The sequence below is a fragment of the Serratia montpellierensis genome (assembly GCF_020858655.1).
GTDB classification, from domain to species: Bacteria; Pseudomonadota; Gammaproteobacteria; order Enterobacterales; family Enterobacteriaceae; genus Serratia; species Serratia montpellierensis.
Genome location: NZ_VOSN01000002.1, coordinates 73,051 through 128,520 on the forward strand (window position 1 = coordinate 73,051; position 55,470 = coordinate 128,520).

Genomic DNA, 55,470 nt, shown 5'->3' on the forward strand with positions numbered 1-55,470 from the left:
TTTTCTCTTCGTTTCAAATTCAAATCCAACGCCTTATCCGGCGGGGATTTTTGTCCCGTTTTACATACCTGGTAAAAACGTTGTGAACAGAGTTATCCACAGCCTCTGTACATAAACCCGCCTGCCTGAAAAATCAACGTCATACAAATTAAATATTTATCTATTTGATTTATAAGTTTATTTATTTATCCCAAAACGTTATGCCGATCACTTGCTCTTTTTGTTGCAGTTGAAAGACAACGTGTTTTTATTTTTATGCACAAATCCACAGAGTGAGGCATCCGCTGAGATGGCTGCGCGGCGCACGCCGTCAGGCGTCCCTCGGCAAACCTTTTTCCACAGCCCGTATCAGCCGTTTTTTCTGCGCCGTCTGCACCTCGATGCCCTGCGCTTCGCGGCGGGCGAGCTGTTGCGCCAGCGCCCAGTGGATATGTTCGTCCAGCATGGCGTCCTGGCCCAATCGCGCGCGCAGCGCGAGCACAATGCCGTCCCCATAGGGCGCATTGCCCAGCGCCACGGCGATATTGCGCAGCCAGCGCAGGTGGCCGATGCGGCGTATTGCCGAGCCTTCGGTGATGCGCAGAAATTTTTCTTCCGTCCAGTTGAACAGATCGAGCAGCTGCGGCGCATGCAGCGCGGCGCGGGGGCTGAAATCGTCTTCGTCGGTGAGCTGCGAAAAGCGGTTCCACGGGCAGATCAGCTGGCAGTCGTCGCAGCCGTAGATGCGGTTGCCGAGCAGCGGCCGGAATTCCTCCGGGATCGCGCCTTCCAACTCGATGGTCAGGTAGGAGATGCAGCGCCGGGCGTCGACGGTATAGGGGGCGACGATGGCGCCGGTCGGGCAGGTGGTGATGCAGGCGACGCAGCGGCCGCACTGCTCTTCCTGCGGCTGATCCACCGGCAGCGGCAAATCGATCAGTAACTCGCCGAGGAAAAACCACGACCCGGCCTCACGGTTGAGAATTAGTGAGTGTTTACCAACCCAGCCGATGCCCGCCTTGGCGGCCAGCGCGCGTTCCATCACCGGTGCAGAATCGACAAAAGGGCGGAAATTCAGTTCGCCGCAGTATTCCTGGATCTGATCGCCCAGCTTTTTCAGGCGCTGGCGCAACAGTTTGTGGTAGTCGCGCCCCAGCGCGTAGCGGCTGACGTAACCCAGCTGCGGATTTTGCAAGGTACTGGCAAAGGCCGCCTTGGCCGGCAGGTAGTTCATGCGCACGCTGATCACCCGCAGCGTGCCCGGCAACAGTTCGTGAGGGCGTGCGCGCAGCATGCCGTGGCGCGCCATCCATTCCATCTCGCCGTGGTACTGTTTATCGAGCCAGGCCTGCAGTTTCGGCTCTTCGAGACTCAGGTCGGTATCGCAGATGCCAACCTGTTGGAATCCTAGCGATTGCCCCCATTGCTTGATATGTTGGGCGAGTTGATGGAGATCGAGGGGGTGCGTCATGACGGGCCACAGTGAAAAAGCATACGCTGACAGTTTACCACACTCTGTTTGGCCTGCGGATTGGATCCGTCGTTCGGAACCCGCGGCGGCGGCCTCGCTCGGTCTTTCTCTTTACGATTTGATGCAGCGCGCTGGTCAGGCGGCCTACGCATTGGCGCGCAACGCGTACCCGTCCCGCGACCATTGGCTGGTGCTGTGCGGCCATGGCAACAACGGCGGCGACGGCTATGTGGTGGCGCGCCTGGCGAAGGCGGCGGGCCTGCAGGTGACGCTGATCGCCTGCGAAGGCGCACGGCCTTTGCCGCCGGAAGCCGCAGCTGCCCGCGAGGCCTGGCTGGCCGCCGGCGGTGATATTCTGCCGGCGAACAGCCGCTGGCCGGCCTCTGTCTCTCTGATTATCGACGGCCTGTTAGGCACTGGCCTGGGCAGCGCGCCGCGTGCGCCTTATGACGCGCTGATCGAGGCCGCCAACCGCCATTCGGCGCCGGTGGTCGCGCTCGATATCCCGTCCGGCCTGCTGGCGGAAAGCGGCGCGGTGCCGGGCGCGGCCATGCGCGCTGCGCACACCGTCACGTTCATCGGCCTCAAACCGGGATTGCTGACCGGCCAGGCGCGCGACTGGGTCGGGCAACTTCATCAGAATGCGCTAGGCTTATCGGGGTGGCTGGCGAAGCAACCGGAGCAGATTCAGCGGCTTACCGCCGAGGCGTTGCCGCGCTGGCTGCATCCGCGCCGCCCCTGCGCCCATAAGGGCGAGCATGGCCGCCTGCTGTTGGTGGGTGGCGACCGCGGATTCGGTGGCGCCATTCGCATGGCGGCGGAAGCGGCGCTGCGCAGCGGGGCGGGATTGGTGCGAGTGCTTACTCACATTGAGCATGTCGCACCGCTGCTGGCGGCCCGGCCGGAGCTGATGGCGCAGGCGCTGGACGAGGCGACGCTGCGGCAGGCGATGCAGTGGGCGGATGTGCTGGTGATTGGCCCGGGGCTGGGCCAGGCTGAGTGGGGCAAAAACGCCTTGAACGTGCTGCAAACCAGCGATAAACCGGCCTTGTGGGACGCCGATGCGCTGAACTTGCTGGCATTAAATCCCGAGAAACGGCAGAATCGCGTGATGACTCCGCATCCTGGAGAGGCGGCGCGGCTGTTGAGCTGCAGCACTGCTGACATCGAGAGTGATCGCTTACTTGCCGTGCGCAAGCTGACGGCGCGCTACGGTGGCGTGGCGGTGCTGAAAGGCGCCGGTACGCTGATCGCCGATGAGCAGGGGCAGATGGCGATCGCCGACGTCGGCAACGCTGGCATGGCCTCCGGCGGCATGGGCGATGTGCTGTCGGGTATCATCGGCGGTTTGCTGGCGCAAAAGCTCCCGCTGTATGATGCCGCCTGTGCGGGCTGCGTCGTACACGGCGCGGCCGGCGATCGCGTAGCGGAAAGACAAGGAACAAGAGGCATGTTGGCGACCGATTTACTGCCGGACATCCTTCATTTCGTTAACCCTGAGTGGGCAAAATAGACTTTATCGAATGAAAGAACTCGTTTTACCTCTGCCGGACGAGGCAGCGACTGTCGCTTTGGGCACCACTTTGGCCAAGGCCTGCGATCGCGCCAGCGTCATCTATCTCTACGGCGACCTGGGCGCCGGTAAAACCACCTTCAGCCGTGGCTTCCTGCAGGCGTTGGGGCATCAGGGCAACGTCAAAAGCCCGACCTACACGCTGGTGGAGCCCTATGCCTTGCAGCCGCTGGCGGTGTATCACTTCGATCTGTATCGCCTGGCCGATCCGGAAGAGCTTGAATTCATGGGCATTCGCGATTATTTCGCGCAAGACGCCATCTGCCTGGTCGAATGGCCGCAGCAGGGTACCGGCGTGCTGCGGCCCGGAGCCGGATCTGGCGCTGCATCTTCGCTATCAGGGCGAGGGGCGAGAGGCGAAGATCGAGGCGATTTCCGCTTACGGCAGCCAGCTGTTAGACCGCATTCATGGATCACAGGGATGATGCTGCAATGACGCACGTGTTGAAAAAATTTGCGGTCATCATGCTGATCGCCGTGCTGGGGCCGCTCGGCGCGCTGAACGCGCTGGCGGCGTCTTCGCTGTCCGATATCAAAGTGTCCAACGCCCAGCGTGAAGCGACGGTGTCGGTGAGCTTCAATGGCCCGCCGGACTACGCGTTTTTCCCGCTGCACGGCCCGGATCGCGTGGTGCTGGACGTTAACCAGAAGGGCAAGGTCGGCGGTCTGCCGCTCAATTTCAGCGGCCAAAACCTGGTGAAAAGCATTCGCTCCAGCGCGCCGAAAGACGCTCAGAGCGTGCGCCTGGTGTTTGATCTGACCCAGCGCGCCAAAACCCGCGTCTCCACCCGCCAGAACGGCAGCGTGCATACCGTGGTGTTCACCATTACGGCCGAAGGCAGTGCCAATACGGTGGCGCGCAAGGCACCGGTGCAAACGCCTGCGCCGGTTGCGGTCAACCCACCGCCGCGTCAGGCGCCGGTCGCGGTGCGTGAAGCGCCGGAGCCGCCGCTGCGCAAAGCGCCGACGGGATCGAATCCCTTTACCAATAAACAGACCGTCGTCGCAGGCACCGCCACCGAAGTCACGCCGCGCAGCAGCCGCGTTTCCGCCGGTTCCGGCGATCGGGTGGTGGTGGCGATCGACGCCGGCCACGGCGGCCAGGATCCGGGCGCCATTGGCCCGAGCGGGCTGAAAGAAAAGAATGTCACCATCGCCATTGCGCGCCGCCTGCAGGCGATGCTGGACGCCGATCCGCAGTTCAAACCGGTGCTGACGCGTACCGGCGACTACTTCATCTCGGTGATGGGGCGCTCCGACGTTGCGCGCAAACAGGGCGCCAACGTGCTGGTCTCCATCCACGCCGATGCCGCGCCAAACCGCAGCGCCAGCGGGGCTTCCGTCTGGGTGCTGTCTAACCGCCGCGCCAACAGCGAAATGGCCGGCTGGCTGGAACAGCATGAGAAGCAGTCCGAGCTGCTCGGCGGTGCCGGCGATCTGCTGGCCAACAGCCAGGCCGATCCTTATCTGAGCCAGGCGGTGCTGGATCTGCAGTTCGGCCACTCGCAACGCGTCGGGTACGATGTGGCGGTGAAGGTGCTGCAGCAGCTGCAGAGCGTCGGATCGTTGCATAAACGCCGGCCTGAACACGCCAGTCTGGGCGTGCTGCGCTCGCCGGATATCCCCTCGCTGCTGGTGGAAACCGGATTTATCAGTAATAGCACGGAGGAGCGGCTGCTGGGCAGTAGCGCGTATCAGGAGAAGATTGCCAAGGCCATTCATAACGGCCTGCGCAGCTACTTCCTGGCGCATCCGCTGCAAGCCGACCCAAAGGTGGAAAACCGACCGCTGGACGTCGCAGCGGCGGTTAACACCTCAACACCAGACGTGCGCCAGCCGGAGCCTATCGTGAGCTCGGCCGGCGCGAGCCGCAGCGTAAGCGGCAAGACTCAGATCCACGTGGTGAAACGGGCGGAGACGCTGTCCGGCATCGCCGACAGCTACGGCACGACCATGGCGGCGCTGCGGGATCTGAACAAACTGAAAAAAGACGGCGTGTGGGTCGGGCAACGTCTGAAGGTGCCGGCGGGGAAAACCGCCGCCGTCACCGCCGTCGCCAAGGTGAAAATGCCGGCGAAGAAGCCGTCTAAACATAAAGTGGCCCGTGGGGACACGCTGTCCTCCATCGCTTCCCGCTATGGGGTTAGCGTCGGCGATCTGAAACGGGTCAATAATCTGAAGTCGGACGTCGCGCCGCTGGATCGGACGCTGACCATTCCGCAGGCCTAGCGCCACCGCTACAGGAGTCAGCATGCCTATCCAGGTGTTACCGCCACAGCTCGCCAACCAGATCGCCGCCGGAGAGGTGGTTGAACGCCCCGCGTCGGTCGTCAAAGAGCTGGTGGAAAACAGTCTGGACGCCGGCGCGACGCGCATCGATATCGACATTGAACGCGGCGGCGCCAAGCTGATTCGCATTCGCGACAACGGCTGCGGCATCGGCAAGGACGATTTGGCGCTGGCGCTGGCGCGGCACGCCACCAGTAAAATCAGCACGCTCGATGACCTGGAAGCGATCGTCAGCCTCGGTTTTCGCGGCGAAGCGCTGGCCAGTATCAGCTCGGTTTCCCGTTTGACCCTGACGTCGCGCACCGCCGAGCAAAGCGAGGCGTGGCAAGCCTATGCCGAAGGGCGCGAGCAGGCGGTGACGGTCAAACCCGCCGCGCATCCGGTCGGCAGCACGCTGGAAGTGCTGGATCTGTTTTACAACACCCCGGCGCGCCGCAAGTTCATGCGCACTGAGAAAACCGAATTTGGCCATATCGATGAAGTGGTACGGCGCATCGCGCTGGCGCGTTTCGATGTGGCGATCAACCTCAGCCACAACGGCAAACTGATCCGCCAGTACCGGGCGGCGAAAGAAGAGAGCCAGCACGAGCGCCGTTTGGGCAGCATCTGCGGCCCGGCGTTTTTGCAGCATGCGCTGAATATCGACTGGCAACACGGCGATCTGAGCATCCGCGGCTGGGTGGCGGATCCGGCCGGGGCACGCCAGCTGGGTGAAATGCAGTACTGCTACGTCAACTGTCGCATGATGCGCGATCGCTTGATCAATCACGCCATTCGTCAGGCCTATCAGGATCAGCTGAAGGACGATCAGCAGCCCGCTTACGTGCTGTATCTGGAGGTCGATCCGCACCAGGTGGACGTCAACGTTCATCCCGCCAAGCACGAGGTGCGTTTCCATCAGGCGCGGCTGGTGCACGATTTTATCTACCAGGCGGTAACCACCGTGCTGCAACAGGCCGGCCAGACGCCGGCGTTGCCGCTGGCGGAAACGCCTGACGAAGCGCCGGCGCCGGTCTGGCAGCCGGAAAACCGCGTCGCCGCCGGCGGCAACCATTTTTCTCAGCCTGCGCCGCGTCGCGAAACGCCGCCACCGGCCGGCGTCGCCCGCGAGCGCGCACCCCAGCAGGGCTGGCAAGCGGCGGGCGGTTATCAGAAACGCGAAGGCGAGCTGTACGGGAAACTGATGCGGCCCGCCGCCGAGCCGCAGGAAGAGGCCGCGCCGGAAGTGTCGAGCAAGCCACCGCTGTTCCCGCCGGCGAAAGCCGCAGCGGAAACGCCGTTGGCGAGCGGCCAGCACAGTTTTGGCCGGGTGCTGATGATTCATCCGCCGTGCTACGCATTGCTTGAACAGCGCCAGCAGCCGGCGTTGCTCAACCTGACGGTGGCGGAACGCTGGCTGCGCCAGGCGCAGCTCAATCCGCCGGCGGAAGGGCTGCGGCCGCAGCCGCTGCTGATTCCGATCAAGCTGACGTTGGATAAGCGTGAAGCAGCGGCCATCGCGCGGCATCAGACGCTGTTGGCGGCGATGGGGCTGGATCTGCAGACGGATCACGGCCGTGTGACGCTGCGCGCAGTGCCTTTACCATTACGCCAACAAAATTTACAAAAACTGATACCTGAACTGTTAGGCTATCTGGCCGAACATCAGGAGATGTCGCCCGCGGTGTTGGCCACCTGGCTCGCTCGTCGTCTTGGCAGCGAACATGAACAGTGGAACACCTCGCAAGCGATACAATTGCTGACCGACGTTGAACGACTTTGCCCGCAGCTGGTCAAATCGCCACCGAGCGGACTTTTACAACCCGTTGATTTACAGGCCGCACTGGCGGCCCTCAAGCATGACTGAAACTGAAATGACATCACGTCCCCCGGCTATTTTCATTATGGGGCCGACCGCCTCGGGCAAGACCGCGCTGGCGATCGCGCTGCGCGAACGCCTGCCGGTGGAACTGATCAGCGTCGATTCCGCGCTGATTTATCGCGGCATGGATATCGGCACCGCCAAGCCAAGCGCCGAAGAATTGGCGCAGGCGCCGCATCGGCTGATCGATATCCGCGATCCCGCCGAAGCCTACTCGGCAGCGGAGTTTCGCGCTGACGCGCTGAAAGAGATGGCCGACATCACCGCCGCCGGCCGTATTCCGCTGTTGGTGGGCGGCACCATGTTGTATTTTAAGGCGTTGTTGGAAGGATTGTCGCCGCTGCCGTCCGCCGATCCCGCAGTGCGCGAGCGCATTGAACGGCAAGCGGCGGAGCAGGGTTGGGAGGCGTTGCACCGTCAGTTACAGGCGATCGATCCGGTCGCGGCAGTGAGAATTCATCCGAATGATCCGCAGAGACTGTCCAGAGCACTGGAAGTTTTTTTTATTTCGGGTAAAACTTTAACGGAACTGACTCAAATTTCGGGTGAATCGTTACCGTATCAAGTTCACCAATTTGCGATAGCGCCGACCAGCCGTGAGTTGATCCATCAACGCATCGAGCTGCGGTACCATCAAATGTTGGCGGCGGGTTTTGAGACGGAAGCGCGTGCACTTTTCGCACGGGGTGATTTGCATACGGACTTGCCCTCCATTCGCTGTGTCGGTTACCGCCAGATGTGGTCATATTTGTCTGGTGAAATTAGTTACGATGAGATGGTTTATCGTGGTATTTGCGCAACACGTCAGTTGGCTAAACGTCAGATGACCTGGTTACGGGGTTGGGAGTCGGTCCATTGGTTGGACAGTGAAAAGCCGGGAGAGGCTTTGGACTCGGTGACACAGGTTGTTAGTGCATAGGTTGGGTGATTGTGTACAATTGCTGAGTATTCAGCGCGCAAATTTTTTACGTCGTTTATTTTAGAGCCGACAGGTTCTTAGTTACAAACAACAAGCAAATAAGGAAAAGATAGAATGGCTAAGGGGCAATCTTTGCAAGATCCGTTCCTGAACGCATTGCGTCGTGAACGTGTTCCGGTTTCTATTTATTTGGTGAATGGTATTAAGCTGCAAGGCCAGATTGAGTCTTTTGACCAGTTTGTCATCCTGTTGAAGAACACGGTTAGCCAGATGGTGTACAAGCACGCTATCTCTACCGTTGTCCCGTCACGCCCGGTTTCGCATCACAGCAACAACCCGAGCGGCGGTTCAAGCAACTATCACCATGGTAGCAATCCGTCTGCGCAGCAACAGCCGCAGCAGGAAAGCGATGACGCTGAATAAAGCGCGTTGCAAGTCAACCATGACGGGGAGCATAAGCAGCCGCGGGCTGTTTATGTCCCCCAAACTCACGGTGAGTGTCCGTTTGAGAGGTTGCACGCTTGTTTGACCGTTATGAAGCCGGTGAGCAGGCCGTACTGGTTCATATCTATTTCTCGCAAGACAAAGATACGGAAGACCTCAACGAGTTCGAATCGTTGGTCTCCTCAGCCGGTGTCGAAGCTTTGCAAGTGGTGACTGGTAGCCGCAAAGCCCCGCATCCGAAGTACTTTGTCGGCGAAGGAAAGGCCGAAGAAATTGCAGATGCGGTGAAAGCCAGCGGCGCGTCTGTTGTCCTGTTTGATCATTCCCTTTCCCCGGCGCAGGAAAGAAACCTCGAGCGCCTGTGCGAATGCCGGGTGATCGATCGCACCGGGCTGATTTTAGACATCTTCGCCCAGCGTGCCCGCACCCATGAAGGTAAGCTGCAGGTGGAGCTGGCGCAGCTGCGTCACATCGCCACGCGTCTGGTACGCGGCTGGACGCACCTGGAGCGGCAAAAAGGGGGGATTGGCCTGCGTGGGCCGGGGGAAACCCAGCTTGAGACCGACCGTCGCCTGTTACGCGATCGCATCAGCTTGATTCTGCGCCGCCTGGAGCGGGTAGAAAAGCAGCGTGAACAAGGCAGACGCGCGCGGACCCGCGCCGATGTGCCGACCGTATCGCTGGTGGGCTACACCAACGCCGGCAAATCCACCCTGTTTAACCGAATAACGTCTGCCGAGGTGTATGCGGCGGACCAGCTATTTGCCACCTTGGATCCTACGTTGCGGCGCATTGACGTGCCGGACGTGGGGGATACCGTGTTGGCGGATACCGTAGGCTTTATCCGGCACCTGCCGCACGATCTGGTGGCCGCCTTCAAGGCGACGCTGCAGGAAACGCGCCAGGCATCTCTGCTGCTGCACGTCATCGATGCCGCAGATCCGCGCGTCGATGAGAACATCGAAGCGGTGAACACCGTGCTGGCGGAGATAGACTCGGATGAAATCCCTACACTGTTAGTGATGAACAAAATAGATATGCTGGACGATTTTGTGCCGCGTATCGACCGCAACGACGAAAACCTGCCGATCCGGGTGTGGCTGTCCGCCGCCAGCGGAGAGGGTATTCCGTTGCTGTATCAGGCGTTGACGGAGCGCTTATCGGGGGAGATCGCGCATTACGAATTGCGCTTACCGCCACGGGCAGGCCGTCTTCGCAGCCGTTTTTACCAGCTTCAGGCGATTGAAAAAGAGTGGAACGAAGAGGACGGCAGCATTGGCGTGGTGGTGCGAATGCCGATCGTCGAATGGCGTCGTCTCTGCAAGCAAGAACAGGACCTGATTGACTTTATCGTATGATCATATCCTGTTACATTTATGCTTCGCGAAAGCCTGAAGTACCCAATCACAGAATATGGAGCTAAAACATGGCGTGGAATCAGCCCGGTAATAACGGACAGGACCGCGACCCGTGGGGGAGCAGCAATAACAATGGCGGCAACTCTGGCGGTAACAACAAAGGCGGTCGTGATCAAGGGCCACCTGATTTGGACGATATCTTCCGCAAACTGAGCAAGAAATTGAGCGGTTTCGGCGGGGGCAAGGGCTCCAACAGCAATAGCGGCGGCACCGGCACCTCTGGTCCGGGCTTTAGCGGCCGCATTATCGGTATCGCGGCGGTTGCCGTGGTGGTGATCTGGGCCGCCAGCGGCTTCTACACCATCAAGGAAGCCGAGCGCGGCGTCGTGACACGCTTCGGCAAGTTCAGCCACCTGGTGCAGCCGGGCCTGAACTGGAAGCCGACCTTCATCGACGACGTGCGTCCGGTGAACGTGGAATCCGTGCGTGAGCTGGCGGCGTCCGGCGTGATGCTGACCTCCGATGAGAACGTGGTGCGCGTAGAAATGAACGTGCAGTACCGCGTGACCAACCCGGAAGCGTACCTGTTCAGCGTCGTCAATGCCGACGACAGCCTGAGCCAGGCGACCGACAGCGCCCTGCGCGGCGTGATCGGCAAATACTCGATGGACCGCATCCTGACCGAAGGCCGTACCGTGGTGCGTAACGATACGCAGCGCATGCTGGAAGAGACCATTCGTCCTTACAACATGGGTATCACGCTGCTGGACGTCAACTTCCAGGCGGCGCGTCCACCGGAAGAGGTGAAGGCGTCGTTCGACGATGCGATCGCCGCGCGTGAGAACGAGCAGCAATACATCCGTGAAGCGGAAGCTTACGCCAACGAAGTTCAGCCGCGTGCGAACGGCCAGGCGCAGCGTCTGCTGGAAGACTCCAAGGCTTATAAAGACCGTACCGTCCTGGAAGCTCAGGGTGAGGTGGCGCGCTTTGCCAAGCTGTTGCCGGAATACAAGTCTGCACCGCAGATCACCCGCGAGCGTCTGTATATCGAAACCATGGAAAAAGTGCTGGGCCATACCCGTAAGGTGTTGGTTAGCGACAAAGGCAACAACCTGATGGTGCTGCCGCTGGATCAGATGCTGCGCGGTCAAGGCGCGGCGCCGGAGAGCGGCAACAAGGATACCAGCCTGATTCGCCTCAATCCGAATCCTGCGCCGGCTGCCAACAGCAGCGCTCCGCGTACCAGCGGCGGTTCGATTATGGATCAGCGCCGGGCGAATGCGCAGCGTGACGACACCACTCGCGTAGGGAGAGAGTAATCAATGCGTAAGTCTTTTGTAGTTATTGTCCTCGCGGTGCTGGTGGTGCTGTACGCTTCGCTGTTCGTGGTGCAGGAAGGCCAGCGCGGCATCGTGCTGCGCTTCGGCAAGGTTCTGCGCGACGGCGAAAACAAGCCGCTGGTGTATGCGCCGGGTCTGCATCTCAAGATCCCGTTCATCGAGACCGTGAAGAACCTGGATGCGCGTATTCAGACCATGGATAACCAGGCCGATCGCTTCGTGACCAGCGAGAAGAAAGACCTGATCGTCGATTCCTATCTGAAGTGGCGTATCAGCGACTTCAGCCGTTACTATCTGGCGACCGGCGGCGGCGACGTCTCCCAGGCCGAAGTGCTGCTGAAACGCAAGTTCAGCGACCGTCTGCGTTCCGAAATCGGCCGCCTGGACGTGAAAGACATCGTGACCGACTCGCGCGGCAAGCTGATGTCTGACGTGCGTGACGCGCTGAACACCGGCACCGTGGGTGACGGCGAAGAAGTGGCGACCACCGAAGCCGATGACGCTATCGCTTCTGCAGCGGCGCGCGTTGAGCGGGAAACCACCGGCAAACAGCCACAGGTGAACCCGAACAGCATGGCGGCGTTGGGCATCGAAGTGATCGACGTGCGTATCAAGCAGATCAACCTGCCGGCCGAAGTCTCCGACGCCATCTACCAGCGTATGCGCGCCGAGCGTGAAGCGGTAGCCCGTCGTCTGCGCTCGCAGGGCCAGGAAGAAGCCGAGAAGCTGCGCGCCAGCGCGGACTACGAAGTGACTCGTACCCTGGCGGAAGCCGAGCGTCAGGCGCGTATCACCCGCGGTGAAGGCGATGCCGAAGCGGCTAAACTGTTCGCCAACGCGTTCAGCCAGGATCCGGACTTCTATGCCTTTATCCGCAGCCTGCGTGCCTATGAAGCCAGCTTCAAGGACAACCAGGACGTGCTGGTACTGAGCCCGGACAGCGATTTCTTCCGCTACATGAAGTCGCCTGATACCCTGCGCAAATAAGCGGCAGGCAATCTGACCGAGGGCCCGTTTACGCGGGCCCTTTCTCGTTTTTGGGGGATGCATGAACTCAACGATTTGGCTGGCGCTCGGGCTGGTTCTGGTACTGGAAGGATTAGGGCCGATGCTGTTTCCGCAGGCCTGGCGCAAAATGATTGTGGCGATGTCGCAGTTGCCGGACGCGACGCTGCGGCGATTTGGCGGTGGAATAGTGGTTGCGGGCTGCGTGATCTACTACATGTTGAGCGGCCGCACGGGTCTTTAAAGTCTAGCCCAAAATTTATGCAATCGTATGCTAAAAGTGCTGAAAATCGAAAATTACGGTGGTAGAATCCATTTTTAAGCAATCGGTGATTTTGAAAAATGGGTAAGAACGTCGTCGTACTGGGCACCCAATGGGGTGACGAAGGTAAAGGCAAGGTTGTAGACCTGCTGACTGAACGGGCTCAATATGTTGTGCGCTACCAAGGTGGCCATAACGCTGGCCACACTCTGGTAATCAACGGTGAAAAAACCGTCCTTCATTTAATTCCTTCAGGTATTCTGCGTGAAAACGTCACCAGCATCATCGGCAACGGTGTTGTTCTGGCGCCGGACGCATTGATGAAAGAAATGGGTGAACTCGAAGCGCGTGGCATCCCGGTACGCGAACGTCTGTTACTCTCTGAAGCTTGCCCGCTGATCCTGCCTTACCACGTTGCGTTGGATAACGCGCGTGAGAAAGCGCGCGGCGCGAAAGCGATCGGCACCACCGGTCGCGGCATCGGCCCGGCTTACGAAGATAAAGTGGCTCGTCGCGGCCTGCGCGTTGGCGACCTGTTCAACAAAGAAACCTTCGCCGTTAAGCTGAAAGAGATCGTCGATTACCACAACTTCCAGCTGGTCAACTACTACAAAGTTGAAGCCGTCGATTATCAGGCGACGCTGGACTACGTACTGTCTATCGCCGACATCCTGACCGCCATGGTGGTTGACGTTTCCGAACTTCTGGACGGCGCGCGCAAGCGTGGCGACCTGATCATGTTCGAAGGCGCTCAGGGCACCCTGCTGGATATCGATCACGGTACTTACCCGTACGTGACCTCTTCCAACACCACCGCCGGCGGCGTGGCTACCGGTTCCGGCATCGGCCCGCGTTATGTGGACTACGTGCTGGGCATCGTGAAAGCCTACTCCACTCGCGTGGGTGCAGGCCCGTTCCCAACCGAACTGTTCGATGAAACCGGCGAGTACCTGTGCAAGCAGGGTAACGAGTTCGGCGCCACCACCGGCCGTCGTCGTCGTACCGGCTGGCTGGACGCGGTAGCGGTGCGTCGTGCCGTGCAGATCAACTCCCTGTCCGGCTTCTGCCTGACCAAACTGGACGTCCTGGATGGCCTGAAAGAAGTGAAGATCTGCGTGGGCTACCGCATGCCGGACGGCCGCGAAGTGGACACTACTCCGCTGGCGGCTGAAGGCTGGGAAGGCATTGAGCCTATCTACGAAACCATGCCGGGCTGGAGCGAAACCACCTTTGGCGTGAAAGAGCACAGCAAGCTGCCTCAGGCTGCGCTGAACTACATCAAGCGCATCGAAGAAGTGACCGGCGTACCGGTAGACATCATCTCTACTGGCCCGGACCGCAGCGAAACCATGATCCTGCGCGACCCGTTCGACGCATAATCAGGCTTTGCGGCAGTAAACAAACCGGGCGCGTCCCGGTTTGTTTTTATCCTGACTCCCTCCGATTGCGGTTTCACGTCAAAAAATCCTTTCATAAACCCGCCTTAGGGCGCGGGATTCGCTAAATAATTAGCGACGAACTCTCCGGCTGGTTTATTATCCAATGAGTAATCTTTTGAATAGCGCCGAAAAGCGGCGTATCAGACGGGTAAAGTGATACCCAGAGGTAAGATGTGCAGTTAACAAGTTTTACTGATTATGGCCTGCGGGCGTTGATCTATATGGCCTCGTTGCCGCAGGACAAAATGACCAGTATCTCGGAAGTGACCGAGGTTTATGGCGTGTCTCGTAACCATATGGTGAAGATCATCAATCAGTTGAGCCGGGTAGGTTTTGTCACGGCGGTGCGCGGCAAGCATGGCGGCATCCGTTTGGGCAAACCGGCCGAGAGCATTCGCCTCGGCGACGTGGTGCGGGCGCTGGAGCCGCTTGCGCTGGTTAACTGCAGCAGCGATTTTTGCCACATCACCCCTGCCTGCCGACTGAAGCAGGTGCTCCAACAGGGCGTACAGAATTTCCTTGAAGAGCTGGATAAGCATACGTTGGCCGATATGGTCGAAGACAATCCGCCGCTCTACAAGCTATTGCTTGTCGAATAAAACGACGTTGAGAAGACAAGGCTCAACGTCATCCTGCTGATGACAACGGAGGAACCGCAATGTCACAAGATCCATTCCTGGAACGAGAAGCAGAAAAATACGAATCCCCTATCCCCAGCCGTGAATATATCCTGGCCCATTTGGCAAAACGAGAAACGCCGGCCAGCCGCGAAGAACTGGGCAACGAACTGGGCCTCAGCGGTGAAGAGCAGCTGGAAGCGCTGCGCCGCCGCCTGCGCGCTATGGAGCGCGATGGCCAGTTAGTGTTTACCCGCCGCCAGTGCTACGCGCTGCCGGAACGTTTGGATCTGCTGCGCGGCACGGTGATCGGCCACCGCGACGGCTACGGCTTCCTGCGCGTTGAAGGCAGCAAAGACGATCTGTACCTGTCTGCCGAACAGATGAAAATGGCGATCCACGGTGACGTGGTGCTGGCGCAGGCCTTGGGCGCGGACCGCAAAGGGCGCCGCGAAGCGCGCATCGTGCGCGTGTTGGTGCCGAAAACCAGCCAGATTGTCGGCCGCTTCTTCATGGACGCCGGTACCGGCTTCGTGGTGCCGGACGACAGCCGTCTGAGCTTCGATATTCTGATCCCGGCGGACAGCGTCAGCGGCGCGCGCATGGGCTTTATGGTGGTGGTGGAGCTGACTCAGCGTCCGACCCGCCGCACCAAGGCGGTCGGCAAGATCGTCGAGATCCTCGGCGACAAGATGGGCACCAGCATGGCGGTGGATATCGCGCTGCGCACCCATGAGATCCCGCATACCTGGCCGCCGCAGGTGGAAAAGCAGGTGGCCGATCTCAGCGAGCAGGTGCCGGAAGCGGCCAAGAAGGGCCGCGTCGATCTGCGCAAGCTGCCGTTGGTCACCATCGACGGTGAAGACGCACGCGACTTCGATGATGCCGTGTACTGCGAGAAAAAACGCGGCGGCGGCTGGCGCCTGTGGGTCGCGATCGCCGACGTCAGTTACTACGTGCGCCCGCGCACCGCGCTGGACGACGAAGCGCGCAGCCGCGGCAACTCGGTGTACTTCCCGTCGCAGGTGATCCCGATGCTGCCGGAAGTGCTGTCCAACGGGCTGTGCTCGCTGAACCCACAGGTCGATCGCCTGTGCATGGTATGCGAGATGACCATCTCCGCCCAGGGGCGCCTGTCCACGGCCAAGTTCTACGAGGCGGTGATGAGCTCTCACGCCCGCCTGACCTACAACAAGGTGTGGCACATTCTGCAGGGCGATCAGGAGCTGCGCGAGCACTACCATCCGCTGGTCAAGCACCTGGAAGAGCTGCACGCCATGTACAAGGTGCTGGATAAGGCGCGCGCCGAGCGCGGCGGCATCGCGTTTGAAACCGAAGAAGCCAAGTTCATCTTCAACGCCGAACGCCGCATCGAGCGCGTGGAGCCGACGGTGCGCAACGACGCCCACAAGCTGATCGAAGAGTGCATGATCATGGCCAACGTGGCGGCCGCGCGCTTCGTCGAGAAACGCAACGAGCCGGCGCTGTACCGCGTGCACGATCGTCCGAGCGACGACCACATCTCCGCGCTGCGCAGCGTGCTGAGCGAGCTGGGGCTGACGCTGGGCGGCGGCAACAAGCCGCAGCCGAAAGACTATGCGGTGCTGATGGATGAAGTGTCCGAGCGCCCTGACCACGAAATGCTGCAAACCATGCTGCTGCGTTCGATGAAGCAGGCGATTTACGATCCGGAAAACCGCGGCCACTTCGGCCTGGCGCTGGCGTCTTACGGCCACTTCACCTCGCCGATCCGCCGTTATCCGGATCTGGCGCTGCACCGTGCGATCAAATACCAGCTGGCTAAAGAACACGGCGAGCCGAAAGAGCGCTGGACGCCGACCGGCGGCTGGCACAGCGAATTCGAAGAGATGCTGCAGCTGGGCGAGCACTGTTCGATGACCGAGCGCCGCGCGGACGAAGCGACGCGCAACGTCGCCGACTGGCTGAAGTGCGACTTCATGCAGGATCACGTCGGTGAAGTGTTCAGCGGCATCATCTCCAGCGTGACTGGCTTCGGCTTCTTCGTGCGCCTGAACGACCTGTTTATCGACGGGCTGGTGCACGTATCAACGCTGGATAATGATTACTATCGCTACGATAATATCGGCCAGCGCCTGATCGGCGAGTCTTCCGGCACGGTCTATCGCCTGGGGGATACGGTGGAGATCCGCGTGGATGCGGTGCATATGGACGAGCGCAAGATCGACTTCGCGCTGGTATCCAGCACCCGCAAAGCGCGCGGTGAAGGCAAAACCGAGCGCGATCGCGCCAAGAAGGGCGGCCAGCGCACGCTGCGCGACAGTGGCAACGCGGGGCGCGGCAAGCGCCGTGGCGGTAAACCGCCGGCTAACTTCGAACCGGACAGCGCCTTCCGCAAGCAGGATGACGCCAAGCCCGCGGACAACGTGAAGAAGGCGAAGAAGAAAGCCAAGAAAGCGTCCGACAAAACGCGGAAAATCGCGGCGGCGACCAAAGCCAAACGCGCAGCCAAGAAGAAAGGTGCCGAGCAGGCTTAACCTGCCGCACATCGTTACCATCGGCCGGTTATCGCCGGCCGCACGAATTTAAAAGAGCATCATGAGCGAAATTATTTACGGCATCCACGCCGTCAAAGCCCTGTTAGAGCGCGACCCGCAACGCTTCCTGGAAGTGTTTATCCTGAAAGGCCGCGAAGATCGCCGCCTGCAACCGCTGATCGCCGAGCTGGAAGCGACCGGCATCGTTATTCAGGTGGCGAACCGCCAATGGCTGGATGACAAGGTTGAAGGCGCGGTGCACCAGGGGATCATCGCCCGGGTGCGCGAAGGGCGTCAGTATCAGGAGAACGATCTGCCGAGCCTGCTGGAAAGCGTGGCGACCCCGTTCCTGCTGGTGCTGGACGGCGTGACCGACCCGCATAACCTCGGTGCCTGCCTGCGCAGCGCCGACGCTGCCGGCGTGCACGCGGTGATCGTGCCGCGCGACCGTTCAGCCCAACTGAACGCCACCGCCAAGAAAGTGGCCTGCGGCGCCGCCGAAAACGTGCCGTTGATCCGCGTGACCAACCTGGCGCGCACGCTGCGTCTGCTGCAAGAGATGAATGTCTGGGTGGTGGGCACCGCCGGCGAAGCCGACCATACGCTGTATCAGAGCAAAATGACCGGCCCGATGGCGCTGGTGATGGGCGCGGAAGGCGAAGGCATGCGTCGCCTGACCCGTGAACACTGCGACGAGCTGATCAGCATCCCGATGGCCGGCACCGTCTCTTCGCTGAACGTGTCGGTCGCCACCGGCATCTGCCTGTTCGAAGCGGTGCGTCAGCGCGGCTGATTCTCCTGACGGGGGCCCTGTGCCCCCGTTAATTCCCCCTCTTGTGATCCCGCCTTCGGCAGAAATCTCTGCGCCGACCATACTTACCCCTGACGCTTTTTTCAGGGAGCACTCTCATGGTCTGGACTACGCACACCGTTTTTAACCAACCCAAGCCGCTGGGCAACAGCAACCTGTTTCTCTCCGATACGCCGCTGCGCGAAGCCTTGCAGCGCGAGCAGGGCGGCTGGGACGCCGAGGTGTTGGCCTCGCTGGGCCAGCAGCTCGGCACTCAGGAGTCGCTGGAATTGGGTCGGCTGGCTAACGCCAACCCGCCGGAATTGTTGCGCTACGACGCCACCGGTCAGCGGCTGGACGACGTTCGCTTTCACCCCGCCTGGCATATCCTGATGCAGGGGCTGATCGCCAACCGGGTGCACAACCTGCCCTGGCAGGAGGATGCGCGCATCGGTTCCTTCGTGGCGCGCGCCGCGCGCTTTATGCTGCATGCGCAGGTCGAGGCAGGCACGCTGTGCCCGGTGACCATGACCTTCGGCGCCACGCCGCTGTTGCTGCAGGCGTTGCCGGCCGAGTTTCGCTCCTGGCTAACGCCGCTGCTGTCGGATCGTTATGACGCTCACCTGTTGCCGGGCGGGCAAAAGCGTGGCCTGCTGATCGGCATGGGCATGACGGAGAAGCAGGGCGGCTCCGACGTTTTGAGCAATACCACCACCGCCGCGCCGCTCGGCGCGCGCGGGCCAGGGGAAGCCTACCGGCTGGTGGGGCACAAGTGGTTCTTCTCGGTGCCGCAGAGCGATGCGCACCTGGTGCTGGCGCAGGCCGAAGGCGGGTTGTCCTGTTTCTTCCTGCCGCGCATTTTGCCGGACGGTAGCCGCAACGCCATTCGCCTGGAGCGGTTGAAAGACAAGCTGGGCAACCGCTCCAACGCCAGCAGCGAAGTGGAGTTTCAGGACGCCACCGCCTGGCTGTTGGGGAATGAGGGTGACGGCGTGCGGCATATCCTGAAGATGGGCGGCCTGACCCGTTTCGACTGCTCGCTCGGCAGCCACGGCCTGATGCGCCGCGGGTTGTCGGTGGCGCTGTATCATGCGTTGCAGCGGCAGGCGTTCGGCAAGCTCTTGATCGAACAGCCGCTGATGCGCCAGGTTCTGGCGCGCATGGCGCTGCGGCTGGAAGGGCATACCGCGTTGCTGTTCCGGCTGGCCCGCGCCTGGGAAAGCCGCAGCAATGAAGGTGAGCTGATCTACAGCCGTCTGCTGACCCCGGCGGCCAAATACAGTATCTGTCGCCAGGGCATGCCGTTCATCGCCGAGGCGATGGAGGTGCTGGGCGGTATCGGCTACTGCGAAGAGAGCGAGCTGCCGCGCCTGTATCGCGAGATGCCGGTCAACAGCATCTGGGAAGGTTCCGGCAACATCATGTGTCTGGACGTGTTGCGCAGCTTGCACAAACTGCCGGGCGCGCTCGAGATGCTGCAGTTCGAGCTGCAGCCGGTGCGCGGCCAGAATCGGTTGTTCGATCACGCCTGGCGGCAGTGGCAGCAGCGTGCCCGTCAACCGCGTGAAGAGATGGGGCGGCTGCTGACCCAGCAGCTGTTCGACCTGTGCTGCGCCGCGCAGCTGCTGCAGCACGCCAGCCCGCAGATAGCCGACGCCTGGTGCCACCTGACGCTGGATCATCGTGGTGAGAGCCTGCTGTCGGCCGAAGTGTGCGAACTGCTGTTGAATCGCGCTATCGGCGGTTAGGGAAAAGGGTGGCGCGCGGCGGAGAAAACCTTTTTAATTCAGCCTCACTCTGACAGGAAAATGCACATGGATATTCTCAGCGCGTTGGCGGCGTTCGCCTCTTATTTCTTCAGCGGTTTCGCCATGATTTTGGTGTTTCTGTTCGTCTATACCCGCATCACCCCACACGACGAATGGGCGCTGATCAAGGCCGATAATCAATCCGCCGCCTTTGCTTTCATCGGCGCCTGCCTGGGGTATGTGATCCCGTTGGCCAGCGCGGCGATCAACTCGATCAGCCTGCTGGATTACCTGCTGTGGGGCGTAGTGGCGCTGGTGGTGCAACTCTTGCTGTTCGCGGCCGTGAAGATTTACATGCCGCGCATCAGCGACAAGATCGAAGCGAACCACCTGGCCGCCGGGATTTTCCTGGGGGGCGTCTGCGTCAGCGGCGGCGTGTTGAATGCGGCTTGCATGAGCTACTAAAGGTATAAGATGGCCGAGGCGCGCCAGCCAAGCGGGTGCGCCTGTTCTTCCATCCGCAGGATGCGGTAATAGCTGGCGCCGTGTTGGCCGGCGGTGCGGGCGATGGCCTGCTCCGCCTCCTGCGGTGAACCGGGCAGATCGCTGAAGGTGATCTCGGCGATTTCACTGAGCGGCGTCACGCGATCGGCGGGCGCCAGCTCGGCGGACTGTGCGCCGGTGCTGAGCAGCCCTACTGAAAGCAGGAGGGAGGTGAGTGCGGTGGAGCGTTTCATGGCGTTCCCCTTCGTCAGATCCTGAATCGACACCCGCAACATGCGGCATGCTGTCCGCCAGTGTGCAACACCCTACTTCAGCCTGTGCAAAGGCAGTGTAAATCTGCTTAAAAAATCCCCGCCTTACCGATACAGGATCGCCTGGGAATACCATTGGCCCGGCACGATGGTTTCGCTGTTCATGATGATCACGTAATACCGGGCGCCGGCGGCGGTGGCCTTGCGCTGAATCTCCGCTTCCACGTCCATCGGGCTACCGCGCACTACGGCGGTGATGGTACCGATTTTCACCAGCTCGGCGGTCTGCGCGCGGACGATCTCCTGCGCCTGTGCGGTGGGCGGCGGCGGCGGTTTCGGCGTGGTGGTCATGATGCCGCAGGCGGAAAGCTGTGCGGCCAGCGTCAGGGCGATGAGTGTGCGGACTAGCGTCATGGTGACCTCGAAAGTGCCGGTACGATGGCTTCAGTGTAACGCAATATAAGCTGGAACAGATTGAGCTAACGCTGGCTGGCGCAAGTTTGTCATGATGAATGCCAACAGGTGGGTTGAGGATGAACGGATGATCGAAATTCATGACGAGCGGGTGGGCGATATTGCGGTGATCCATGCCGTTCCCGCCGGGCACTATCACCGGCCCTTGCCGACGGTGTTCTTCTGCCATGGCTATACCTCGTCGAAAGAGGTGTACGCCTACTTCGCCTATGCGCTGGCGCGCGTTGGTTTTCGGGTGGTATTGCCGGATGCCGATCGGCACGGCGAGCGGTTCGACGGCGATGAGGCGCGGCGTCTGGCCTCGTTTTGGGAGATCCTGCGCAGCAATATCGACGAGCTGCCGCAGATCAAGGCGCATTTCGAGCGGCTCGGCCTGATTGCCGACGGGCGTATCGGCGTCGCCGGCGCCTCTATGGGCGGCATGACCGCGCTGGGCGCCTTCGCGCGTTTCCCGTGGATCCGGGCGGCCGCCAGCCTGATGGGTTCCGGCTATTACCGTTCGCTGGCGCAAGCGCTGTATCCGCCGTTGGGCGAAGAGGGCGAGGCGCTCTCTCCGGCGGCGTTTGCGGCGCGCACCGCCGTATTGGCGGAGTATGAGCTGGAAGGGCGTTTGGAGACGATTGCCGGGCGGCCGCTGCTGCTGTGGCACGGCGAGACGGACGACGTGGTGCCGGCGACAGACAGCCTGCGTTTGGCGGCCGAGTTGCGGCAGCAAGGCGCGGACGGCCGCTTGACGTCGCTCATCGAACCGGGGGTGAAACACCGCATCACGCCGCTGGCGCTGTCTGCCACGGCCGACTTTTTCCGCCGCGAGTTGTAGTGTGTTTCCGTGCGCGATGCAGGGAATTGCACCGCTCTGTGCGGGCTGTTTCGGCCATCGTTTAGCTGAATGAAGGGGAGAATGTCTGCGTGAATTCTTTCAGGGCAGCAAGGAGCAGAGGGCATGATAAAAAACATCGGCAGTACGGCCGGTTTAATGGGAACGATGAAAGCGCGCGCCGAACTGAACTCAGCGGCCTTCAGCGAGATGCTGGGGGCAGCCGACGGCAAGGCGCGACAAAACAAGGCGAATCCGCTGTCGCGTATCACCGCGCAGACGGTGCAAAACATGACGGCGCTGTTTGCCTTCGTGCCGAAAACGGCAGCCACTCACACCGCGGCGGCCGGTACGCTCTCCTTCGAGCAGCGGGCGACCCTGACGGGAAGCGCCGAGCTGCTGCAAACGCGGACAAATTATCTGCAGATGGCGCTGCAATTGCATAATCCGGGCAAGGCGTTCAGCATGCCGGCCTTGCTCAAGCTGTGAAGGGTGAGAAAATGGAGCGCCCAACGGGCGGCGCTCCGGCGAGGACTGAACGGGCTTTCTGATGAAGCCCTGGGGATTTCCCTGGTGCGGCGCGTCTTTTTAGCGGTACAGCTCGGCGCTGACGTGCATCGTGCTGTTGTCGCCCGGTTCGTGCAGGGCGATGATGCGATAAGAGCTTGCGCCGCGTTGGTCGGCGATTTTGCTGACCTGGCTGCTGGCGTCATCCGGCGAAACCACGTTCTGGTTCAGGGTGACGAAGCCGACGCTCTGGCGTTGATCGGCCTGGTGCGACGTGATCTCCGTCGCGGCCATTACGTTGGCGGAGAACAGGGCGGCCAGCGCCGTTGCTAGAATGATGCGTTTCATAGTGCCTCTCTTAACCCTTTGCCGTTACGGCCTGACAGCGAATGTCGCTGCGGCAAAAAGTCATTTATCTGCATTGAATAATCTGAAATCTTTTTCGTCGCGCTGTCTGCGGCGGATATGGTTAATTTTAGTCCGTTGCGGCGGATTAAAAAGCGGGGGCTTTTGATGACCTCTTTCAAAAAAAGTGAAATAGATTTGTGACTCAACTCTGATTTCATTGAAAGATTTTTGAAACCGATGGATCGGCGTACATAGGTTCACCCACGAGCAAATCGTGCTATTTCCCATAGCGCCTCGCATTAACGCGAATAAAACCCACGCAGTCCTTGAGTTTCCCGCCCTGCGTCAGTATGATTACGCGTCATTTTTCAGCCGCACACTAAACACGTTCCTTGCTTCCATGGGCCGCGGTTGACCCTGACAGGAGGCTGAATAATCCGTAAGGAGCAATTCGATGCGTCATTACGAAATCGTTTTTATGGTCCATCCTGACCAAAGCGAACAGGTTCCGGGCATGATCGAGCGTTACAGTGCTACCATCACTAACGCGCAAGGTCAGATTCACCGTCTGGAAGACTGGGGCCGCCGTCAGCTGGCTTATCCGATCAACAAACTGCACAAAGCTCACTACGTTCTGCTGAACGTTGAAGCGCCGCAGGAAGCGATCGATGAGCTGGAAACTAACTTCCGCTTCAACGACGCCGTTATCCGCAGCATGGTTATGCGCGTTAAGCACGCGGTAACTGAAGCATCTCCGATGGTTAAAGCGAAAGACGAACGTCGTGGCGATCGCCGCGAAGACTTCGCTAACGAAACCGCAGATGATGCAGATGCTGGGGATTCTGAAGAGTAATTGCCGCCGTGACGGCTAATCGTCTGGTTTTGTCGGGCACTGTGTGCAAGGCGCCGGTTCGAAAAGTGAGTCCTTCCGGGATACCGCACTGCCAATTTGTGCTAGAGCACCGTTCGCAGCAGATGGAAGCCGGATTCAGCAGACAAGCATGGTGCCGAATGCCCGTGGTTGTCAGCGGACAACAGTCACAAGCACTAACTCAAAGATTAACGGTCGGCAGTCAGATTACCGTGCAAGGCTTTGTAAGCTGCCATCAAGGGCGCAACGGGCTGAGCAAATTGGTTCTGCATGCCGAGCAGATTGAATTGATAGATTCTGGAGACTAGCCAAATGGCACGTTATTTCCGTCGTCGCAAGTTCTGCCGTTTCACCGCGGAAGGCGTTCAAGAGATTGACTATAAAGACATCGCTACGCTGAAAAACTACATCACCGAAAGTGGTAAAATTGTACCGAGCCGTATCACCGGTACTCGTGCAAAATATCAGCGCCAGCTGGCCCGTGCTATCAAGCGCGCGCGCTACCTGTCTTTGTTGCCGTACACTGATCGTCATCAGTAATCGGCCACTGTCCATTAACGACTTTGAGAGGATAAGGTAATGCAAGTTATTCTGCTTGATAAAGTAGCAAACCTGGGCAGCCTGGGTGATCAAGTTAACGTTAAAGCGGGCTACGCTCGTAACTTCCTGGTACCACAGGGCAAAGCTGTTCCTGCTACCAAGAAAAACGTTGAGTTCTTCGAAGCACGCCGTGCTGAACTGGAAGCCAAACTGGCTGACGTTCTGGCTGCTGCTGAAGCTCGCGCAACCAAGATCAACGAACTGGGTTCAGTGACCATCGCTTCCAAATCTGGCGACGAAGGTAAACTGTTCGGCTCTATCGGCACCCGCGACATCGCTGACGCAGTGACTGCGGCAGGCGTTGAAGTTGCCAAGAGCGAAGTTCGTCTGCCGAACGGCGTTCTGCGTACCACTGGTGAGCACGAAGTGCACTTCCAGGTACACAGCGACGTGTTCGCACAGCTGAATGTAGTTGTGGTTGCAGAAGCGTAATTTACGCTGCTGTTAACCCGGTTAAAACGCCAGCCTCGCGCTGGCGTTTTGCTTTTCTGCGCCCGGCAAAACGCGCTACGCTTGAAGACGAGATAAAAAGGAGAGCGAGCGATGGCAAAGATTACGCTACAGCGGGTTTACGATTTCAGCGCGCCGGCGCCGGAACATTGTTATCTGATAGACCGGCTATGGCCGCGCGGCATCAGCAAGGAGCGGCTAGCGGGCGTCCAGTGGCTGAAACAGGTGGCGCCGGATGACGAACTGCGCAAGTGGTTCCATCAGCATACCGACCAGTGGGCGGTCTTCGAGGAGCGTTACCGCCAACAGCTGGCGGCCAACGACGCCTGGCAGCCGCTGGTGGCGCTGTTACGGCAGGGGCAAGCGCTGACGCTGCTGTATGGCAGCAAAGATACCGAGCATAACCAGGGCGTGGTGCTGCGCGAGTTTCTGCTGGCGCAGCTGTAGGGATTAGCGTTCCCGGCGGTAGCTGCCGTCGGCCTGGCGGCGGAACAGCGCCTGGCTGTTGTCCACCGTGGTGACCGACAGCGCGTTAATCACGCCGTTGGCGTCGCGTTCGATACGCACTTCCTGGCCGGCTTTCATGTTGCTCAGCGGCTTGTCGCCGCCTTCCACCTGCGCCATGGCGAACACTTCATTCACCGGCAGATTGTTGTCGCGAAACAGCTGGGCCAGCGTCTGGCCGGGCTGGATCTGATAACGCTGCCAGTTGCCCGCCGGCGTCGGTTCGTTGGTAGACGTGGCGCCGCCGCCGTTTTGCAGATCGGCCTGCAGCGGCACGCTGGTTTCCTGTTGGGAAACCGGGAACGGCTGCCTTTCGGGCGAGTAGGGCCACAGCAACGCCAACAGCAGGATGATGCCGAAGATCAGCACCCAGCGGCGGTGAAAGTAGGGCAGCGGCTCCATCCAATGGAAACCGTCCGGCAGATGCCAGACTTTGGCCAGCAGCGCTTTGACCTGCTGCATTTTGTCGTTGGCCGGCGGTGGCTCCGATGGCGGTTCCGCGCCTTCAGACGTGGGTGCGGCGCCCGGTTTCAGGCGCTGGCTGACGTTCAGCCAGGTGCGCAGCAGCGGCTGGTAGATGCGGGTGGTTTTCCTTCTCCTGGGCGCGATTCTGCCCATGGTGACCTCTCTTCGACGGCGTAGTAATTAGCGCGGCGCGGCAAGCGCCTCGCCTGCCCGATATCCTGCTTTCAGTATAGCCCGCTAACTGATTGAAGTGAAAGGCGGCTGAGCGGCAAGGCCGGGGTTTGCGGCTGCGGGCGTTAACAGAAGGTTATTGTTTCTTTTTCTACGACAAAAGTCATCATTCTCCACACAAGATTTTACCCGGCATTGACGCGCTGTTATGCTGCGCTTTCGACTTTTTACAGACTTAAGGAAAACCCCATGACAACCCCTTCTTTTGACAGCGTTGAAGCGCAAGCAAGTTACGGGATTGGTTTACAGGTCGGCCAGCAGCTGCAAGAGTCCGGGCTGGAAGGTTTGCAACCGGAAGCTTTGCTGGCGGGTCTGCGCGACGCGCTGGAAGGGAATGCCCCGGCGGTTCCGGTAGACGTGGTGCACCGTGCGCTGCGTGAAATCCACGAGCGTGCGGATGCGGTGCGCCGCGAGCGCCAGCAGGCGATGGCCGTTGAAGGCCAGAAATTCCTGGACGACAACGCTAAGCGCGACGACGTGACGCTGACCGAGTCTGGCCTGCAGTTCTCCGTGCTGGAGCAGGGCAACGGCCCAATCCCGTCCCGTCAGGATCGCGTGCGTGTGCACTATACCGGTCGTCTGATCAACGGTGACGTGTTCGACAGCTCGGTCGAGCGCGGCCAGCCGGCAGAATTCCCGGTCAGCGGCGTGATCCCAGGCTGGATCGAAGCGCTGACCCTGATGCCGGTTGGTTCCAAATGGCAGCTGTATATCCCGCACAACCTGGCCTACGGCGAACGTGGCGCAGGCGCGTCCATCCCGCCGTTCAGCGCGCTGGTGTTCGACGTCGAGCTGCTGGAAATCCTGTAATCCCCCCGAGGATTGCTCTGGGCGCCTTCGTGGCGCCCTTATTTTATGCGCCGCGTAGCGCGCGCGGGAACAGCAGATTGTTTTCCAGGCTGATGTGTTCCATCAGATCGCCGATGAACTCGTCGATGCCGTTGTACAGCGCCCGCCAGGTGGTGCAGGCGCCCTCCGGTGGCGTCACGTTATCGGTGAGGAACTTCACCACCTCCAGTTGTTCACCCGCCTCGTCATGCTCATGTTCCATCACCGAGATCGGTCCGGCGGCCTGCGGCCCCATGCCCTGTTTGATCAGCGGGAACAGGATCTGCTCCTCTTTCATCATGTGATTCTCCAGATCCAGGCGGATCAGGTTCAACTGCTTCGCCAACCCGCGCGGGCAGCTGGGTTTGTCGCCGTGCACGCGTTCGACTTTTTCCGCCATCAGCACCAGTTCGGCCAACTGTTCGCGGTGCCGCTGATGAAAGCGCGGCAGAATGTAGTCGATCACCTCATCGAGCGGCGCCGTGCGCCAGTCCCGGCTTTGCTCCGGCGCGGCGGCGAGTGCGGCCAGCGCGTTCTCCAACTGGTCGATGTCCAGCCCTTTGCGCTCGGCGGCGCGTGCCAGCGATTGCCGGCCGCCGCAGCAGAAATCCAGCTGATGCTGGCGAAACAGACGTGATGCCCGGGGAATGGCGATAGCGAGCGCGCCAAGGGATTGATTGCGGTAATCCATGGTAGTGCCTCTTTAAACGAAGGAATTTTATAACATGCATTTTAAATACAATTTAAAGGGCGCGCCAGCGGGAAAATAGAGGAGATGGCCGGGGGATTGCCCCGGCCTGGCGATTATTTCGCGCTTAAATCGATGCGATAGACCGCGAAACCGATGCGGTCATGGCCTTCGGCGGTCATTGGGTATTGGGCGTGCTCTTTGATAAACGCCGTCGCTTTGTCCGATGGCGAGGTCTCGAAGCGGATATCCAGCGGCTGCTTGCTGCTGAAGGTCGCCAAACGCCAGTTGTTGTCTGCCTGCGGATGCACTGCGCCGTGGCGCTGGGTTTCGGCGCTGATGTAGGCCGCCAGCACCGAGCGGTTTTCATCCGGCGAAGCGAAAGCGATATGTTGGTCGCCGGTGCCGGCAAACTTGCCGCCGTAGGCACGGTAGTTGTTGGTGGCGACCAGGAAGGTGGCGTTCGGATCGATCGGCTTGCCGTTGAAGGTCAGCCGCTTGATACGCTCCGCCTTCTCGTTGATCAGCTGGCATTCGCCGTCGTAGCGCGCCGGTTGGCTGACGTCGATCTGGTAGTTGACGCCGTCGATCACGTCGAAGTTATAGGTGCGGAAACCGTCCCAGTTGATCAAACCTTGCGGTTTGGCGCTGTTGACGTCGATCTGGTTGAATTGGCCGGCGGAACACTCCAGCCACTCTTTCACCTCTTTGCCGCTGGCCTTCACCACCACCAGCGTATTGGGGTAGAGATAGAGATCGGCGGCGTTGCGGAAGGTGAGCTGGCCCTTTTCCACTTCGACGAAGCTGGCCGGATCGTTCTTGCGGCCGCCGACTTTGAACGGCGCCGCCGCCGACAGCACCGGCAGATCGGCCAGATCCGGGTCGCCCTGGATGTAATGTTCGACGTAGGCCTTCTGCGCATTGTTGACGATCTGCACCGTCGGATCGTCCTGCACCAGCGCCAGGTAGCTGTACATGTTGCCGTCGGATTTGCCGATCGGCTGGCTGACGAACTCGCGCGTGCCCTTGTGATCGTCCGCCAACACCTTCACCAGCGCGGCGTCCTCAGCCGCCAGCGATTTCTTGTTCTCTTTGTCGTAGATCGGCCGTGCTTCCGCTTTGGCAGCGGTCACTTTCCAGCTGCCACCATCGTTGTTGAGCTGCAGATCGACCACGCCGAGATGATCGCCCCATTGTCCTGGCATCACCGCCGGTACGCCGTTCAGCAGGCCCTTATCGATATCCGCGCCTTTGATGTTGGCGAAGTCCTTGCTCGGGAACACCGCATGGGCGTGACCGAACATGATGGCGTCGATGCCCGGTACCTGGCTGAGGTAGTAGACCGAGTTCTCCGCCATTGCCTTGTAAGGCTCGCTGGACAGCCCGGAATGCGGGATCGCCACCACCAGATCGGCGCCCTGTTTACGCATTTCCGGCACGTAGCGTTTGGCGGTGGCGGTGATGTCGTCCACCGTCACCTTGCCCTGCAGGTTGGCCTTGTCCCACACCAGGATCTGCGGCGGCACGAAGCCGATGTAGCCGATGCGCAGCGTATGCGCCTTGCCGTCGCGGTCTTTCACCGGCGTATCGACGATGATGTACGGCGTGAACAGCGGTTTTTGCGTTTTGGCGTCGATGACGTTGGCGTTGATATACGGGAACTTGGCGCCGGCGATGGCGTTTTTCAGGTAGTCCAGCCCGTAGTTGAATTCATGGTTGCCGATGTTGCCGACCACATAATCCAGCGTGTTCATCGCCTTATAGACCGGGTGCACGTCGCCCGGTTTCAGCCCCTTGGCCGCCATGTAGTCGCCGAGCGGGCTGCCCTGAATGATGTCGCCGTTGTCCACCAACACCGCGTTGGCGGCCTGCTGGCGCGCCTGTTGGATCAGGCTGGCGGTGCGCACCAGGCCGAACTTGTCGGTCGGCGTGTCCTTGTAATAATCGAAGTCCATCATGTTGCTGTGCAGGTCGGTGGTTTCCAGCACGCGCAGGTCGACGGTGGCCGCCTGCGCCGAGGCGCATACCAGCAGCGCAAGCGCGGACAGCGTCAGTGGATGCTTCATCATTGGGGTCTCTCCATTCCATTATTCGAGTGTTATCGCAGAGGGAAATGTAATTAACACTGCTTGCCACAGTAAACTGTGAAGTGTGGCAGAAAACGGGAGCAGGTAACGCGGGGAAGTTCACAGTTGTGCCCAACAAGATCTGAGGAATTCCCGGGGGTTAGCCGGTTGAGATGGATATTCGGCGTAAAAAAAACTAGTCTGCTAGCAGAGACAGAGGGAAATTTCCCACGGAGATGCAGAGTTGAGGTGCATGATGTTAGAGCGAATTTGCCAACTGTCCCGCGAGGCGGGAGCGGCGATCATGGCGGTGTACGACGGTGAACAACCGCTTGATGTCGCACAGAAAAAAGATGACTCACCGGTGACGGCGGCCGATCTGGCTGCGCATCACATCATCAAGCGCGGCCTGGCGGCCCTGACGCCGGAGGTGCCGCTGCTGTCGGAAGAGGATCCGCCGGCGTGGGAAGAGCGCCGCAACTGGACGCGCTACTGGTTGGTCGATCCGTTGGACGGCACCAAAGAGTTCTTGCACCGCAACGGCGAGTTCACGGTCAATATTGCCCTGATTGAAGAGGGGCAGGCGGTGATGGGCGTGGTGTATGCCCCGGCGATCGACGTGCTGTATCTGGCAGAGCGCGGCAAGGCCTGGAAAGAAGAGAAGGGCGTGCGGCAGGCGATCGGCGTCAGCAACGCGCATCCGCCGCTGGTGGTGGTGAGCCGGTCGCATATCGACGACGAGCTGAAAGACTATCTGCAGCAGTTGGGTGAGCACCAGACCGTGTCCGTCGGCTCCTCACTGAAGTTTTGCCTGGTGGCGGAAGGCAAGGCGCAGCTCTATCCGCGCTTCGGGCCGACCAACATTTGGGATACCGCCGCAGGGCATGCGGTGGCGGTGGCCGCCGGGGCGCAAATTCACGATTGGCAGGGCAAGCCGTTGCTCTATACACCGCGTGAATCTTTCCTCAACCCCGGCTTCCGGGTGTCGCTGTTCTGAGTTAGTTCGCCAACAGCTGGTGCAGCTTGGACATCACCTGCTGCACCTCTTCCGGCGTCAGCGCGCCGTCTTTAGCAAACTGAATGCGCCCTTGCTTATCCAGCACCACAATAGCTGAGCCTTTCGGCTGCAGATCCCAGGCCTTGCGCACGTTACCGTCGCTGTCGACGATAAACTGCGACCATGGGAACTCCTTCTTGCTGTCTTCAATGCTGCTGCGCACGAACATCGCGGTGCCCATCAGGGCATCGTCGGTGTTGACGATTGTCGTCGTTTGGTAACGATCGTGTGGTAGCTTCGCCTTCTTGATCGCTTCAATCAGTGGGTCGTTCATGTCTTTGGCGGAGCTGCGGCCGGCAATATGTTGTATCACTCGCACTTTTCCACTGAGCTGTGCGCTGTTCCAGTTCTGGTAGCTAAAATTACCGTCAGCGTAGTTGAGCTCTCCTTTGTCGCTGACGCCGACCGGCGCTACGCGCTGCTGGAGCTGGAAGTTGTGCGCGGAAGCGAAAAGCGGGGCGAGCAGCAGGGATACCATCAGCATGCGACTTGTTTTCATGCTTTCTCCTTGTGATGGGTGGAATTTGTGTGACAGCACTTCGACAGCCTAAAGCATAGGATGTGATAAGAGGTCTGTCCTGTTAACCGGATCGCAGATTTTCCCTTGGTTCGCTAATCATCAGATTTTGAAGGGATATACTGAAAACGCTATAAATTATCATATACAATTCTGTCAAAAAGTGTAAATCCAGCGTAGATATCCGGGCAGAAGTGAACGTTCTGGTCTTTACTGGGTCTACTACATGCAATCAAGTTGCGTTCTGAATTTCGAGGCTGCCACCTTTGGCGGCTCGCTGAGCGCATGGATCAACGGGAGGAGCGTAAAAGAATGAGAATCTTCCAGCGTTATAACCCTTTGAAAGTGGCAAAGTACGTTAAGACCCTGTTTCGCGGAAGGCTGTATATCAAGGACGTGGGCGCATTTGAATTCGACGAGGGGAAAATCCTGCCGCCGAAGATTCGCGACAAGCGCCATTTCAGCGTGATGTCTGAAGTGAACCGTCAGGTGCTGCTGTTGCAGACCGAGATGGGGTAACACCTCGCTGACAGCGGTAAAAAAAATGCGGCCCCGATGGGGCCGCTGATGTTTTTGCCGGCTGCCGTCAAGCCGCCGGGGTGTCTTCCGGGGCTTTCGGCAGCACCGCCGCCGGTTTGTCGCTCAGCCGGGTGACCAGCAGCTGGTCTATCTTGTAGCTGTCGATATCCACCACTTCGAACTTGTAGCCGGCGTATTTGACGAAGTCGGTGCGTTTCGGGATCTTGCGCAGCATATACATCATAAAGCCGCCGATGGTCTCGTAGTTGCCCGCCTGCGGGAACTCATCAATGTCCAGCACGCGCATCACGTCGTCGATCGGCGTGCCGCCCTCAATCAGCCATGAGCTTTCGTCGCGCGCCACGATCTGCTCTTCCTGGCCTTGGCCAACCAGATCGCCCATCAGCGTGGTCATCACGTCGTTAAGGGTGATGATGCCCACCACCAACGCATATTCATTGAGGATCACCGCGAAGTCTTCGCCGGCGGTCTTGAAGCTTTCCAACGCTTCGGACAGCGTCAGCGTATCCGGCACGATCAGCGCCGAACGGATCTGCACGCCGCTGCTCAGCACCAGGCTCTGGTTGCCCAGCACGCGGTTCAGCAGGTCTTTGGAATCGACGTAGCCGACCACCTGATCGATATGGCCGTCGCACACCAGAAACTTGGAGTGCGGATGGGTCGAGACCTTCTCCTTGATGCTCTCTTCGCTTTCGCGCAGATCGAAGTACACCACGCTTTCGCGCGAGGTCATCGACGACGGCACGGTGCGCGATTCCAGTTCGAACACGTTTTCAATCAGTTCGTGCTCCTGCTTGCGCAGCACGCCCGCCAGGGCGCCGGCTTCCACCACCGCGTAGATGTCATCGGAGGTGATGTCGTCCTTACGCACCATCGGCAGCTTGAACATGCGGAAGATCAGGTTGGCCATGCCGTTGAAGAACCACACCAGCGGGCGGAAGATCATGATGGAGAAACGCATCGGGTTGATGATCCGGACGGCGACCGTCTCTGGTGCAATCATACCGATGCGCTTCGGGGTCAAATCGGCGAACAGGATAAACAGGCTGGTCACCAGCACGAAGGAGCAGATAAAGCTGACCTGTTCCGCCAGTTCGGGCGACAGGAAGCGATCGAACAACACCTTGAAGGTGGGGGAGAAAGCCGCGTCGCCGACGATACCGCCGAGGATGGCCACGGCGTTCAGGCCGATCTGCACCACGGTGAAGAAGATGCCTGGGGTTTCTTGCAGTTTAAGCACTCTGGCGGCGTTGATGTTGCCTTCGTCCGCCATCAGCTTCAGTTTGATCTTGCGCGAGGCGGCCAGAGAGATTTCCGACAGTGAGAAAAACGCACTCACCGCGATCAGAAAAAGAATCAGTAAAATACTGTTTAACATAATCTATCCATACGTGCCGACGGGATGCCGGCGCTCTTGAGGAAGGGTAGTACATAGTAAAAAAAGCAGCGATAACAACCAGAAGAGAAGCTATCGGGCCGCAGAAGCGGCCCGCATAGTATAGCAGTTGCCCCACAGGGGCCGCCAGCGGTTAAAAAAGTGCCGCCGGCCGGCATCGGATCAGCCCTGCGGTGGCAGGCAAACGCCGATGCCGCCCAGCCCGCAGTAGCCTTCCGGGTTTTTGAACAGGTACTGCTGATGGTCGTCTTCCGCATAATAGAACGGCAGCGCCGGCGCGATTTCGGTGGTGATGACGCGCTTGTCGCCCGCCGCGTCCATCGCCTGCTGGAAGCGCTGCAGGCTGCTCTCCGCCTCGGCCTGCTGCTCTGGGCTCAGCGCATAAATCGCCGAGCGGTACTGCGTGCCGACGTCGCCGCCCTGGCGCATGCCCTGCGCCGGATCGTGATTTTCCCAGAACACCTGCAGCAGCTGTTTGTAGCTGACGACCTGCGGATCGAACACCACGCGCACCACTTCGGCGTGGCCGGTCTGGCCGCTGCACACTTCGCGGTAGGTCGGGTTCGGCGTATAGCCGCCGCTGTAGCCGGCGGCGGTGCTGTAGACGCCCGGCTGCTGCCAGAACAGACGCTCAACGCCCCAGAAACAGCCCATGGCGAAGATCGCCACCTCCATGCCTGCCGGCACCTGGGTCATCGAGTGTTCGGTGACCACGTTGAGCGTTGCGACAGGCATTGGCGTGGTGCGGCCAGGCAGCGCGCTTGCCTTATCGACGGTTTGTGATTTATCAAAAAATGGCACCACGGTTGACTCCTGTTGTCACAGTAAGAATTGACCCTACATGGCGGCGGTTCGGTTGTATCTCACCGCGTCTTTGCCCACAATAAGCGGCAAGTTGGATTTTGTATAAGCTTAACGCAGTATTTTGAGCGCCAAAAGTGAAGAATTCGCCTGTTGCGCGGCGGTGGTAAAGCGCGGCGGGCGGCGTCCGGAACAAGGTTGAAGAGGGCTGCCGCCATGATAGCGCGGAGTCTGCCCTGGCCCCGGAGCGAACACCATAACAGGAAAGTAAAATCAATAAGGAGAACACGTGCCAAAGTACCCGGTCATGTGCTTGATATCTGTGTTGCTTGCGGCACCTGCAGCCTATGCGGCGAACGTGCGGCTGCAGGTGGAGGGGTTAAGCGGAGAGTTGGAAAAAAACGTCCGGGTGCGGCTGTCGTCGATCACGCCTGAAGAGGTCGGCACCGATGGTCGCTTCCGCGCGCGGGTGGATGAGGCGGTGCGCCAGGGGCTGCGCGCGCTCGGCTATTACCAGCCGACCATCGAGTTTACGCTGGACGACCGGCCGGGGATGTCGCGCCCGGTGCTGCACGCCAAGGTCAATCCGGGCGAACCGGTGCGTATCGCCGGCGCCAACATCGTGCTGGAAGGCGGCGCGAAGACCGATGAGGACTACCTGGCGCTGGTAAAGAAGGACCGGCCGACCATCGGCGAGATCCTCAACCACGGCAAGTATGACAGTTTCAAAGGCTCGCTCACCGGCCTGGCGCTGCGCAAAGGCTACTTCGATGCCGACATGACCAAAAGCCAGCTCGGCGTGGCCGAAGATCTGCACAAGGCGTTTTGGGATATCGATTTCAACAGCGGCGAACGTTACCGCTTCGGCAAGGTGAAATTCACCGGTTCGCAAATCCGCGAAGACTATCTGCAAAATCTGGTGCCCTTTCATCAGGGGGATTACTACAGTTCGGAGGATTTGGCCGAGCTGAACCGCCGTTTGTCCGCCACCAACTGGTTCAACTCGGTGGTGGTGTCCCCTGATTTCAACGATGCCAAAGAGAACAAGATTTTGCCGTTGGACGCGCTGGTGACGCCACGCACGCGCAACACCGTCGAAACCGGTATCGGTTACTCCACCGACGTCGGCCCGCGGGTGAAAGGCACCTGGAAAAAGCCCTGGCTCAACGATCGCGGTCACAGCCTGGAAACCAGCGCCAGCGTGTCGGCGCCGGAACAGCAGCTGGATCTGACCTACAAGATCCCGTTGCTGAAGAATCCGCTGGAGCAGTATTACCTGCTGCAGGGCGGCCTCAAGAACGTCAATCTTAACGACACCAAGTCCGTCACCTCCAAAGTGGTGGCCTCGCGCAACTGGGATCTCTCCAGCGGCTGGCAGCGGGCGATCAACCTGACCTGGCGCTGGGATAACTTTACCCAGGGTAACGTCAGCAACACCACGATGCTGTTGTACCCCGGCGTCAGCTTCAACCGCACCCGTTCGCGCGGCGGCCTGATGCCGACCTGGGGCGACAGCCAACGCTACTCCATCGACGTGTCCGACACCACCTGGGGTTCCGGCGTGGACTTCGCGCTGATGCAGGCGCAGAACGTCTGGATCCGCACGTTGGCCGACAAGCACCGTTTCGTGGCGCGCGGGCAGGTGGGCTGGATTGAAACCAACGACTTCGACAAGGTGCCGCCGGATCTGCGCTTCTTCGCCGGCGGTGACCGCAGCATTCGCGGCTACAAGTACAAAGACATTTCGCCGCGCGATGACGACGGCAAGCTGACCGGCGCCTCCAAGATGCTGACCGGATCGCTGGAGTACCAATACAACGTGACCGGCAAGTGGTGGGGGGCGATGTTCGTCGACTCCGGTGAAGCGGTGAACGATATCAAGAAGAGCAACTTCAAGACCGGCGCCGGCGTCGGCGTGCGCTGGCAGTCGCCGGTGGGGCCGGTGAAGCTGGATATCGCCGCGCCCGTGGGGGACAAGGACACCCACGGGATGCAGTTCTACATCGGTTTGGGGCCTGAACTATGAGCCTGGTTAAAAAGATTTGTCTCGGATTTCTGGTCGTTCTGCTGTTGCTGATCGGCGGGTTGGCCTTCCTGATAGGCACCACCACCGGTTTGCATATGGTCATCAACGGCGCGGCGCGCTGGGTGCCGGGGCTGGAGATCGCCGGCGTCAGCGGCGGCTGGCGCGATCTGACGCTGAAGGGCGTGAAGTATCAGATGCCGGGCGTGACGGTCAACGCCGGGCAGTTCCATCTGTCCCTTGATCTGTCCTGCTTTAAACGCAGTTCGCTGTGCGTCAACGCCTTGACCGCCCAGGATGTGGACGTGGCGGTGAACACCAAAGAGATGGCGCCTTCCGCGCCGGTGGAGGAGAGCAGTGAGCCGACCACCAATCTCAGCACGCCTTATCCGATCACCCTGCGTCTGCTGGCGTTGAACAACGTCAAGGTCACCGTCGACGATACCGCCATTTCTCTGGCTGAGTTCCGCACCGGCGCGCAGTGGCAAGAACGCGCGCTGACGCTGATGCCGACCAAGATCGGCTCGCTGCTGATCGCCTTGCCGAAAACGCCGCAAAACCCGTTGCCGGAAGCGGTGCAACCGGCGGTCGAGGTGGCGAAAAAGGTCGGCGAGCAGGTTACCGACGCGGCGAAGCCGGCACCGCCGCCGGAAGAGAAGCCGTTGGGCGAAACGCTGAAGGAACTGTTCGCCAAACCGCTGTTGCCGGATCTGCCGGACATCCGCCTGCCGCTGGATATCACCGTCAAAGAGATCAGCGGTGAGCAGCTGCGCTTGACCGGCGATACCGATGTGCTGATCACGAGCCTGTTGCTGCAGGCCAGCACGCAGGATCAGCATATCCAGTTGGACAACTTCGACGTGAAGTCGCCGCAGGGCACGTTGTCGGTGCAGGGGCAGGCGACCCTGACCGGCGACTGGCCGGTAGCCCTGACCGCCAACAGCGCGCTGAACATCGAACCGCTGAAGGGCGAGAAGGTGAAGCTGAACATCGGCGGCGGGCTGCGTGACGAGCTGAAGGTGGCGCTGAACCTGTCCGGCCCGGTCGGCGCCCAGCTCGATGTGCAAACCCGGCTGGCCGAAGCCGGCCTGCCGCTGGCGCTGACGCTGCAGAGCAAGCAGCTGAAATGGCCGCTGACCGGCGAGGCGCAGTACCAGGTCAATGACTTCCGCCTGCGCTTTAACGGCAAGGCGACCGATTACGCGCTATCGACGCGCGCCAATCTGAAAGGCCAGGATCTGCCGCCAGCGGTGCTGACGCTGGACGGCAAAGGCAACGTCGAGCAGTTCAAGCTGGAGCGCCTGCGCCTGGCGGCGCTGCAGGGCAATACCGATCTTACCGCGCTGGTGGACTGGAGCAAGGCCATCAGCTGGACCTCGCAATTGACGCTGAGCGGCATCAATACCGCCAAGCAGTGGCCGGAATGGCCGGCGAAGCTGGATGGCAAGATCACCACGCGCGGCAGCCTGCACGGCGGTAGCTGGCAGCTGCAAGTGCCGGTATTGCAGCTGGACGGCAACGTGAAGCAGAACAAGGTCACGGCGCGCGGCACGCTGAGCGGCAACGCCGCCGGGCAGTGGAAAATCCCCGGCATCGATCTGGCGCTGGGGCGCAATCAACTGAACGTCAAAGGGCAGCTGGACGAGAAGAGCTGGAACCTGGACGCCAACATCGACGCGCCGCGTCTGGACGGCGCGCTGCCGGGCCTCGGCGGCACCGCCAAAGGGCTGTTGAAGCTGCGTGGCAATCTGCAGGCGCCGCAGCTGCTGGCGGATTTGACCGCTTCCGGCTTGCAGTGGCAGGCGCTGCGTATCAACCGCGTGAAAATAGACGGTGATGTGCGCTCCACGGATCAGATCCAGGGGCAGTTGGCGGTACGCGTCGAACAGCTGAAGCAGGACGCGCTGGAGGTCAGCCTGCTGACCCTCGACGCCAAAGGCAGCGAGAAACAGCACCAGCTGCAGCTGAAGATCGACGGCAAGCCGGTCTCCGGCCAGCTGGCGCTGCAGGGCAGCTTCGATCGTCAGCAGCAGCGCTGGCGCGGCAATCTGAACAACACCCGCTTCGATACGCCGGTAGGGGAATGGCGCCTGACGCGCACCATCGCGCTGGACTACCTGAACACCGAGCAGAAAATCAGCGTCGGGCCGCACTGTTGGCAGAACCCGAACGCCGAGCTGTGCGTGCCTAAGACCATTGAAGCCGGCCAGAGCGGCCAGGCCAGCGTGGTGCTTAACCGGTTCGACCTGGCGATGATCAAGCCGTTCCTCGGCCCGGAGACCGCCCTGAGCGGTGTGTTCACCGGCCGGGCCGACGTCAGCTGGAAACCGGGCGGCGCGCTGCCGGAGGCGAAAGTCACGCTGGCCGGCAACGGCGTCAAGGTGGTACAGCAGGTGCAGGGCAACGCACTGCCGATCGCTTTCGATACGCTGACCCTCAACGCCGGCCTGAACAACGGCCGCGCGCAGGCCGACTGGCGAATCAAACTGACCAACAACGGCCAGTTCGACGGCAATATCCAGGTGGCGGATCCGCAGGTGCGGCGCACCATCAGCGGCAACGTCAATATCACCAACATCTCGCTGGCGCTGATCAACCCGGCGCTGATGAAGGGCGAAAGCGCGGCGGGCATGCTGAACGCCAACCTGCGTCTGGGCGGCAGCGCGCAGAAGCCGCTGGTGTTCGGGCGTCTGGCGTTGGATCGGGCGAAGGTGCAGGGGCACTGGATGCCGTTCGATATGACCGACGCGCGGCTGGCGGTGAATTTCAACGGCATGACCTCGACGCTGGAAGGGCTGCTCAGCACCACCCGCGGCCAACTGAATCTGGCGGGCGATGCCGACTGGCGTGACATCAACGCCTGGCGTGCGCGCATTGCCGCCAAGGGCGACAAGCTGCGGGTGACGGTACCGCCGATGATCCGCATCGACGTGTCGCCGGATCTGGTGTTCGAAGCCACGCCGCAGCTGTTCTCGCTCAATGGCAAGGTCGACATTCCCTGGGCGCGCATCACGGTGCAGGAACTGCCGGAAAGCGCGGTGGGCGTCTCTTCTGATGAGGTGATGCTGGACGACCAGCTGAAGCCGATTCAACCGAAGACCGCCTCGATCCCAATCAACAGCAACCTGATGATCCACGTCGGTAACGACGTGCGGCTGGACGCCTTTGGCCTGAAAGCCCGCTTGAAGGGCGATCTGAAGGTGGTGCAGGACAAGAAAGGGTTGGGCCTCAATGGCCAGATTGACATCCCTTCCGGCCGCTTCCATGCTTATGGTCAGGATTTGATCGTGCGTAAAGGGCAGTTGATGTTCTCCGGCCCGCCGGATCAGCCGCTGCTCAATATCGAAGCGATCCGCAACCCGGAATCCACCGAGGACGATGTGACCGCCGGCGTGCGTGTGACCGGTCTGGCGGATGCACCGAAGCTGGAAGTGTTCTCCGATCCGGCCAAATCGCAACAGGAAGCCTTGTCTTATCTGCTGCGTGGCCAGGGCTTGAACAGCTCCGGCGCCGACGGCAACGCCATGACGTCGATGTTAATCGGCATGGGGGTTGCACAAAGTGGTCAACTTGTGGGTAAAATCGGCGAGGCATTCGGCGTGAGTAATTTGGCTCTGGACACTCAAGGGGTTGGCGACAATTCCCAGGTTGTCGTGAGCGGCTATGTCCTCCCAGGCTTACAAGTAAAATATGGGGTGGGCATTTTCGACTCGCTGGCCACGCTGACGTTGCGTTATCGTCTGATGCCTAAGTTGTATCTTGAAGCGGTGTCTGGTCTCGACCAGGCATTAGATTTGCTCTATCAGTTTGAGTTTTAGCGATGCGAATAATTGTCTACGGCAGTTTACGGCGCAAACAGGGAAACAGCCATTGGATGACCAACGCCCAATGGCTCGGCGAGCACGAGCTCGAAGGCTATCAGATTTATAATCTGGGCCATTACCCGGCGGCGATCCCTGGAGAGGGCACGATACATTGCGAAGTGTATCGTATTAACTCATCGATTCTGGCAGAGCTGGACGAACTGAAAAGCAACACCAAGGACTATAAGCGCGAGCTGATTCAGACGCCTTATGGGAGTGCGTGGATCTACCTGTACAAACACAGCGTGGACGGTTACCCGCGAATTACCAGCGGTGACTGGCTGAAGCGTCTCGACGAACAGTAAGAAAAAAAACACCGCTCAATGAGCGGTGTTTTTTTCATCGGACGGCGGCAGGAATTACTTCTTGGCAGCGCGTTCGAACGAGGCGATGATTTCCGCTTTAGCTGCGGCAGCGTCTGCCCAGCCTTCCACTTTCACCCATTTGCCTTTTTCCAGATCTTTGTAGTGCTCGAAGAAGTGAGCGATCTGGGCTTTCAGCAGTTCCGGCAGGTCGTTCACGTCTTTCACGTGATCGTACTCTTTGGTCAGCTTGCTGTGCGGTACCGCAACCAGCTTGGCGTCCTCACCGGCTTCATCGGTCATCTTCAGCACGCCAACCGGGCGGCAGCGGATCACGGAGCCCGGCTGCAGCGGGTATGGGGTTGGGACCAGCACGTCAACCGGATCACCGTCCAGAGACAGGGTGTGGTTGATGTAACCGTAGTTGCACGGGTAGAACATCGCGGTGGACATGAAACGGTCAACGAACAGCGCGCCGGTTTCTTTGTCGATTTCGTATTTGATTGGATCGGCGTTGGCCGGGATTTCGATTACTACGTAGATGTCTTCCGGCAGGTCTTTGCCAGCAGGGACCAGATTCAAGCTCATGTCGGTTTCCTTTAATCATCAAACCAGAAATGGAGTGGCGGCTATTATAGCGGACTCTTTTGCGATTTCCTGCCCTTTTCATCGTTGAAAACCCAGCGTGCCGGCACACGGAGAATTTCCAGATTAATCCCGCCGCGGCATGAAGTTTTGCCTTCGCCTGCCGATAACTTCAACAAACAATAATGAGCCAGCAAAGCTGGCTCCGCGTTTTGCCACCCCTACTACGTCTGATCTCACTATTCTGAAGCCGGGAAGAACTCATGCTAAAAAAGATTACGGTGAAGGCTGGGCTGATCGCCCTGCTGAGCCTGATGACCATGCTGCTGATCATGGTCAGCGTTATTGGCGTCAACGCGATTAACGAAGGATCGCGCTCGATCCATACCCTTAACCAGATCCTCGGCGAAGAGCTGGGCTCGCTGGCCAACAGCTCCAACCTGACGCTGCGCGCCCGAACCGCCGCTTCGCTGGCGGTGCGCCAACGGGAGATCGGCCAGGTCGATGTCTCCGACGCCACCGTGGGCCGCATCTACGGTTACCTCGAGCAGTCGAACAAGGAAATGGCGCGCTTTGTCGGCGTCGGCACCGTGACCGATCGCGGCCGTGAACTCTCCAACCGCCTGCAAAACAGCTACCGCGCCTATCTGGAGCAGGGCGTGAAGCCGATGGCCGCCGCCATCAAGGCCGGCAAGATCGATGAGTATTATCACATTCAGGAAACGCGCATCTCCGCGCTGAGCATCGCGTTCGAAAAGGATCTCAGCGATTTCCGCAGCTTCGCGATGAAACTCGGCGCACAGCAGGTGTATGACGCGGAAAACAACGCCAGCACCAAGATCTCGCTGATCGTGGTGGCGGGCCTGCTCAGCGTGCTGCTGGCGGTGCTGGCTTGGTTCGCGCTGCGCGTGATCATTCTGCGCCCGTTAGACGAGTCCATCGCGCAGCTGGAACATATCGCCGGCGGCGATCTGACCCATGAGATCCGCGGTGAGGGCGATACCGAAATGGGCCGCCTGGTACGGGCGATGCAGCGTATGCAGCAGGCGTTGGCCAGTTCGGTCAGCAAAGTGCGCGATGCCAGCAGCCAGATCGACACCGGTTCACGCGAACTGGCGGCCGGTAACCTGCATCTGGCGCAGCGTACCGAAGAATCGGCTGCGTCGCTGGAAGAGACCGCCGCCAGCATGGAACAGCTGACCTCGACGGTGAAAATGAACGCCGAGAACTGCGAGCAGGCCAACCAACTGGCGCTGAGCGTGTCCGATATTGCCAACCAGGGCAGCGACGTGGTCAGCCAGGTGATGAGCAAGATGCAGGCGATCACCGACAGTTCGCGCCGCATCGCCGACATCATCAGCGTGATGGACGGCATCGCCTTCCAGACCAATATCCTGGCGCTGAACGCGGCGGTGGAAGCGGCGCGCGCCGGCGAGCAAGGGCGCGGTTTTGCGGTGGTGGCCGGTGAAGTGCGCAGTCTGGCGCAGCGCAGCGCCCAGTCGGCGAAAGAGATCAAAGGGCTGATCGAAGCGTCGCAGAACCGGGTGCAGGAAGGCGAACAGATGGTGGAGTCGGCGGCGCAGACCATGAGCGGCATCACCGGTGAAGTGGGCCGGGTGACGGCGTTGATGCGTGAGATCTCGGCGGCGACGCGCGAACAAAGCAGCGGTATCGAACAGGTCAACCTGGCGGTGGCGCAGATGGATCAGGTGGCGCAGCAGAATGCGGCGCTGGTGGAGGAGTCGGCGGCGGCGACGCGCTCGCTGGAAGATCAGGCTCAGCTGCTGGCGCAGAGCATGGCGGCGTTCAAGCTGTAAGGCGATAAGGGTTCGGCAAGGCGCCGAACCCTTGCAAAGCACGCGTTACTCGTCCGGGTTTTCGGCGATGAAGCGTTCTGCGTCTTCTACCATCGACTTGGTGCCGACGAAGAATGGCGCGCGCTGGTGCAGTTTCACCGGCGTGATGTCCAGAATGCGGTTTTTGCCGTCGCTGGCTTTACCGCCGGCCTGTTCGGCCAGGAACGCCATCGGGTTGCATTCGTACAGCAGGCGCAGCTTGCCTTGCGGGTGGCTGGCGGTGCTTGGGTAGATGTAGATGCCGCCTTTCAGCAGGTTGCGGTGGAAATCCGCCACCAGAGAACCGATGTAGCGCGAGGTATAAGGGCGCTGCGTCGCTTCATCCTGCTCCTGGCAGTACTTGATGTATTTCTTCACGCCGAGAGGGAACTTGATGTAGTTGCCTTCGTTGATGGAATACATGTTGCCGCTCGCCGGGAAGCGCACTTTCTCATGAGAGAGACAGAACACGCCCAGAGACGGATCGTAAGTGAAGGCGTGGACGCCGTAACCGGTGGTGTACACCAGCATGGTGGACGAACCGTAAACCACATAACCCGCTGCGACCTGGGCGCTGCCCGGCTGCAGGAAGTCTTCCTCGGTCACCGGCGTGCCGACCGGCGTGATGCGACGGTAGATAGAGAAAATCGTACCGACCGAGACGTTGACATCGATGTTGGACGAACCGTCCAACGGATCCATCAATACGACATACTTGGCATTTTCAGCTCGCTCGCCGTCGAATATCACGATTTCATCTTCTTCTTCGGAAGCGATACCCGCAACTTCACCACGCGCTTTCAACGCCGCTTTCAGTTTTTCGTTCGCGTACAGGTCCAGTTTCATCTGAACTTCGCCCTGTACGTTGGACACCCCGCTGGTTCCCAGAATATCAACAAGGCCGGCCTGGTTGATGTCGCGGTGGATGATTTTGGCGCCCAGTTTAATGGCAGAAAGTAACGCAGTCAGCTCGCCGGTGGCGTGCGAGAAGTCGTGCTGTTTCTCGACGATAAATTCGCCTAACGTTTTCATGACACAATCCCTGAATCTACGGATGGATAGCGGCCTGTTAACAAACCGCCAACGTTTTCGCGTGCAGTGTAGCCCAAAGATGCGCGCCATTCATAGGCAAATCCATTTCTTCTGGACGATTCTGAGCGTTAGAATATGCCGACATTCGATGCACTCACATGAGAAACCTATGCGCATTCACATTCTTGGGATCTGTGGCACCTTTATGGGCGGGTTAGCGATGCTGGCACGCTCATTGGGGCATGACGTCACCGGTTCGGACGCCAACGTCTATCCGCCGATGAGCACGCTGCTGGAGAACCAGGGGATCGATCTTATTCAGGGTTATGATCCAGCCCAGCTGGATCCGGCGCCGGATCTGGTGATCATCGGCAACGCCATGACGCGCGGCAACCCGTGCGTGGAGGCGGTGCTGGAGCGTGGCATCCCTTACGTTTCCGGCCCGCAGTGGCTGCACGACGCCGTGTTGCGCGATCGTTGGGTACTGGCGGTCGCCGGCACCCACGGCAAAACCACCACCGCCGGCATGGCGACCTGGATCCTCGAGGCCTGCGGTTACCAGCCCGGCTTCGTCATCGGCGGCGTGCCCGGTAACTTCGACGTATCGGCGCGCCTCGGCGGCAGCCCGTTCTTCGTGATCGAGGCCGACGAGTATGACTGCGCGTTCTTCGACAAGCGCTCCAAGTTCGTGCATTACAGCCCGCGCACGCTGATCATGAATAACCTGGAGTTCGACCACGCCGATATCTTCGACGATCTGAAAGCCATCCAGAAACAGTTCCACCACCTGGTGCGTCTGGTGCCGGGCAAAGGCAAGATCATCCTGCCGGACAACGACAGCCACCTGAAACAGGTGATGGCGATGGGCTGCTGGAGCGAGCAGGAGCTGGTGGGGGAAGAGGGCACCTGGCGTGCGCAGAAGCTGACGCCGGACGCCAGCCATTACGCGGTGTTCCTCGACGGCGAACAGGTCGGCGAAGTGAACTGGGCGCTGGTGGGCGAGCACAACATGCATAACGGCCTGATGGCCATCGCCGCTACCCGCCACGTCGGCGTTCAGCCGGCGGACGCCTGCCGCGCGTTGGGCGATTTCATCAACGCCCGCCGCCGCCTGGAACTGCGTGGCGAAGCCAACGGCGTCACGGTGTACGACGACTTCGCACACCACCCGACGGCGATCCTCGCCACCCTGGCCGCGCTGCGCGGCAAGGTCGGCGGCACGGCGCGCATTCTGGCGGTGCTGGAACCGCGCTCCAACACCATGAAAATGGGCATCAGCAAAAACGATTTGGCGCCTTCGCTCGGCCGTGCCGACGAAGTGTTCCTGTTCCAGCCGCACCACATTCCGTGGCAGGTGGCGGAAGTGGCGGATGCCTGCGTGCAGCCGGCGCACTGGAGCGCGGATCTCGACACGCTGGTGGACATGGTGGTGAAAACCGCACAGCCGGGCGATCACATTCTGGTGATGAGCAACGGCGGCTTCGGCGGCATTCACGATCGCTTGCTGGACGCGCTGGCGAAAAAGCAGGAACCGAAAGTCACCTACTGATCGTTAACCGCATTAGTCACATCAAGGGCCGCATTCGCGGCCTTTTTTATGGGCGTAAAAAAGCCCTCGCGAGCGAGGGCAACGGGGTTCGTCGGATAGGACGACGAGAGGGTCTCTGGGAAATCGGCGTTTGCGTCAGAACTCGGCAGTGGCAGTGACGAGGGTAATCAGCTCTGCAAAGCCGTTCCCAGAGTTGTTATTTGTAAATCTCGGCGGTGGCGTGGTAGTTGCCTTCATTACGCGCTTCGATCACGCGGTAGGCGGTTGCGCCTTTCGCGTCGGCTTTCTCAGACAACGCCTGGCGAATGTCGGTCGGCGCCCCGTCGATACCGCTGACGGTAATGGTACCGATAGATTGCAGGTTGGCGGTCTGATCGTTAGTCACTAACTGGGCGGCAGACGCGCCGAAGGAGATGACAGACAGCAAACCGAGTGCAGCAAGCGTAGTTTTCATGTTCATGATAGCGATCCTTGGTCATAACAGCCTGGAAGGGCTTGGCAGCGATTTTTATTCTTGAAGGCCGTTATGACAGCGTTTGATTCCAGAGAGGTATTGCCCGTTGCCGGGTAATGCCGTTACTTATTTGTAGATTTCAGCGGTCGCGTGGAAGTTGCCGTCATTGCGCGCTTCGATCACGCGGTAGGCGGTCGCCCCTTTGGCGTCAGCTTTGTCGGACAGCGCCTGACGAATGTCGGAAGGCGCAGCGGCGACGCCGCTTACGGTGATCACACCGGCCGGCTGCAGTTTTGCGGCTTGAGTTGCGTCAACAGATTGTGCTGCGAATGCACCAAATGAAAGCATGGACAGAACGCTCAGGGTTGCAACGGTAGTTTTAATTTTCATCATCTCACCTCATCGTATTCTTTTATCAGTTCCAACGAACTGTGATTCAGTTCACGAAAATGAGTATACAGCTAGTAACGCGAAAAATTAATAGTTCGCTAACAGTTGCTAGTGAAACTTTAACCTCATGATCCTTATTTTTTATAACCGTAAGGAATAAAAAACGCTCATAAAACGATCTTTTGATGTTAAATTTATGTGATTTCAATGAGGTAAGTGATTTTGACCAAAAGTGCGGAAGATCACAGTGGGTACTGCTGGTTACATGGAGATGTCATGGAAATGTGTTGTTGAGGAATAGAAAAGCAGTGTTAAACGCGCTTGAAGGTAGGAAAGGTAACGCGAGGGTTAAAGAAGCGCTAACAAAGTGCGGGCTACAGCCGCACTTTGTTAGCGCTTTGTTAGCGCCAGGTTTCACAGCTCTTGCTCGAACACGCCCAGGATCGCTTCATGCAGTTTCTGAGCGGTAAAGCCGCTGGACGGGGTGACGAAAATCGTATCGTCGCCGGCAATCGTGCCGAGGATGCCCTGGGATTTACCCAATGAGTCGAGCAGGCGGGCGATCAGCTGTGCGGCGCCCGGGCTGGTGTGGATCACCACGACGGCGTCGTTATGGTCGACGTCCAGCACCAGATTCTTCAATGGGCTGGTGGTGGTCGGCACGCCGAGCTCGGCAGGAAGGCAATACACCATTTCCATTTTGGCATTGCGCGTACGCACCGCGCCGAACTTGGTCAGCATGCGCGATACTTTGGATTGGTTAATGTTTTCGAAGCCTTCTTCTTGCAGCGCCAAAACGATCTCGCCTTGAGAACTGAATTTTTCTTCTTTCAATAACGCTTTGAACGTCTTGATCAGATCTTCCTGTTTTGCGGGATTACGCATTTTGCACCGTGGAATGTTGATAGTGGAAGTCATGATTATGCATATAGATGAATTTTTATGCAACAAAGGCCGACCCAAAGAAAATAAACATGACCGGGCGGCGAGGAAAGGGCGGCATTTTAACAAAATCCGGCTGCGATGAATATGCCCTTTTGACGACGGAAAATCGGCCTGCGGTGGTAAATAAAATGTTATTAAAATGATGTTGTTCTGATGTTGCGTAAGGGTGTAATGTAACGGCCGGTTAACTTGCTCGTGAATAACCTCGCACTATTTTTGATTAGTGTGCGCTATGCCCTTCATGCGTAAGCGATTTAATCTAAAATGGGCGCGACAGCGGCCATTTCATTACACCTGCAGGCAAGAATTGGCTAATTTATTGTTTTAAAAGGTGTAATGACTTAAGGTCCGTAACCAACACATTCACGGCGCTTTATATATTTAAGATAATAAAGGAGTATAGGATGAAAGTTGCAGTTCTCGGTGCTGCTGGCGGTATCGGCCAGGCCCTCGCCCTTCTACTCAAAACCCAGCTTCCTTCAGGTTCTGAACTCTCTCTCTACGACATTGCCCCTGTTACCCCAGGCGTTGCCGTCGACTTAAGCCACATCCCAACCGCAGTTAAAATCAAAGGCTTCAGCGGCGAAGACGCGACTCCGGCTCTGCACGGTGCGGACGTGGTGCTGATTTCCGCCGGTGTGGCCCGTAAGCCTGGCATGGATCGCTCTGACCTGTTCAACGTTAACGCCGGCATCGTGCGTAACCTGATTGAGCAAGTGGCGAAAACCTGCCCGAAAGCCTGCATCGGCATCATCACCAACCCGGTTAACACCACGGTAGCCATCGCGGCGGAAGTGCTGAAAAAAGCCGGCGTTTACGACAAGAACAAACTGTTCGGCGTGACTTCGCTGGATATCATCCGTTCCAACACCTTCGTGGCCGAGCTGAAAGGCAAGCAGCCGGAAGAGCTGAACGTGCCGGTTATCGGCGGCCACTCTGGCGTGACCATCCTGCCTCTGCTGTCGCAGATCCCGGGCGTGAGCTTCACCGATCAGGAAGTGGCGGATCTGACCAAACGCATTCAGAACGCCGGTACCGAAGTGGTGGAAGCCAAAGCCGGTGGCGGGTCTGCAACGCTGTCCATGGGCCAGGCGGCCGCACGTTTCGGTCTGTCTCTGGTGCGTGCACTGCAGGGCGAGAAAGGCGTAGTGGAATGCGCTTACGTTGAAGGCGACGGCAAATACGCTCGCTTCTTCGCACAGCCGCTGGTGCTGGGCAAGAACGGCGTTGAAGAGCGCAAAGATATCGGCACCCTGAGCGCCTTCGAGCAGAAAGCGCTGAACGAGATGCTGGATGTGCTGCACAAAGATATCGAACTGGGCGAGAAGTTCATCAATAACTGATCGTTGCCGATAGTCAGCCGATAAACGCCGCCGGACGCTGTTCCGGCGGTTTTTTTTTTGCCCCGCGTTCACGATTTGATGCGTGCCTTGCGATCCAGCAGGCAATCGCTGCGGGGATCGTAATAGCGGCTTGGCCAGATCTCCGAAGGGTGGATGCCTATCGCTTCGGCGATCAGCCATTCCCCCTTTGGCCACGGGCGCGACAGTGCGTTGGCCAGCGTTGATGAGCTTAATCCGGCCTTGCGCGACACTGCTGCCAGCGTGGTGCCCTGTTTGCGTAGCGCCGCGATGATATCTGCCGGATGCCAATCTGGGTTCCTTGAATTCATGTTTACATTCCTTTTCTGATTAGCCAAAGTTGCGTTAGTGGTATAACTAACGGGTCAAGGTTAGGCGTTTGCACAACGTGAATCGCTTATTCGGAAATCAGAATACCACTAAATTTCTAAAAAAATACCCAAGTAATTTCCAAAAATGACTTTGCCCACTATTGCCCAGAGATGATGGCTATGAAAAACGAGTGGTTTGCCGCCAAGGAACTGACAGGCATCGCAGGATTACCTTCCTCACCACAGGGAATCAATCTGATGGCCCGGCGCGAAGGCTGGATCAGCCGCAGGCGTAAAGGCGTGCAGGGAAAAGCGTTGGAGTACCACATCGACAGCCTGCCTTCAGACGTGCGTAATCTGCTGGTGCTGAAGGAAGACGGGGCGGCATATGACGTTGAGCGTCAGGATCCGTTGGCGGTCTGGATCGAGTATTACTACCATTTGACGGAGAGCGAGCGCGAGAAAATGGTGGCTTTCCTGATGCGGGAAGGGATTGGCGGCCTGTTGGCGCGCATTGACGAAGAGAGCAATACCTAGGCAGGCCCGCGTGCGCGGGCCTGAGGGTTTTTAAGAAAATTAACTTTCTTAAAAATCGCGTTGCACCGCCAGATGGGCCAGGCCTTCCAGCGCCGTGCGATGCTCCGATACCGGCAAGACCCGCAGCGCGGCGATCGCCTTGTCGGCTTCTTCTTCAGCGCGTTTGCGGGTGTACTCCAGCGAACCGCATTGCTGCATCGCCTGCAGTACCGGCTCCAACAGATGACGACCGTTGCCTTGCTCAATCGCACTGCGGATCATGTCGCGCTGCGCGTCGTCGCCGTTGTGCATCGCGTGCAGCAGCGGCAGGGTCGGTTTCCCTTCGTTCAGATCGTCGCCGGTGTTTTTGCCCAGGGTGCTGCCGTCGGCGCTGTAGTCGAGCAGATCGTCGATCAGCTGGAAAGCGGTGCCGAGGTAGCGGCCATAGTCTTGCAACGCCTGCTCCTGTTCGGTGCTGGCACCGGACAGGATCGCCGACGATTGCGCCGCCGCTTCAAACAGACGGGCGGTTTTGCTGTAGATCACCCGCATATAGCTTTCTTCGCTGATGTCGGGATCGTGCACGTTCATCAACTGCAGCACTTCGCCTTCGGCGATGACGTTGACCGCCTCCGACATCAGCGCCAGCACGCGCAGGGATTCCAGACTGGTCATCATCTGGAAGGCGCGGGTATAGATAAAGTCGCCGACCAGTACGCTGGCGGCGTTGCCGAACGCCGCGTTGGCGGTGGCTTTGCCGCGGCGCATGTCCGATTCGTCGACGACGTCGTCATGCAACAGCGTGGCGGTATGAATGAATTCGATCAGGGCGGCAACGGTGACGTGCTTGTTGCCTTCATAGCCCAACGCCCGCGCCGCCAGGACGGCGATCATCGGCCGGATGCGCTTACCGCCACCGCTGATAATGTAATACCCAAGCTGATTGATGAGCGTGACATCGGAATTCAGCTGTTCGAGAATTGTTGCGTTCACGGCCGCCATATCTTGCGCGGTTAACTCGGTAATTTGATCTAGGTTCATTGTATTTTTTTCAGCTGTGTTTCTCTTCACCGCGTTGAGATCGCTGCTCACATCGGTACATGGCGGTAACTGTCCCTATGATTGTACTTGAAAAACGGTTCAGATAAACGCCACGAAAGAAACTGCGCTTTTTTTCTTCTTTTTTCTCCTTCTGGTCTTATTCTGCTCTTGTCATGCGCTGCTTTTTTGCGTAGAATTCGCGCCCTATTGTGAATATTTATAGCGCGCTCTGAACTAACACAGTCGGGCACGCGGAAAGCGGAGTTTTATATGTACGCGGTTTTCCAAAGTGGTGGTAAACAACACCGAGTAAGCGAAGGTCAGACCGTTCGCTTGGAAAAGCTGGACATCGCAACTGGTGAAGCGGTTGAGTTTGACCAGATTCTGATGATCGCTAATGGCGAAGATATCAAAATCGGCGTTCCTTTCGTCGATGGCGGCAAGATCAAAGCTGAAGTCGTTGCTCACGGTCGTGGCGAGAAAATTAAGATTGTTAAGTTTCGTCGTCGTAAGCACCACCGTAAGCAGCAGGGCCACCGTCAGTGGTTCACTGACGTTAAAATCACCGGCATCAGCGCTTAAGTTAGGAGAGCGGATTAATGGCACACAAAAAGGCTGGCGGCTCGACTCGTAACGGTCGCGATTCAGAAGCTAAACGTCTGGGCGTAAAACGCTTTGGCGGCGAAGCAGTACTGGCAGGCAGCATCATCGTTCGTCAGCGCGGCACCAAATTCCACGCTGGTACCAACGTGGGTTGCGGCAAAGACCACACTCTGTTTGCTTTGAAAGACGGTAAAGTCAAATTCGAAGTTAAAGGCCCGAGCAATCGTAAATTCATCAGCATCGAAGCTGAATAATTTTTCGAGCCTTACGAAATAGATGTAAGCCCCGCAATTCGTTGCGGGGCTTTTTACATTTATGGGTTGCCTGGGAACAGGCTCGTCAGCGTTGGCGATGGTGATATGGATACGAAGCAGCAGGTCGGCGTTGGCATTTCCCTGGCGTTAACCACGGCGGTTTGCTGGGGCGCGTTGCCGATCGCAATGAAAGAAGTGTTGACGGTGATGGAGCCGTTTACCGTCGTCTGGTATCGCTTTACCATGGCCGCCATCGGTTTGGGCGTGATCCTCGCGGTGCGCGGCAAGCTGCCGCCGCTGACGATGTTCCGCCAGCCGCGCTGGCTGCTGCTGTTGGCGATCGCGACGGCGGGGCTGTTGGGCAACTTTGTCTTCTTCAGCTCCTCGCTGCAATACCTGAGCCCGACGGCGTCGCAGGTGATTGGCCAGCTGTCGCCGGTGGGCATGATGTTCGCCAGCGTGCTGATTTTAAAAGAACGCATGCGCATCACCCAGGTTATTGGCGCCCTGATGCTGATTTGCGGGCTGATGCTGTTTTTCAACGTCAGTTTGATAGAGATCTTCACCCGGCTGACGGACTACACGCTGGGCGTCATGTTAGGCGTATGTGCGGCGATGGTCTGGGTGAGCTACGGCGTGGCGCAGAAGGTATTGCTGCGCCGACTGGCTTCGCCGCAGATCCTGGTTATGTTGTACACTTTATGTGCGATGGCGTTGTTCCCTCTGGCCAAACCTGAGGTGATTTTCCAGCTTAGCGGCTGGCAATTGGCATGCCTGCTGTTTTGCGGCGCCAACACGCTGATCGGCTACGGCGCGTTGGCGGAAGCGATGGCGCGCTGGCAGGCGGCGCAGGTGAGCGCGTTGGTGACGCTGACCCCGCTGTTTACCCTGCTGTTTTCAGATTTATTGGCGTTGGCCTGGCCCCAGGCATTCGCCGCACCGACGTTGAATATCGTCGGCTATGTTGGCGCGTTTGTGGTCGTGGCGGGCGCCATGTTTTCCGCAATTGGTCACCGGTGGTGGCCGCGACGGGCAGAACCCCCCCAGGTTGCTCCTTTGAAGCAGCCCGGTGAATGATTTACGGAGACGGTAAATGAAGTTTGTAGATGAAGCAGCGATTCTGGTCGTTGCAGGCGACGGCGGCAACGGATGCGTTAGCTTCCGCCGCGAAAAATATATCCCCAACGGTGGGCCTGACGGCGGGGACGGCGGCGACGGCGGCGACGTCTACCTGCTGGCGGACGAGAACCTCAACACCCTGATCGACTACCGTTTTGAGAAGTCTTTCCGCGCCGAGCGCGGCCAGAATGGCCAGAGCCGCGACTGTACCGGTAAACGCGGTAAAGACGTCATCATCAAGGTGCCGGTCGGCACGCGCGTGAAGGATCAGGGCACCGGCGAGATCCTCGGCGACATGACCCGCCACGAGCAGAAGCTGATGGTCGCCAAAGGCGGCTGGCACGGTCTGGGCAACACCCGTTTCAAATCTTCGGTCAACCGTGCACCGCGTCAGAAGACGCTGGGTACCGCCGGCGAAGCGCGCGACCTGTTGCTGGAACTGTTGCTGCTGGCCGATGTGGGCATGCTGGGCCTGCCGAACGCCGGCAAATCGACCTTCATCCGTGCGGTGTCCGCCGCCAAGCCGAAGGTGGCCGATTATCCGTTTACCACGCTGGTGCCGAGCCTGGGCGTGGTGCGCATGGACCACGAGCAGAGCTTTGTGGTCGCCGACATTCCTGGGCTGATCGAAGGCGCCTCCGAAGGTGCGGGCCTGGGCATTCGCTTCCTGAAACACCTGGAGCGTTGCCGCGTGCTGCTGCACCTGGTGGACATCGCGCCGATCGACGAAACCGATCCGGTGGAAAACGCCAAAGTGATCATCAACGAGTTGAACCAATACAGCGAAAATCTGGCTCAGAAGCCACGCTGGCTGGTGTTCAACAAAATTGATGTGATTGGTGAGGAAGAAGCCGCCGAACGCGCCAAAGCGATTGTGGAAGGCATGGGCTGGGAAGGGAAGTACTACATGATCTCCGCCGCCAACCGCGAAGGCGTCAACGCGCTGTGCTGGGACGTGATGAACTTCATCAACACTCAGCCGAAAGCGATGGCGATCGAAGAAAGCGCACCGGAAAAAGTCGAATTCATGTGGGATGACTACCACCGCGAGCAAATCGCGGAAGTGGAAGCCGAAGCGGAAGATGACTGGGATGACGACTGGGACGAAGACGACGACGAAGGCGTCGAAATCATTTACCAGAAGTAATTCGGTGATAAAGGGCTCAGCAATGCTGGGCCCTTGTTATTTGAGCGCCTTTTCCGGCAACCAGCACTGGGCGTTCAGGCCGCGCGCATCGCGGCGGTTTTCCAGCGTCAATCGCCCCTGGTGCAGCTGCGCGATGCGGATCACGATATTCAGGCCCAGTCCGCTGCCGCCGTAGCGTTGATCCATGCGGCGAAACGCCTGCGTCAGTTCCCCAACCATCTCTTCCTTGATCCCAGGGCCATCGTCGATGACCTGCAGCAGATAGCCGCTGTCTTGCGACGTTAACCGCACCTGTATCGCACCGCCTTCCGGGCCGTAACGGTGAGCGTTTTCGACCAGGTTGCGCAGCAGCAACCGCAGCAGCACCGGATCGCCGTTCACTGCGGCGACGGCCGGCAATTGCCAATCCAGCGTCTGTCCGCGTTGGGCGGTCATTTCGCCGAGTTCTTCCTGCAGCGGCTGAATCACATCGGCCACCCAATCGAAATGCTGGTAATGGCCGCTGGCGAAGTCTTGCCCGGCGCGCGACAGCATCAGCAACTGCTCGACGGTGTGCATTAGCTGATCGATGCGGGCGATCAGCGCCTGGCTGCCCTTGACGCCCTGCTTTTCCATCAGCTCCAGGTGCAGGCGGATGCCGGCCAGCGGCGTGCGCAGCTCATGGGCGGCGTCGGCGGTGAACAGGCGTTCCTGTTGAATGGTGTTATCCAGCCGTGAAAACAGCTGATTGAGTGCATTGGTGACCGCCACCATTTCCTGGCTGTCGCTGGTGATTGGCAGCGGCGTCAGGTTATCGGCAGAGCGTTTTTCCAGCCGTTGCTGCAATTGGTTGAGCGGGCGAATGATCCAGCTGATGGCCCAAAATGACGCCAGCAGCGTGACGATCATCATGATCAGCGAAGGCGCCAGCAGCGACGCGATGGCCTCGGCGATCTCGGTATCGACGCGTTCGGTACGCACTTTGGCGGACAGCGTTTCGTCCACCAGGAAGCTGATCTGCTCCTGGCTTTCGTGCCACAGCCAGAAGGCGCTGATGAGTTGCGTGACCAGCAGGATCAGCGCCAGCATCAGCAGCAGGCGGCGGCGCATGCTGATCATGACGAGGGTTCCAGGCGGTAGCCGATGCCGCGCACGGTGCGGATGCGATCCTTGCCCAGTTTGCGGCGCAGGTTGTGGATGTGTACTTCCAGCGTGTTGGAACCCAAGTCGTCCTGCCAGGTGTAGAGATCCTGCTGCAGGAGTTCACGGTTTACCGTTTGCCCGGCACGCATGATAAGACGCGCCAGAATGGCAAACTCTTTCGGCGTGACCTCCACCGGCTGCTGCTGCAGGTAGACCTGCTGGCTCGAGAGGTTCAGCTGCAGGTCATCCACCTGCATCAGATTGTCGCTGTGGCCCTGGTAGCGCCGCAGAAGGGCGCGCACGCGCGCCTGCAGCTCGACCAGCGCGAAGGGTTTGACCAGGTAGTCGTCGGCGCCGGCGTCCAACCCATCGACGCGATCTTCCAGGGCGTCGCGGGCAGTCAGGATCAGCACCGGCAGATCGATCTGCTGGCGGCGCCACTGCCGCAGCAGCGCGGCGCCGTCCATGTCCGGCAGACCGAGATCCAGGATCACCATGCTGTATTGACTGGTGATGAGCAGGCTGTTGGCCTCCGCCGCCGTGGCGGCGCAGTCGCAGACGTAACCTTCGCCGGTCAGCGCCAGCGCCAGCCCCTGTTGCAGCAGTTCATCATCCTCAACGACCAACAGCTTCATGACGATCCTCAGTTGTTTTGGTAAATATCCCGATACAGGCGGCTTTCGAAGCGCACCAGCGGGGCGCGGCGCTGTTTCTGATCTTCCGGCGGCACGGCGTAGCCGGAGAGATACTGCACGAAGGCCATGCGCTGGCCGCTGGCGGTGGTGATGAAGCCCGCCAGGTTGTAGACGCCCTGCAGCGCGCCGGTCTTGGCCGACACTTTGCCGTCGACGCCGGCTTCGTGCAGGCCGCCGCGGTAACGCAGGGTACCGTCATAGCCGGACAGCGGCAGCATCGAGATGAAGTTCAGCTCGTTATCGTGCTGAGCGATGTACTGCAGCGCCTGCATCATGGTCGCCGGCGCCAGCAGGTTGTGGCGCGACAGACCGGAGCCGTCGGCGATGATGGTATTACCCAGATCGATGCCGGCCTTCTGGCGCAGCACCTGCCGCACCGCATCGGAACCCGCTCGCCAGGTGCCCGGCACGCCGAAGCGTTCGTGGCCGATGGTGCGGAAGACGGTGTCGGCGATCATGTTGTCCGATTTCTTCAGCATGATCTTCAACAGATCGTGCAGCGGCGCCGACTGGGTTTGCGCGATCACCGTGCCGGTGATGCCAGGGCGCGTCTGGCGCTTCAAGTGCCCATCGATCTGGATGCCGGCCTGGGTCAGTTCGTCTTTCAGGATGGCACCCGCGTAGCTGGCACCGTCCTGGATGGCGAAGGCCAGCGGCAGCGGTTCGCTGCGCTGCGTCAGGCAGCCGGTCAGGGTAAAGCGGTTCAGCTCGCCCGGCACCACGTCCAGCTCGCAGTACTGCGCGTCTGCTGAACCGCGCGCCAGGGTGCGCACCTGGCTAAACATATTGACCGGATA

The 55,470-nt window shown here is 59.5% G+C and carries 56 protein-coding genes and 1 pseudogene (1 of these 57 only partly in view); 37 read left to right on the forward strand and 20 right to left on the reverse strand.

Annotated features, from left to right (window positions below):
* Nucleotides 1–310: 310 nt before the first annotated feature.
* Nucleotides 311–1,450: a tRNA epoxyqueuosine(34) reductase QueG gene (gene queG / locus FUU19_RS01590; RefSeq protein ID WP_230491047.1), complete on the reverse strand. Its 1,140-nt coding sequence runs from the start codon at nt 1,448–1,450 to the stop codon at nt 311–313.
* On the opposite strand from queG, the gene nnr reads away from it, so the two are divergent.
* The 16 genes and pseudogenes from nnr to FUU19_RS01670 all read left to right on the forward strand — a co-directional run bounded on the left by nnr (nt 1,449) and on the right by FUU19_RS01670 (nt 20,076).
* A complete protein-coding gene (gene nnr / locus FUU19_RS01595; RefSeq protein ID WP_230491048.1) occupies nt 1,449–2,963 on the forward strand; it encodes a bifunctional ADP-dependent NAD(P)H-hydrate dehydratase/NAD(P)H-hydrate epimerase in 1,515 nt (504 codons plus the stop codon). The two genes, queG and nnr, sit on opposite strands and share 2 nt — an antisense overlap.
* A gap of 10 nt (nt 2,964–2,973) precedes the next feature.
* Nucleotides 2,974–3,448 (forward strand): annotated as a pseudogene (tsaE, locus tag FUU19_RS01600) (tRNA (adenosine(37)-N6)-threonylcarbamoyltransferase complex ATPase subunit type 1 TsaE).
* Nucleotides 3,449–3,455: 7 nt separating this feature from the next.
* A complete protein-coding gene (gene amiB, locus FUU19_RS01605; RefSeq protein WP_230491049.1) occupies nt 3,456–5,252 on the forward strand; it encodes an N-acetylmuramoyl-L-alanine amidase AmiB in 1,797 nt (598 codons plus the stop codon).
* 22 nt (nt 5,253–5,274) lie between these two features.
* Entirely contained in the window at nt 5,275–7,158 is a 1,884-nt protein-coding gene (mutL, locus tag FUU19_RS01610; protein ID WP_230491050.1) for a DNA mismatch repair endonuclease MutL, read from the forward strand.
* Nucleotides 7,151–8,092, forward strand: coding sequence for a tRNA (adenosine(37)-N6)-dimethylallyltransferase MiaA (gene miaA, locus FUU19_RS01615; RefSeq protein ID WP_141971339.1), 942 nt, complete (start codon nt 7,151–7,153; stop codon nt 8,090–8,092). Before mutL ends, miaA begins: the two co-directional genes overlap by 8 nt.
* Before the next feature lie 114 nt (nt 8,093–8,206).
* Complete coding sequence (hfq, locus tag FUU19_RS01620) at nt 8,207–8,515, forward strand: RNA chaperone Hfq (protein ID WP_089196439.1); 309 nt, start codon at nt 8,207–8,209, stop codon at nt 8,513–8,515.
* Nucleotides 8,516–8,613: 98 nt separating this feature from the next.
* Nucleotides 8,614–9,894 (forward strand): ribosome rescue GTPase HflX, encoded by a 1,281-nt coding sequence (gene hflX, locus FUU19_RS01625; protein ID WP_004933675.1) that lies wholly within the window; start codon nt 8,614–8,616, stop codon nt 9,892–9,894.
* A gap of 68 nt (nt 9,895–9,962) precedes the next feature.
* Complete coding sequence (gene hflK, locus FUU19_RS01630; RefSeq protein ID WP_033636782.1) at nt 9,963–11,213, forward strand: FtsH protease activity modulator HflK; 1,251 nt, start codon at nt 9,963–9,965, stop codon at nt 11,211–11,213.
* Between the two features lie 3 nt (nt 11,214–11,216).
* On the forward strand, nt 11,217–12,221 hold the full coding sequence (gene hflC, locus FUU19_RS01635; protein WP_004933669.1) for a protease modulator HflC: 1,005 nt from the start codon (nt 11,217–11,219) through the stop codon (nt 12,219–12,221).
* Nucleotides 12,222–12,282: 61 nt separating this feature from the next.
* Entirely contained in the window at nt 12,283–12,483 is a 201-nt protein-coding gene (locus FUU19_RS01640; RefSeq protein ID WP_004933666.1) for a DUF2065 domain-containing protein, read from the forward strand.
* A gap of 98 nt (nt 12,484–12,581) precedes the next feature.
* A complete protein-coding gene (locus FUU19_RS01645) occupies nt 12,582–13,880 on the forward strand; it encodes an adenylosuccinate synthase (protein ID WP_025159583.1) in 1,299 nt (432 codons plus the stop codon).
* A 233-nt stretch (nt 13,881–14,113) separates the two neighbouring features.
* Nucleotides 14,114–14,539, forward strand: coding sequence for a nitric oxide-sensing transcriptional repressor NsrR (gene nsrR / locus FUU19_RS01650; RefSeq protein WP_141971336.1), 426 nt, complete (start codon nt 14,114–14,116; stop codon nt 14,537–14,539).
* 59 nt (nt 14,540–14,598) lie between these two features.
* Nucleotides 14,599–17,073 (forward strand): ribonuclease R, encoded by a 2,475-nt coding sequence (rnr, locus tag FUU19_RS01655; RefSeq protein ID WP_049205727.1) that lies wholly within the window; start codon nt 14,599–14,601, stop codon nt 17,071–17,073.
* A 61-nt stretch (nt 17,074–17,134) separates the two neighbouring features.
* Nucleotides 17,135–17,866 carry a 23S rRNA (guanosine(2251)-2'-O)-methyltransferase RlmB gene (rlmB, locus tag FUU19_RS01660; protein ID WP_099817063.1) on the forward strand — a complete coding sequence of 244 codons (732 nt, stop codon included), beginning with the start codon at nt 17,135–17,137 and terminating at the stop codon, nt 17,864–17,866.
* Between the two features lie 116 nt (nt 17,867–17,982).
* On the forward strand, nt 17,983–19,611 hold the full coding sequence (locus FUU19_RS01665) for an isovaleryl-CoA dehydrogenase (protein ID WP_230491051.1): 1,629 nt from the start codon (nt 17,983–17,985) through the stop codon (nt 19,609–19,611).
* A gap of 66 nt (nt 19,612–19,677) precedes the next feature.
* Nucleotides 19,678–20,076: a DUF350 domain-containing protein gene (locus tag FUU19_RS01670; protein WP_047025083.1), complete on the forward strand. Its 399-nt coding sequence runs from the start codon at nt 19,678–19,680 to the stop codon at nt 20,074–20,076.
* Here the strand turns inward: FUU19_RS01670 and FUU19_RS01675 are convergent.
* Together FUU19_RS01675 and bsmA are read right to left on the reverse strand one after the other, a co-directional pair.
* Nucleotides 20,073–20,348: a YdgH/BhsA/McbA family protein gene (locus FUU19_RS01675; protein ID WP_063991661.1), complete on the reverse strand. Its 276-nt coding sequence runs from the start codon at nt 20,346–20,348 to the stop codon at nt 20,073–20,075. The genes FUU19_RS01670 and FUU19_RS01675 overlap by 4 nt on opposite strands.
* A 123-nt stretch (nt 20,349–20,471) precedes the next feature.
* Nucleotides 20,472–20,780, reverse strand: coding sequence for a biofilm peroxide resistance protein BsmA (gene bsmA, locus FUU19_RS01680; protein ID WP_049201419.1), 309 nt, complete (start codon nt 20,778–20,780; stop codon nt 20,472–20,474).
* A gap of 127 nt (nt 20,781–20,907) precedes the next feature.
* Here bsmA and yjfP point away from each other — a divergent pair, with 127 nt between their 5' ends.
* Both yjfP and FUU19_RS01690 read left to right on the forward strand, forming a co-directional pair.
* Entirely contained in the window at nt 20,908–21,660 is a 753-nt protein-coding gene (gene yjfP / locus FUU19_RS01685) for an esterase (RefSeq protein WP_202670161.1), read from the forward strand.
* 123 nt (nt 21,661–21,783) lie between these two features.
* Nucleotides 21,784–22,146 carry a hypothetical protein gene (locus FUU19_RS01690; protein ID WP_141971332.1) on the forward strand — a complete coding sequence of 121 codons (363 nt, stop codon included), beginning with the start codon at nt 21,784–21,786 and terminating at the stop codon, nt 22,144–22,146.
* Between the two features lie 99 nt (nt 22,147–22,245).
* On the opposite strand, the gene FUU19_RS01695 is transcribed toward FUU19_RS01690, so the two are convergent.
* Entirely contained in the window at nt 22,246–22,512 is a 267-nt protein-coding gene (locus FUU19_RS01695; protein ID WP_004933636.1) for a YdgH/BhsA/McbA family protein, read from the reverse strand.
* Between the two features lie 454 nt (nt 22,513–22,966).
* On the opposite strand from FUU19_RS01695, the gene rpsF reads away from it, so the two are divergent.
* The 5 genes from rpsF (at nt 22,967) to FUU19_RS01720 (ending at nt 24,880) form a co-directional block, all read left to right on the forward strand.
* Nucleotides 22,967–23,365: a 30S ribosomal protein S6 gene (gene rpsF / locus FUU19_RS01700; protein ID WP_004933634.1), complete on the forward strand. Its 399-nt coding sequence runs from the start codon at nt 22,967–22,969 to the stop codon at nt 23,363–23,365.
* A gap of 8 nt (nt 23,366–23,373) precedes the next feature.
* Entirely contained in the window at nt 23,374–23,691 is a 318-nt protein-coding gene (gene priB, locus FUU19_RS01705) for a primosomal replication protein N (RefSeq protein WP_049233092.1), read from the forward strand.
* 4 nt (nt 23,692–23,695) lie between these two features.
* Nucleotides 23,696–23,923: a 30S ribosomal protein S18 gene (gene rpsR / locus FUU19_RS01710; RefSeq protein ID WP_000135199.1), complete on the forward strand. Its 228-nt coding sequence runs from the start codon at nt 23,696–23,698 to the stop codon at nt 23,921–23,923.
* A 39-nt stretch (nt 23,924–23,962) separates the two neighbouring features.
* Complete coding sequence (rplI, locus tag FUU19_RS01715; RefSeq protein ID WP_004933629.1) at nt 23,963–24,415, forward strand: 50S ribosomal protein L9; 453 nt, start codon at nt 23,963–23,965, stop codon at nt 24,413–24,415.
* 111 nt (nt 24,416–24,526) lie between these two features.
* Nucleotides 24,527–24,880 (forward strand): DUF488 domain-containing protein, encoded by a 354-nt coding sequence (locus FUU19_RS01720; protein ID WP_141971327.1) that lies wholly within the window; start codon nt 24,527–24,529, stop codon nt 24,878–24,880.
* A gap of 3 nt (nt 24,881–24,883) precedes the next feature.
* On the opposite strand, the gene FUU19_RS01725 is transcribed toward FUU19_RS01720, so the two are convergent.
* The gene (locus tag FUU19_RS01725) at nt 24,884–25,555 is read right to left on the reverse strand and encodes an OapA family protein (RefSeq protein ID WP_141971325.1); all 672 of its coding nucleotides are present in this window, start codon (nt 25,553–25,555) and stop codon (nt 24,884–24,886) included.
* 267 nt (nt 25,556–25,822) lie between these two features.
* Here FUU19_RS01725 and bamJ point away from each other — a divergent pair, with 267 nt between their 5' ends.
* Nucleotides 25,823–26,443, forward strand: coding sequence for a BamJ family beta-barrel-assembly machinery protein (gene bamJ, locus FUU19_RS01730; RefSeq protein ID WP_004933618.1), 621 nt, complete (start codon nt 25,823–25,825; stop codon nt 26,441–26,443).
* Between the two features lie 43 nt (nt 26,444–26,486).
* On the opposite strand, the gene ytfE is transcribed toward bamJ, so the two are convergent.
* Nucleotides 26,487–27,152, reverse strand: a complete 666-nt coding sequence (gene ytfE / locus FUU19_RS01735; RefSeq protein ID WP_230491053.1) for an iron-sulfur cluster repair protein YtfE — start codon at nt 27,150–27,152, stop codon at nt 26,487–26,489.
* Between the two features lie 113 nt (nt 27,153–27,265).
* Nucleotides 27,266–29,218, reverse strand: coding sequence for a bifunctional 2',3'-cyclic-nucleotide 2'-phosphodiesterase/3'-nucleotidase (locus FUU19_RS01740; RefSeq protein WP_141971321.1), 1,953 nt, complete (start codon nt 29,216–29,218; stop codon nt 27,266–27,268).
* A gap of 253 nt (nt 29,219–29,471) precedes the next feature.
* Here FUU19_RS01740 and cysQ point away from each other — a divergent pair, with 253 nt between their 5' ends.
* Nucleotides 29,472–30,212: a 3'(2'),5'-bisphosphate nucleotidase CysQ gene (gene cysQ, locus FUU19_RS01745; RefSeq protein ID WP_063991660.1), complete on the forward strand. Its 741-nt coding sequence runs from the start codon at nt 29,472–29,474 to the stop codon at nt 30,210–30,212.
* Nucleotide 30,213: 1 nt separating this feature from the next.
* Here cysQ and FUU19_RS01750 read toward each other — a convergent pair whose 3' ends face one another.
* Nucleotides 30,214–30,771, reverse strand: a complete 558-nt coding sequence (locus FUU19_RS01750) for a YtfJ family protein (protein WP_025159587.1) — start codon at nt 30,769–30,771, stop codon at nt 30,214–30,216.
* 330 nt (nt 30,772–31,101) lie between these two features.
* Between FUU19_RS01750 and FUU19_RS01755 the strand changes: the two genes are divergently transcribed.
* A complete protein-coding gene (locus tag FUU19_RS01755; RefSeq protein ID WP_004933604.1) occupies nt 31,102–31,308 on the forward strand; it encodes a DUF1107 domain-containing protein in 207 nt (68 codons plus the stop codon).
* Nucleotides 31,309–31,375: 67 nt separating this feature from the next.
* Here the strand turns inward: FUU19_RS01755 and paeA are convergent, their stop codons facing one another.
* A complete protein-coding gene (gene paeA, locus FUU19_RS01760; protein ID WP_049270169.1) occupies nt 31,376–32,707 on the reverse strand; it encodes a polyamine export protein PaeA in 1,332 nt (443 codons plus the stop codon).
* 180 nt (nt 32,708–32,887) lie between these two features.
* Nucleotides 32,888–33,529 carry a peptide-methionine (S)-S-oxide reductase MsrA gene (gene msrA, locus FUU19_RS01765; protein ID WP_164063737.1) on the reverse strand — a complete coding sequence of 214 codons (642 nt, stop codon included), beginning with the start codon at nt 33,527–33,529 and terminating at the stop codon, nt 32,888–32,890.
* A 304-nt stretch (nt 33,530–33,833) separates the two neighbouring features.
* Here msrA and tamA point away from each other — a divergent pair, with 304 nt between their 5' ends.
* Genes tamA through FUU19_RS01780 form a run of 3 tightly spaced genes read left to right on the forward strand, consistent with a single transcriptional unit; the run spans nt 33,834 to nt 39,717 of the window.
* Nucleotides 33,834–35,552 (forward strand): autotransporter assembly complex protein TamA, encoded by a 1,719-nt coding sequence (tamA, locus tag FUU19_RS01770; protein ID WP_185742370.1) that lies wholly within the window; start codon nt 33,834–33,836, stop codon nt 35,550–35,552.
* Entirely contained in the window at nt 35,549–39,367 is a 3,819-nt protein-coding gene (tamB, locus tag FUU19_RS01775; RefSeq protein ID WP_202670157.1) for an autotransporter assembly complex protein TamB, read from the forward strand. The genes tamA and tamB overlap by 4 nt, the downstream gene beginning before the upstream one ends.
* 2 nt (nt 39,368–39,369) lie before the next feature.
* A complete protein-coding gene (locus FUU19_RS01780) occupies nt 39,370–39,717 on the forward strand; it encodes a gamma-glutamylcyclotransferase family protein (protein ID WP_033648686.1) in 348 nt (115 codons plus the stop codon).
* 54 nt (nt 39,718–39,771) lie between these two features.
* Here FUU19_RS01780 and ppa read toward each other — a convergent pair whose 3' ends face one another.
* Complete coding sequence (gene ppa, locus FUU19_RS01785) at nt 39,772–40,302, reverse strand: inorganic diphosphatase (protein ID WP_004933594.1); 531 nt, start codon at nt 40,300–40,302, stop codon at nt 39,772–39,774.
* 260 nt (nt 40,303–40,562) lie between these two features.
* On the opposite strand from ppa, the gene FUU19_RS01790 reads away from it, so the two are divergent.
* Nucleotides 40,563–42,116 carry a methyl-accepting chemotaxis protein gene (locus tag FUU19_RS01790; protein ID WP_230507065.1) on the forward strand — a complete coding sequence of 518 codons (1,554 nt, stop codon included), beginning with the start codon at nt 40,563–40,565 and terminating at the stop codon, nt 42,114–42,116.
* A gap of 45 nt (nt 42,117–42,161) precedes the next feature.
* Here the strand turns inward: FUU19_RS01790 and fbp are convergent, their stop codons facing one another.
* Nucleotides 42,162–43,166 carry a class 1 fructose-bisphosphatase gene (gene fbp, locus FUU19_RS01795; RefSeq protein WP_230507066.1) on the reverse strand — a complete coding sequence of 335 codons (1,005 nt, stop codon included), beginning with the start codon at nt 43,164–43,166 and terminating at the stop codon, nt 42,162–42,164.
* A 169-nt stretch (nt 43,167–43,335) separates the two neighbouring features.
* Here fbp and mpl point away from each other — a divergent pair, with 169 nt between their 5' ends.
* Nucleotides 43,336–44,715, forward strand: coding sequence for a UDP-N-acetylmuramate:L-alanyl-gamma-D-glutamyl-meso-diaminopimelate ligase (mpl, locus tag FUU19_RS01800; protein WP_033636810.1), 1,380 nt, complete (start codon nt 43,336–43,338; stop codon nt 44,713–44,715).
* Nucleotides 44,716–44,911: 196 nt separating this feature from the next.
* Here mpl and yhcN (FUU19_RS01805) read toward each other — a convergent pair whose 3' ends face one another.
* The 3 genes from yhcN (FUU19_RS01805) to argR form a co-directional block, all read right to left on the reverse strand.
* On the reverse strand, nt 44,912–45,175 hold the full coding sequence (gene yhcN / locus FUU19_RS01805) for a peroxide/acid stress response protein YhcN (RefSeq protein ID WP_025305042.1): 264 nt from the start codon (nt 45,173–45,175) through the stop codon (nt 44,912–44,914).
* 120 nt (nt 45,176–45,295) lie between these two features.
* Complete coding sequence (gene yhcN, locus FUU19_RS01810; RefSeq protein ID WP_038879766.1) at nt 45,296–45,559, reverse strand: peroxide/acid stress response protein YhcN; 264 nt, start codon at nt 45,557–45,559, stop codon at nt 45,296–45,298.
* Between the two features lie 414 nt (nt 45,560–45,973).
* Nucleotides 45,974–46,444: a transcriptional regulator ArgR gene (gene argR / locus FUU19_RS01815; RefSeq protein WP_016929335.1), complete on the reverse strand. Its 471-nt coding sequence runs from the start codon at nt 46,442–46,444 to the stop codon at nt 45,974–45,976.
* Between the two features lie 464 nt (nt 46,445–46,908).
* Here argR and mdh point away from each other — a divergent pair, with 464 nt between their 5' ends.
* Nucleotides 46,909–47,847: a malate dehydrogenase gene (gene mdh / locus FUU19_RS01820; protein WP_004933569.1), complete on the forward strand. Its 939-nt coding sequence runs from the start codon at nt 46,909–46,911 to the stop codon at nt 47,845–47,847.
* A 68-nt stretch (nt 47,848–47,915) separates the two neighbouring features.
* On the opposite strand, the gene FUU19_RS01825 is transcribed toward mdh, so the two are convergent.
* The gene (locus tag FUU19_RS01825; RefSeq protein ID WP_038879152.1) at nt 47,916–48,176 is read right to left on the reverse strand and encodes a helix-turn-helix domain-containing protein; all 261 of its coding nucleotides are present in this window, start codon (nt 48,174–48,176) and stop codon (nt 47,916–47,918) included.
* Between the two features lie 180 nt (nt 48,177–48,356).
* Between FUU19_RS01825 and FUU19_RS01830 the strand changes: the two genes are divergently transcribed.
* Nucleotides 48,357–48,713 (forward strand): DNA-binding protein, encoded by a 357-nt coding sequence (locus FUU19_RS01830; RefSeq protein ID WP_141971313.1) that lies wholly within the window; start codon nt 48,357–48,359, stop codon nt 48,711–48,713.
* Between the two features lie 48 nt (nt 48,714–48,761).
* Here the strand turns inward: FUU19_RS01830 and ispB are convergent, their stop codons facing one another.
* Nucleotides 48,762–49,733, reverse strand: a complete 972-nt coding sequence (gene ispB, locus FUU19_RS01835) for an octaprenyl diphosphate synthase (RefSeq protein WP_141971311.1) — start codon at nt 49,731–49,733, stop codon at nt 48,762–48,764.
* 270 nt (nt 49,734–50,003) lie between these two features.
* On the opposite strand from ispB, the gene rplU reads away from it, so the two are divergent.
* The 4 genes from rplU to cgtA all read left to right on the forward strand — a co-directional run bounded on the left by rplU (nt 50,004) and on the right by cgtA (nt 52,856).
* Nucleotides 50,004–50,315, forward strand: coding sequence for a 50S ribosomal protein L21 (gene rplU / locus FUU19_RS01840; protein WP_004933561.1), 312 nt, complete (start codon nt 50,004–50,006; stop codon nt 50,313–50,315).
* 17 nt (nt 50,316–50,332) lie between these two features.
* Nucleotides 50,333–50,590, forward strand: coding sequence for a 50S ribosomal protein L27 (rpmA, locus tag FUU19_RS01845; protein WP_004933559.1), 258 nt, complete (start codon nt 50,333–50,335; stop codon nt 50,588–50,590).
* A gap of 105 nt (nt 50,591–50,695) precedes the next feature.
* Entirely contained in the window at nt 50,696–51,667 is a 972-nt protein-coding gene (locus FUU19_RS01850; RefSeq protein WP_230491056.1) for a DMT family transporter, read from the forward strand.
* A 16-nt stretch (nt 51,668–51,683) separates the two neighbouring features.
* Nucleotides 51,684–52,856 (forward strand): Obg family GTPase CgtA, encoded by a 1,173-nt coding sequence (gene cgtA, locus FUU19_RS01855; RefSeq protein WP_025305047.1) that lies wholly within the window; start codon nt 51,684–51,686, stop codon nt 52,854–52,856.
* A gap of 36 nt (nt 52,857–52,892) precedes the next feature.
* On the opposite strand, the gene pmrB is transcribed toward cgtA, so the two are convergent.
* The 3 genes in view from pmrB to dacB are tightly spaced (at most 8 nt apart) and all read right to left on the reverse strand, a layout consistent with a single transcriptional unit that may run on beyond the window.
* Complete coding sequence (gene pmrB / locus FUU19_RS01860; RefSeq protein ID WP_141971306.1) at nt 52,893–53,954, reverse strand: two-component system sensor histidine kinase PmrB; 1,062 nt, start codon at nt 53,952–53,954, stop codon at nt 52,893–52,895.
* Entirely contained in the window at nt 53,951–54,613 is a 663-nt protein-coding gene (pmrA, locus tag FUU19_RS01865; RefSeq protein WP_019453348.1) for a two-component system response regulator PmrA, read from the reverse strand. The genes pmrB and pmrA overlap by 4 nt, the downstream gene beginning before the upstream one ends.
* A gap of 8 nt (nt 54,614–54,621) precedes the next feature.
* Nucleotides 54,622–55,470: the 3' portion of a serine-type D-Ala-D-Ala carboxypeptidase gene (gene dacB / locus FUU19_RS01870; protein WP_025305050.1), read on the reverse strand. The gene runs 585 nt beyond the window's last position; only the last 849 of its 1,434 coding nucleotides appear in the window; the start codon falls outside the window, past its right edge — the gene reads right to left on this strand; it ends in the stop codon at nt 54,622–54,624.

Excerpts from the sequence above, each read along its gene's own strand:
- nnr (WP_230491048.1), top strand. The coding sequence starts at position 1,449 with ATGACGGGCCACAGTGAAAAAGCATACGCTGACAGTTTACCACACTCT.
- queG (WP_230491047.1), bottom strand. The coding sequence starts at position 1,450 with ATGACGCACCCCCTCGATCTCCATCAACTCGCCCAACATATCAAGCAA.
- amiB (WP_230491049.1), top strand. The coding sequence starts at position 3,456 with ATGACGCACGTGTTGAAAAAATTTGCGGTCATCATGCTGATCGCCGTG.
- mutL (WP_230491050.1), top strand. The coding sequence starts at position 5,275 with ATGCCTATCCAGGTGTTACCGCCACAGCTCGCCAACCAGATCGCCGCC.
- miaA (WP_141971339.1), top strand. The coding sequence starts at position 7,151 with ATGACTGAAACTGAAATGACATCACGTCCCCCGGCTATTTTCATTATG.
- hfq (WP_089196439.1), top strand. The coding sequence starts at position 8,207 with ATGGCTAAGGGGCAATCTTTGCAAGATCCGTTCCTGAACGCATTGCGT.
- hflK (WP_033636782.1), top strand. The coding sequence starts at position 9,963 with ATGGCGTGGAATCAGCCCGGTAATAACGGACAGGACCGCGACCCGTGG.
- hflC (WP_004933669.1), top strand. The coding sequence starts at position 11,217 with ATGCGTAAGTCTTTTGTAGTTATTGTCCTCGCGGTGCTGGTGGTGCTG.
- FUU19_RS01640 (WP_004933666.1), top strand. The coding sequence starts at position 12,283 with ATGAACTCAACGATTTGGCTGGCGCTCGGGCTGGTTCTGGTACTGGAA.
- FUU19_RS01645 (WP_025159583.1), top strand. The coding sequence starts at position 12,582 with ATGGGTAAGAACGTCGTCGTACTGGGCACCCAATGGGGTGACGAAGGT.
- rnr (WP_049205727.1), top strand. The coding sequence starts at position 14,599 with ATGTCACAAGATCCATTCCTGGAACGAGAAGCAGAAAAATACGAATCC.
- rlmB (WP_099817063.1), top strand. The coding sequence starts at position 17,135 with ATGAGCGAAATTATTTACGGCATCCACGCCGTCAAAGCCCTGTTAGAG.
- FUU19_RS01665 (WP_230491051.1), top strand. The coding sequence starts at position 17,983 with ATGGTCTGGACTACGCACACCGTTTTTAACCAACCCAAGCCGCTGGGC.
- FUU19_RS01670 (WP_047025083.1), top strand. The coding sequence starts at position 19,678 with ATGGATATTCTCAGCGCGTTGGCGGCGTTCGCCTCTTATTTCTTCAGC.
- FUU19_RS01675 (WP_063991661.1), bottom strand. The coding sequence starts at position 20,348 with ATGAAACGCTCCACCGCACTCACCTCCCTCCTGCTTTCAGTAGGGCTG.
- bsmA (WP_049201419.1), bottom strand. The coding sequence starts at position 20,780 with ATGACGCTAGTCCGCACACTCATCGCCCTGACGCTGGCCGCACAGCTT.
- yjfP (WP_202670161.1), top strand. The coding sequence starts at position 20,908 with ATGATCGAAATTCATGACGAGCGGGTGGGCGATATTGCGGTGATCCAT.
- FUU19_RS01690 (WP_141971332.1), top strand. The coding sequence starts at position 21,784 with ATGATAAAAAACATCGGCAGTACGGCCGGTTTAATGGGAACGATGAAA.
- FUU19_RS01695 (WP_004933636.1), bottom strand. The coding sequence starts at position 22,512 with ATGAAACGCATCATTCTAGCAACGGCGCTGGCCGCCCTGTTCTCCGCC.
- rpsF (WP_004933634.1), top strand. The coding sequence starts at position 22,967 with ATGCGTCATTACGAAATCGTTTTTATGGTCCATCCTGACCAAAGCGAA.
- rpsR (WP_000135199.1), top strand. The coding sequence starts at position 23,696 with ATGGCACGTTATTTCCGTCGTCGCAAGTTCTGCCGTTTCACCGCGGAA.
- rplI (WP_004933629.1), top strand. The coding sequence starts at position 23,963 with ATGCAAGTTATTCTGCTTGATAAAGTAGCAAACCTGGGCAGCCTGGGT.
- FUU19_RS01720 (WP_141971327.1), top strand. The coding sequence starts at position 24,527 with ATGGCAAAGATTACGCTACAGCGGGTTTACGATTTCAGCGCGCCGGCG.
- FUU19_RS01725 (WP_141971325.1), bottom strand. The coding sequence starts at position 25,555 with ATGGGCAGAATCGCGCCCAGGAGAAGGAAAACCACCCGCATCTACCAG.
- bamJ (WP_004933618.1), top strand. The coding sequence starts at position 25,823 with ATGACAACCCCTTCTTTTGACAGCGTTGAAGCGCAAGCAAGTTACGGG.
- ytfE (WP_230491053.1), bottom strand. The coding sequence starts at position 27,152 with ATGGATTACCGCAATCAATCCCTTGGCGCGCTCGCTATCGCCATTCCC.
- FUU19_RS01740 (WP_141971321.1), bottom strand. The coding sequence starts at position 29,218 with ATGATGAAGCATCCACTGACGCTGTCCGCGCTTGCGCTGCTGGTATGC.
- cysQ (WP_063991660.1), top strand. The coding sequence starts at position 29,472 with ATGTTAGAGCGAATTTGCCAACTGTCCCGCGAGGCGGGAGCGGCGATC.
- FUU19_RS01750 (WP_025159587.1), bottom strand. The coding sequence starts at position 30,771 with ATGAAAACAAGTCGCATGCTGATGGTATCCCTGCTGCTCGCCCCGCTT.
- FUU19_RS01755 (WP_004933604.1), top strand. The coding sequence starts at position 31,102 with ATGAGAATCTTCCAGCGTTATAACCCTTTGAAAGTGGCAAAGTACGTT.
- paeA (WP_049270169.1), bottom strand. The coding sequence starts at position 32,707 with ATGTTAAACAGTATTTTACTGATTCTTTTTCTGATCGCGGTGAGTGCG.
- tamA (WP_185742370.1), top strand. The coding sequence starts at position 33,834 with ATGTGCTTGATATCTGTGTTGCTTGCGGCACCTGCAGCCTATGCGGCG.
- tamB (WP_202670157.1), top strand. The coding sequence starts at position 35,549 with ATGAGCCTGGTTAAAAAGATTTGTCTCGGATTTCTGGTCGTTCTGCTG.
- FUU19_RS01780 (WP_033648686.1), top strand. The coding sequence starts at position 39,370 with ATGCGAATAATTGTCTACGGCAGTTTACGGCGCAAACAGGGAAACAGC.
- ppa (WP_004933594.1), bottom strand. The coding sequence starts at position 40,302 with ATGAGCTTGAATCTGGTCCCTGCTGGCAAAGACCTGCCGGAAGACATC.
- FUU19_RS01790 (WP_230507065.1), top strand. The coding sequence starts at position 40,563 with ATGCTAAAAAAGATTACGGTGAAGGCTGGGCTGATCGCCCTGCTGAGC.
- fbp (WP_230507066.1), bottom strand. The coding sequence starts at position 43,166 with ATGAAAACGTTAGGCGAATTTATCGTCGAGAAACAGCACGACTTCTCG.
- mpl (WP_033636810.1), top strand. The coding sequence starts at position 43,336 with ATGCGCATTCACATTCTTGGGATCTGTGGCACCTTTATGGGCGGGTTA.
- yhcN (WP_025305042.1), bottom strand. The coding sequence starts at position 45,175 with ATGAACATGAAAACTACGCTTGCTGCACTCGGTTTGCTGTCTGTCATC.
- yhcN (WP_038879766.1), bottom strand. The coding sequence starts at position 45,559 with ATGAAAATTAAAACTACCGTTGCAACCCTGAGCGTTCTGTCCATGCTT.
- argR (WP_016929335.1), bottom strand. The coding sequence starts at position 46,444 with ATGCGTAATCCCGCAAAACAGGAAGATCTGATCAAGACGTTCAAAGCG.
- mdh (WP_004933569.1), top strand. The coding sequence starts at position 46,909 with ATGAAAGTTGCAGTTCTCGGTGCTGCTGGCGGTATCGGCCAGGCCCTC.
- FUU19_RS01825 (WP_038879152.1), bottom strand. The coding sequence starts at position 48,176 with ATGAATTCAAGGAACCCAGATTGGCATCCGGCAGATATCATCGCGGCG.
- FUU19_RS01830 (WP_141971313.1), top strand. The coding sequence starts at position 48,357 with ATGAAAAACGAGTGGTTTGCCGCCAAGGAACTGACAGGCATCGCAGGA.
- ispB (WP_141971311.1), bottom strand. The coding sequence starts at position 49,733 with ATGAACCTAGATCAAATTACCGAGTTAACCGCGCAAGATATGGCGGCC.
- rplU (WP_004933561.1), top strand. The coding sequence starts at position 50,004 with ATGTACGCGGTTTTCCAAAGTGGTGGTAAACAACACCGAGTAAGCGAA.
- rpmA (WP_004933559.1), top strand. The coding sequence starts at position 50,333 with ATGGCACACAAAAAGGCTGGCGGCTCGACTCGTAACGGTCGCGATTCA.
- FUU19_RS01850 (WP_230491056.1), top strand. The coding sequence starts at position 50,696 with ATGGATACGAAGCAGCAGGTCGGCGTTGGCATTTCCCTGGCGTTAACC.
- cgtA (WP_025305047.1), top strand. The coding sequence starts at position 51,684 with ATGAAGTTTGTAGATGAAGCAGCGATTCTGGTCGTTGCAGGCGACGGC.
- pmrB (WP_141971306.1), bottom strand. The coding sequence starts at position 53,954 with ATGATCAGCATGCGCCGCCGCCTGCTGCTGATGCTGGCGCTGATCCTG.
- pmrA (WP_019453348.1), bottom strand. The coding sequence starts at position 54,613 with ATGAAGCTGTTGGTCGTTGAGGATGATGAACTGCTGCAACAGGGGCTG.